The sequence below is a fragment of the Labrenzia sp. PO1 genome (assembly GCF_012273635.1).
Lineage (GTDB): Bacteria > Pseudomonadota > Alphaproteobacteria > Rhizobiales > Stappiaceae > Roseibium > Roseibium algicola.
The window spans coordinates 394,326-451,770 of the sequence record NZ_JAAXCR010000001.1; the positions used below are offsets into that span (position 1 = coordinate 394,326).

54 protein-coding genes (2 of these 54 only partly in view) are annotated in these 57,445 nt (G+C 59.1%); 29 read left to right on the forward strand and 25 right to left on the reverse strand.

Annotated elements, in window-relative coordinates:
- On the forward strand, window positions 1–162 hold the final stretch of the coding sequence (locus HCG46_RS01910; protein WP_023000732.1) for a lysophospholipid acyltransferase family protein. The gene continues 468 nt to the left of window position 1, outside the view; 162 of the gene's 630 nt are visible here — the last part of the coding sequence; its start codon lies beyond the left edge, outside the window; it ends in the stop codon at window positions 160–162.
- 4 nt (window positions 163–166) lie between these two features.
- Window positions 167–706, forward strand: a complete 540-nt coding sequence (locus HCG46_RS01915; RefSeq protein ID WP_168684368.1) for a hypothetical protein — start codon at window positions 167–169, stop codon at window positions 704–706.
- Between the two features lie 16 nt (window positions 707–722).
- On the opposite strand, the gene chrA is transcribed toward HCG46_RS01915, so the two are convergent.
- From chrA to flgB, 9 genes are all read right to left on the reverse strand, one after another.
- A complete protein-coding gene (chrA, locus tag HCG46_RS01920; RefSeq protein WP_168685547.1) occupies window positions 723–1,967 on the reverse strand; it encodes a chromate efflux transporter in 1,245 nt (414 codons plus the stop codon).
- Between the two features lie 237 nt (window positions 1,968–2,204).
- Window positions 2,205–2,540, reverse strand: coding sequence for a cupin domain-containing protein (locus HCG46_RS01925; RefSeq protein ID WP_023000729.1), 336 nt, complete (start codon window positions 2,538–2,540; stop codon window positions 2,205–2,207).
- Between the two features lie 52 nt (window positions 2,541–2,592).
- On the reverse strand, window positions 2,593–5,145 hold the full coding sequence (cckA, locus tag HCG46_RS01930; RefSeq protein ID WP_023000728.1) for a cell cycle histidine kinase CckA: 2,553 nt from the start codon (window positions 5,143–5,145) through the stop codon (window positions 2,593–2,595).
- 153 nt (window positions 5,146–5,298) lie between these two features.
- On the reverse strand, window positions 5,299–6,378 hold the full coding sequence (gene flhB, locus HCG46_RS01935) for a flagellar biosynthesis protein FlhB (protein WP_023000727.1): 1,080 nt from the start codon (window positions 6,376–6,378) through the stop codon (window positions 5,299–5,301).
- 9 nt (window positions 6,379–6,387) lie between these two features.
- Window positions 6,388–7,161 carry a flagellar biosynthetic protein FliR gene (fliR, locus tag HCG46_RS01940; protein WP_023000726.1) on the reverse strand — a complete coding sequence of 258 codons (774 nt, stop codon included), beginning with the start codon at window positions 7,159–7,161 and terminating at the stop codon, window positions 6,388–6,390.
- A gap of 13 nt (window positions 7,162–7,174) precedes the next feature.
- Window positions 7,175–7,441, reverse strand: a complete 267-nt coding sequence (gene fliQ / locus HCG46_RS01945; RefSeq protein ID WP_023000725.1) for a flagellar biosynthesis protein FliQ — start codon at window positions 7,439–7,441, stop codon at window positions 7,175–7,177.
- Window positions 7,442–7,465: 24 nt separating this feature from the next.
- Window positions 7,466–7,786: a flagellar hook-basal body complex protein FliE gene (locus tag HCG46_RS01950; RefSeq protein WP_031269190.1), complete on the reverse strand. Its 321-nt coding sequence runs from the start codon at window positions 7,784–7,786 to the stop codon at window positions 7,466–7,468.
- Window positions 7,787–7,820: 34 nt separating this feature from the next.
- Window positions 7,821–8,231 (reverse strand): flagellar basal body rod protein FlgC, encoded by a 411-nt coding sequence (gene flgC / locus HCG46_RS01955; RefSeq protein ID WP_023000723.1) that lies wholly within the window; start codon window positions 8,229–8,231, stop codon window positions 7,821–7,823.
- Between the two features lie 32 nt (window positions 8,232–8,263).
- Window positions 8,264–8,668 carry a flagellar basal body rod protein FlgB gene (gene flgB / locus HCG46_RS01960; protein WP_023000722.1) on the reverse strand — a complete coding sequence of 135 codons (405 nt, stop codon included), beginning with the start codon at window positions 8,666–8,668 and terminating at the stop codon, window positions 8,264–8,266.
- A gap of 424 nt (window positions 8,669–9,092) precedes the next feature.
- On the opposite strand from flgB, the gene HCG46_RS01965 reads away from it, so the two are divergent.
- From HCG46_RS01965 to HCG46_RS01975, 3 genes are all read left to right on the forward strand, one after another.
- A complete protein-coding gene (locus tag HCG46_RS01965; RefSeq protein WP_168684370.1) occupies window positions 9,093–10,952 on the forward strand; it encodes a flagellar biosynthetic protein FliO in 1,860 nt (619 codons plus the stop codon).
- 44 nt (window positions 10,953–10,996) lie between these two features.
- Window positions 10,997–11,719, forward strand: a complete 723-nt coding sequence (gene fliP / locus HCG46_RS01970) for a flagellar type III secretion system pore protein FliP (RefSeq protein ID WP_055656672.1) — start codon at window positions 10,997–10,999, stop codon at window positions 11,717–11,719.
- 105 nt (window positions 11,720–11,824) lie between these two features.
- Entirely contained in the window at window positions 11,825–12,901 is a 1,077-nt protein-coding gene (locus tag HCG46_RS01975) for a DUF2336 domain-containing protein (RefSeq protein WP_168684372.1), read from the forward strand.
- A 36-nt stretch (window positions 12,902–12,937) separates the two neighbouring features.
- On the opposite strand, the gene HCG46_RS01980 is transcribed toward HCG46_RS01975, so the two are convergent.
- From HCG46_RS01980 to HCG46_RS02005, 6 genes are all read right to left on the reverse strand, one after another.
- On the reverse strand, window positions 12,938–13,702 hold the full coding sequence (locus tag HCG46_RS01980; RefSeq protein ID WP_168684374.1) for an alpha/beta hydrolase: 765 nt from the start codon (window positions 13,700–13,702) through the stop codon (window positions 12,938–12,940).
- 220 nt (window positions 13,703–13,922) lie between these two features.
- Window positions 13,923–18,212, reverse strand: coding sequence for a tetratricopeptide repeat protein (locus tag HCG46_RS01985; protein WP_209009278.1), 4,290 nt, complete (start codon window positions 18,210–18,212; stop codon window positions 13,923–13,925).
- A gap of 93 nt (window positions 18,213–18,305) precedes the next feature.
- Window positions 18,306–19,037 carry a hypothetical protein gene (locus HCG46_RS01990; protein ID WP_168684376.1) on the reverse strand — a complete coding sequence of 244 codons (732 nt, stop codon included), beginning with the start codon at window positions 19,035–19,037 and terminating at the stop codon, window positions 18,306–18,308.
- Window positions 19,034–19,591 (reverse strand): DUF6468 domain-containing protein, encoded by a 558-nt coding sequence (locus tag HCG46_RS01995; protein ID WP_031269186.1) that lies wholly within the window; start codon window positions 19,589–19,591, stop codon window positions 19,034–19,036. Before HCG46_RS01995 ends, HCG46_RS01990 begins: the two co-directional genes overlap by 4 nt.
- Window positions 19,588–20,784 (reverse strand): flagellar motor switch protein FliM, encoded by a 1,197-nt coding sequence (fliM, locus tag HCG46_RS02000; protein ID WP_228872743.1) that lies wholly within the window; start codon window positions 20,782–20,784, stop codon window positions 19,588–19,590. The genes HCG46_RS01995 and fliM overlap by 4 nt, the downstream gene beginning before the upstream one ends.
- Window positions 20,785–20,834: 50 nt before the next feature.
- A complete protein-coding gene (locus tag HCG46_RS02005; RefSeq protein ID WP_168684378.1) occupies window positions 20,835–21,347 on the reverse strand; it encodes a flagellar basal body-associated FliL family protein in 513 nt (170 codons plus the stop codon).
- Window positions 21,348–21,629: 282 nt separating this feature from the next.
- Here HCG46_RS02005 and flgF point away from each other — a divergent pair, with 282 nt between their 5' ends.
- The 7 genes from flgF to HCG46_RS02040 all read left to right on the forward strand — a co-directional run bounded on the left by flgF (window position 21,630) and on the right by HCG46_RS02040 (window position 29,002).
- Window positions 21,630–22,370, forward strand: a complete 741-nt coding sequence (gene flgF / locus HCG46_RS02010; protein ID WP_168684381.1) for a flagellar basal-body rod protein FlgF — start codon at window positions 21,630–21,632, stop codon at window positions 22,368–22,370.
- A 22-nt stretch (window positions 22,371–22,392) separates the two neighbouring features.
- Window positions 22,393–23,175: a flagellar basal-body rod protein FlgG gene (flgG, locus tag HCG46_RS02015; protein ID WP_023000709.1), complete on the forward strand. Its 783-nt coding sequence runs from the start codon at window positions 22,393–22,395 to the stop codon at window positions 23,173–23,175.
- 17 nt (window positions 23,176–23,192) lie between these two features.
- Window positions 23,193–24,170 carry a flagellar basal body P-ring formation chaperone FlgA gene (gene flgA / locus HCG46_RS02020; RefSeq protein ID WP_023000708.1) on the forward strand — a complete coding sequence of 326 codons (978 nt, stop codon included), beginning with the start codon at window positions 23,193–23,195 and terminating at the stop codon, window positions 24,168–24,170.
- Complete coding sequence (gene flgH / locus HCG46_RS02025; RefSeq protein ID WP_023000707.1) at window positions 24,171–24,920, forward strand: flagellar basal body L-ring protein FlgH; 750 nt, start codon at window positions 24,171–24,173, stop codon at window positions 24,918–24,920. It abuts the gene before it with no gap.
- A gap of 189 nt (window positions 24,921–25,109) precedes the next feature.
- Complete coding sequence (locus HCG46_RS02030; RefSeq protein WP_168684384.1) at window positions 25,110–25,874, forward strand: NAD(P)H-dependent oxidoreductase; 765 nt, start codon at window positions 25,110–25,112, stop codon at window positions 25,872–25,874.
- A 132-nt stretch (window positions 25,875–26,006) separates the two neighbouring features.
- On the forward strand, window positions 26,007–26,813 hold the full coding sequence (locus HCG46_RS02035) for a lytic murein transglycosylase (RefSeq protein ID WP_023000705.1): 807 nt from the start codon (window positions 26,007–26,009) through the stop codon (window positions 26,811–26,813).
- Window positions 26,814–27,019: 206 nt separating this feature from the next.
- Entirely contained in the window at window positions 27,020–29,002 is a 1,983-nt protein-coding gene (locus HCG46_RS02040; protein ID WP_209009280.1) for a bifunctional 2',3'-cyclic-nucleotide 2'-phosphodiesterase/3'-nucleotidase, read from the forward strand.
- A 277-nt stretch (window positions 29,003–29,279) separates the two neighbouring features.
- On the opposite strand, the gene dksA is transcribed toward HCG46_RS02040, so the two are convergent.
- From dksA to HCG46_RS02055, 3 genes are all read right to left on the reverse strand, one after another.
- Window positions 29,280–29,696: an RNA polymerase-binding protein DksA gene (dksA, locus tag HCG46_RS02045; RefSeq protein ID WP_006932683.1), complete on the reverse strand. Its 417-nt coding sequence runs from the start codon at window positions 29,694–29,696 to the stop codon at window positions 29,280–29,282.
- A gap of 165 nt (window positions 29,697–29,861) precedes the next feature.
- Entirely contained in the window at window positions 29,862–30,281 is a 420-nt protein-coding gene (locus tag HCG46_RS02050) for a flagellar assembly protein FliX (RefSeq protein ID WP_075284324.1), read from the reverse strand.
- Window positions 30,282–30,337: 56 nt separating this feature from the next.
- A complete protein-coding gene (locus HCG46_RS02055; RefSeq protein WP_168684387.1) occupies window positions 30,338–30,634 on the reverse strand; it encodes a hypothetical protein in 297 nt (98 codons plus the stop codon).
- Between HCG46_RS02055 and HCG46_RS02060 the strand changes: the two genes are divergently transcribed.
- The 9 genes from HCG46_RS02060 to flaF all read left to right on the forward strand — a co-directional run bounded on the left by HCG46_RS02060 (window position 30,615) and on the right by flaF (window position 40,130).
- A complete protein-coding gene (locus HCG46_RS02060; RefSeq protein WP_145903591.1) occupies window positions 30,615–31,739 on the forward strand; it encodes a flagellar basal body P-ring protein FlgI in 1,125 nt (374 codons plus the stop codon). The two genes, HCG46_RS02055 and HCG46_RS02060, sit on opposite strands and share 20 nt — an antisense overlap.
- A complete protein-coding gene (locus HCG46_RS02065) occupies window positions 31,739–32,050 on the forward strand; it encodes a rod-binding protein (protein ID WP_023000700.1) in 312 nt (103 codons plus the stop codon). Before HCG46_RS02060 ends, HCG46_RS02065 begins: the two co-directional genes overlap by 1 nt.
- Window positions 32,047–32,541, forward strand: a complete 495-nt coding sequence (locus tag HCG46_RS02070) for a flagellar protein FlgN (RefSeq protein WP_205838349.1) — start codon at window positions 32,047–32,049, stop codon at window positions 32,539–32,541. Before HCG46_RS02065 ends, HCG46_RS02070 begins: the two co-directional genes overlap by 4 nt.
- 274 nt (window positions 32,542–32,815) lie before the next feature.
- Entirely contained in the window at window positions 32,816–33,211 is a 396-nt protein-coding gene (locus HCG46_RS02075; RefSeq protein ID WP_062488262.1) for a hypothetical protein, read from the forward strand.
- Between the two features lie 630 nt (window positions 33,212–33,841).
- Entirely contained in the window at window positions 33,842–35,338 is a 1,497-nt protein-coding gene (locus HCG46_RS02080) for a flagellin (protein ID WP_168684390.1), read from the forward strand.
- Window positions 35,339–36,016: 678 nt separating this feature from the next.
- Complete coding sequence (locus HCG46_RS02085; protein WP_023000695.1) at window positions 36,017–37,513, forward strand: flagellin; 1,497 nt, start codon at window positions 36,017–36,019, stop codon at window positions 37,511–37,513.
- 289 nt (window positions 37,514–37,802) lie between these two features.
- The gene (locus tag HCG46_RS02090; RefSeq protein ID WP_023000694.1) at window positions 37,803–39,296 is read left to right on the forward strand and encodes a flagellin; all 1,494 of its coding nucleotides are present in this window, start codon (window positions 37,803–37,805) and stop codon (window positions 39,294–39,296) included.
- Between the two features lie 92 nt (window positions 39,297–39,388).
- Window positions 39,389–39,883, forward strand: coding sequence for a flagellar biosynthesis repressor FlbT (flbT, locus tag HCG46_RS02095; protein ID WP_006932693.1), 495 nt, complete (start codon window positions 39,389–39,391; stop codon window positions 39,881–39,883).
- Window positions 39,813–40,130, forward strand: coding sequence for a flagellar biosynthesis regulator FlaF (gene flaF, locus HCG46_RS02100; protein ID WP_077292437.1), 318 nt, complete (start codon window positions 39,813–39,815; stop codon window positions 40,128–40,130). Before flbT ends, flaF begins: the two co-directional genes overlap by 71 nt.
- Window positions 40,131–40,419: 289 nt before the next feature.
- On the opposite strand, the gene HCG46_RS02105 is transcribed toward flaF, so the two are convergent.
- From HCG46_RS02105 to HCG46_RS02135, 7 genes are all read right to left on the reverse strand, one after another.
- Complete coding sequence (locus tag HCG46_RS02105) at window positions 40,420–41,991, reverse strand: GMC family oxidoreductase (protein ID WP_023000692.1); 1,572 nt, start codon at window positions 41,989–41,991, stop codon at window positions 40,420–40,422.
- A 17-nt stretch (window positions 41,992–42,008) separates the two neighbouring features.
- Window positions 42,009–42,533 carry a Twin-arginine translocation pathway signal gene (locus HCG46_RS02110; protein ID WP_077292436.1) on the reverse strand — a complete coding sequence of 175 codons (525 nt, stop codon included), beginning with the start codon at window positions 42,531–42,533 and terminating at the stop codon, window positions 42,009–42,011.
- A 23-nt stretch (window positions 42,534–42,556) separates the two neighbouring features.
- Window positions 42,557–42,952: a VOC family protein gene (locus tag HCG46_RS02115; protein WP_031269183.1), complete on the reverse strand. Its 396-nt coding sequence runs from the start codon at window positions 42,950–42,952 to the stop codon at window positions 42,557–42,559.
- 113 nt (window positions 42,953–43,065) lie between these two features.
- Window positions 43,066–43,359, reverse strand: a complete 294-nt coding sequence (locus HCG46_RS02120; protein ID WP_006932702.1) for a ribbon-helix-helix domain-containing protein — start codon at window positions 43,357–43,359, stop codon at window positions 43,066–43,068.
- A gap of 270 nt (window positions 43,360–43,629) precedes the next feature.
- Complete coding sequence (locus HCG46_RS02125; protein WP_023000689.1) at window positions 43,630–45,165, reverse strand: hypothetical protein; 1,536 nt, start codon at window positions 45,163–45,165, stop codon at window positions 43,630–43,632.
- Window positions 45,166–45,178: 13 nt separating this feature from the next.
- Window positions 45,179–47,032 carry a flagellar hook-associated protein FlgK gene (gene flgK / locus HCG46_RS02130; protein WP_168684393.1) on the reverse strand — a complete coding sequence of 618 codons (1,854 nt, stop codon included), beginning with the start codon at window positions 47,030–47,032 and terminating at the stop codon, window positions 45,179–45,181.
- Window positions 47,033–47,105: 73 nt separating this feature from the next.
- Window positions 47,106–48,497, reverse strand: a complete 1,392-nt coding sequence (locus HCG46_RS02135; protein WP_075284272.1) for a flagellar hook-basal body complex protein — start codon at window positions 48,495–48,497, stop codon at window positions 47,106–47,108.
- Between the two features lie 310 nt (window positions 48,498–48,807).
- Here HCG46_RS02135 and HCG46_RS02140 point away from each other — a divergent pair, with 310 nt between their 5' ends.
- The 8 genes from HCG46_RS02140 to HCG46_RS02175 form a co-directional block, all read left to right on the forward strand.
- Window positions 48,808–49,653 carry a MoxR family ATPase gene (locus HCG46_RS02140; protein ID WP_031269182.1) on the forward strand — a complete coding sequence of 282 codons (846 nt, stop codon included), beginning with the start codon at window positions 48,808–48,810 and terminating at the stop codon, window positions 49,651–49,653.
- Window positions 49,654–49,758: 105 nt separating this feature from the next.
- Window positions 49,759–50,295 (forward strand): hypothetical protein, encoded by a 537-nt coding sequence (locus HCG46_RS02145; RefSeq protein WP_209009282.1) that lies wholly within the window; start codon window positions 49,759–49,761, stop codon window positions 50,293–50,295.
- 61 nt (window positions 50,296–50,356) lie between these two features.
- Complete coding sequence (locus HCG46_RS02150) at window positions 50,357–50,881, forward strand: histidine phosphatase family protein (protein ID WP_023000684.1); 525 nt, start codon at window positions 50,357–50,359, stop codon at window positions 50,879–50,881.
- Between the two features lie 46 nt (window positions 50,882–50,927).
- Window positions 50,928–52,442, forward strand: a complete 1,515-nt coding sequence (locus tag HCG46_RS02155) for a YcjX family protein (RefSeq protein ID WP_168684396.1) — start codon at window positions 50,928–50,930, stop codon at window positions 52,440–52,442.
- On the forward strand, window positions 52,439–53,485 hold the full coding sequence (locus tag HCG46_RS02160; protein WP_168684399.1) for a TIGR01620 family protein: 1,047 nt from the start codon (window positions 52,439–52,441) through the stop codon (window positions 53,483–53,485). The genes HCG46_RS02155 and HCG46_RS02160 overlap by 4 nt, the downstream gene beginning before the upstream one ends.
- Window positions 53,486–53,668: 183 nt before the next feature.
- The gene (locus HCG46_RS02165; protein WP_168684411.1) at window positions 53,669–55,849 is read left to right on the forward strand and encodes an autotransporter outer membrane beta-barrel domain-containing protein; all 2,181 of its coding nucleotides are present in this window, start codon (window positions 53,669–53,671) and stop codon (window positions 55,847–55,849) included.
- Window positions 55,850–55,990: 141 nt separating this feature from the next.
- On the forward strand, window positions 55,991–56,527 hold the full coding sequence (locus HCG46_RS02170; RefSeq protein WP_023000680.1) for a dTDP-4-dehydrorhamnose 3,5-epimerase family protein: 537 nt from the start codon (window positions 55,991–55,993) through the stop codon (window positions 56,525–56,527).
- 47 nt (window positions 56,528–56,574) lie between these two features.
- A protein-coding gene (locus tag HCG46_RS02175) for a Gfo/Idh/MocA family oxidoreductase (protein WP_168684413.1) crosses the window boundary here: on the forward strand, window positions 56,575–57,445 show its 5' portion. It continues 35 nt past the right edge of the window; only the first 871 of its 906 coding nucleotides appear in the window; the start codon lies at window positions 56,575–56,577; its stop codon lies off the right edge, out of view.

The following is a 57,445-nucleotide window of genomic DNA, read 5'->3' on the forward strand; positions in this document are numbered from 1 at the left end:
AAGGCCTTGCCGAAGGGGTCGTTCCTGCTGGTGCCGTTCTTCTGCGATATTTTCGTCGGGGAACCAATCACTTGGAACGAGGACCGGACTCATTTTATGACCGGGTTGAAGGAGCGCTTTAACGCTCTCTCGACGGAAAAGACCTTTGCATCCTGGGAATAGTAAGTTGGCACTTTTCTGCCTGGCTACGCTCTGGAGCTTTGCCGAGGCAACGCTGTTCTTCATTGCTCCCGACGCGCTTTTGAGCATCATCGCGCTTCGCTCCCTGGGCAAGGCCATGATAGCGGCGCTTCTGGCGTCCTTCGCGGCCGCGTTCGGCGGTCTGCTGGTCTGGACCTGCGCACAGCATTTTCCGGAAGAAACGCTTCAGGTGCTGCTGCTTGTGCCCGGGATTTCCGGACCAACATTTGAAATGGCCAGGCAGCTTTTGCAGGCAGGCCTGTTCGAGGGATTGCTCGGGGGAGCCTTCAGCGGCATCCCTTACAAGGTTCTTTCGGCCGAAGCGGGCTACGCATCGATCCCCGCACAATCGCTTTTTCTTGTCTCGCCGGTGGCGCGGCTACCAAGGTTTGTCCTTGTCGCCTTGATTTCCTGGTCAGTGTCCCGGCTTGTCGGCGCCCGTCTCAGCGACAGGAGAAAGCTCGCCCTTTGCCTTGCAGTCTGGCCATTTGTCTATGCCAACTATTTTCTCACCGCGGGCTGGTGAGCGGACACGCGCCCCCTCATCCCACTTGTGACAGCAGCACCCCGCCAAGTGCCGCCGTCAGCAGCACCCAGATCAGCCCCATGTGAAATCGCAGGAGCAACAGGCCACACAGGGCCGCGAGGACCGGCACGCGCCAGTCGAGGCTGGCAAGGTCCGGGATCCAGAGTGTCACGACACCCCACTTTGTCGCCGTGACCTCTTCGAAGAAGACATGCAGCGCGAACCAGACCGACAGGTTGAGCACGACGCCGACCACCGCCGCTACGATGGCCGAAAGTGCCGACTTGAGCCTCGGCTGCGCCGAGATCCATTCGATGTAAGGCGCCCCGGCAAAGATCCAGAGGAAACAGGGAGCAAAGGTCGCCCAGAGCGCAACCAGCCCCCCTGCGAGACCAAGCAGAAGCCCACCTTCGTGAAAGGCCGCCAGAAAGCCGACGAACTGGGTCACCAGAATGAGCGGCCCCGGCGTTGTTTCCGCCAGACCCAGCCCGTCCATCATTTCACCGGCGCTCAGCCAGCCATGAATGGCGACGACGTCCTGGGCCATATAGGCAAGCACCGCATAGGCGCCGCCAAAGGTGACGACAGCGAGCTTTGAAAAGAACCAGCCGATATCCGCCAGCAAGGGCACGTTGCCGGCCAGATCCAGCAGCGCCAGCGGCGCGATCCAGATGAAGGCCCAGAGAAACACCGTGCGGAGCGTTTTCGCAATCGGTCTGCCAATGGCAACACCAGGCTCACCGGGGCTTTCAGTCTGCGCCACGCTGAACGCGGCACCGTAAAGCCCGGCAGCCAGAACAATCAGCGGGAACGGCAGGGCCAGAAAGAAAATTCCGACAAAGGCCAGAGCTGCAATGACCCATTGCCGCCTGATGGTGAGTGCCCGTTTGGAGAGGCGCAGCAGCGCCTCCAGAACCACGATCAGGACGGCTGCCTTGATGCCCAGAAACAGCTGACTGACCAGCGGCACATTGCCGAAGGTTCCGTAAACCGCGGCAAGTGCGAAAATTGCGAGTGCGCCGGGAACGACAAACAGAAGGCCCGCCAGCAGACCACCGGCAACGCCGCGCAGTTTCCAGCCACAGTACGTCGCCAGTTGCATGGCTTCCGGACCCGGCAGCAACATGCAGAACCCGAGAGCGTTGACGTAGCTTTTTTCCGAAAGCCAGCCGGTCTCATCAACCAGCTTGCGGTGCATCAGCGCGATCTGTGCGGCCGGACCACCGAAAGACAGCAGACCAATGCTGCCAAAGACGGACATCAGCCGCCGCCAGGATGCTTCCTGGTCGAAAGCTGTTCCATCCTTGCCCGGAGCGCCTTCACCAGGTGCATGATGTGCGGTCAACGTGTCAGCCCTTTTCGTCGCAGACAGCCTGTCGTGACCTTCCTCTAACGCATTCGGGATGGAAGGGTAACTGCAATCCTTACCCGAATGCCGTCAGACCTGAACCGGTGCAACACAGTGGCAGGCGGCAGCGACCAGAGCCTGTGTGAAGTGCTATCCCTTGACCGGATAGCGGTCAGGCTCCTCGAAGACATCGATCACCTTGGTTCCGGCCTTGATGATCGCACTGTGCTCCGCCCCACTGGGAATATCGTAGATAGCGCCCGGACCCATCGTCCTTGTTTCTCCAGCGATGGTGAATTCGATCTCGCCGCTCAGGACAGTGCCCCATTGCGCCAGATGCGAATGCGGCGGCAGGACCATGTCCTTCACGAAATCGAAAAAAACGACCAGTCCGGCGTCCGAACGCACTGCGTAGGATCTGACTACGTCCTCGGGAAAGGGAACATCGAGAGCTGGAAACTTTCGGATGAAATCTGGAAGCTGCATGGACCTCTTGCCTCAAACGGATGGTGTTGAGGCAAGTCTGGACCAGGTCGGCCTATCCGTTCAAGACATCCTTCACGGTCGTCGCAAGCTGCTTCAGCGTGAAAGGCTTGGGCAGGAAGAAGAACTGTTCGCCCGGTGGCAGGTTTTCCTCGAAGGCGTCCTCGGCATAACCGGACACGAAGATGATCTTGAGGTCCGGACGGGTCTTGCGCAGCTCGACCAGAAGCGTCGGCCCGTCCATTTCCGGCATGACCACATCAGAGACCACGAGGTCGATCTTGCCGTCGGTCTCTTCCATGACCTCCAGCGCCTCGTTGCCCGAGCCCGCCTCGTAGACGGTGTAGCCGCGCGACGCGAGGGCACGGGCGCCAAAGGCACGCACGGCTTCCTCGTCTTCCACCAGCAGGATCGATGCGGAACCGGTCAGATCCTTGACCTTTTCCGGCTCGACTTCCTTCGGCTCCGGCTTTTTCTTCTCCACGACCTTCGGAATGTGGCGTGGCAGGAACAGACGGAACGTCGTGCCGACATCAACTTCGGAGGTACAGAAAATGAAACCGCCGGTCTGTTTGACGATGCCGTAAACCGTCGACAGGCCAAGGCCCGTTCCCTTGCCGACTTCCTTGGTGGAGAAGAACGGATCGAAGATCTTCTCCATCACGTCGGGCGGAATGCCGTGGCCCGTGTCGTCCACCTCGACAAGGGTGTACTCGCCCGGTGGCATGCCGCGGATGTTGTCGAACTGAGTGCTTTCGGCTTCGTTGACGTTGCGCGTGCGGATAGTCAGACGGCCACCGTCGGACATTGCATCGCCCGCGTTTACCGCCAGGTTGACGATCACCTGTTCCAGCTGGTTCAGGTCGGCCATCACCGGCCACAGGTCCCGGCCGTGGATCACCTTCAGTTCCACCTTCTCGCCCAGCAGGCGGTCGAGCAGGATGGAGAGATCTGCCAGAACGTCGTTCAGCTCCAGTTGCTGCGGACGCAGCGTCTGACGACGCGAGAAGGCCAGAAGCTGCCGCACGAGGCCGGCTGCACGGTTGGCGTTCTGCTTGATGTTCATGATGTCCTGGAAGGACGGATCGGTCGGTCTGTGGCTTGCCAGAAGCAGATCCGAGAAGCCGATGATCGCAGTCAGGACGTTGTTGAAGTCATGCGCGACACCCCCGGCCAGCTGGCCGATGGCCTGCATCTTCTGGCTCTGGGCGAACTGGGCTTCCAGGGCTCGCTGCTGGGTGGTTTCAAGCGCGTAGACGATGGCGGCTTCGCCGTCACCCTCACCTTCCTGCACTGCGGAAACGTAGAAGGTTGCGGAACGCGGGTCATTGCCCTCGACCAGGGGAATGTCTATCGGCGCGATCTCGCCGATCCCGTTGGCAGCAGCCTGGAGAGATTTCGCCAGTTCCTGCCGTCCGCTCTCGGCCACATAAGCCTCCAGCTTGGGAGATTCGTCATCCGTATCGACCGCACCGAACAGCTTCAGGAACGGCGCGTTGGTTCTCAGGACCCGGCCTTCCTTGTCGAGCGAGGCAATGGCGATCGGCGTGTTGTTGAAGAAACGGGCAAAGCGGACTTCCGCCGCCCGAAGCGCCTCGGAGGCTTCCTCACCGCGAGACCTGTTGAGAACCAGTGTGCGGCTGTCACCCGGCTGGCCGTTTTCACCGAAAGGCACACGGTGGAGCAGTCGCACCGGCAGGCCGCGTCCGTTGCGGGTGACGAAGTCGAGATCAAAGGTTTCGCTCTTGACCTCGCCCGCCTGACCCTTGATCGAGCGGATCAGCTCGGTGCCGTCGCCGCGCACGATGCTCGAAAGATCGAGGTCGCCCGCGTCGAACTGGGCAAGATCGTAGCCAAGCCAGTCGGCCAGGGTGGCGTTGAGATAGACGATGCGGCCTTCCGCATCACAGGAGAAGAAACCGGCCGGCGCGTGATCCAGGAAATTGATGACGCGCTGCAGTTCCTGAAACGAGTTTTCCTGTTCGGCCCGGTCGCGGGTGATATCGGCCAGCTGCCAGACCGCCATGGGCTTGCCACCGCCGCGTTCCTTGGACACCTGCAACGGGCGGATCGACACCCGATACCAGCGCGCAGCGCCGTCGGCCCTGCCGAGCGGGAACGGCATGCGGATCTCTTCTTGCGCCCTGCGGCTGTCGCGCATGGCCTGGGACAGGCGGAAAATGGCGTCGGCGGCATCCGGATCGGAGGAAAACACACGCTCGACCACACGGATGTCGGCAGCGGTTTCAGCGCCGGTCAGATCTGCATAGGCCTTGTTGGCATAAACAAGCCGGCCGTCCAGGTCGGTAATGAGCGCTCCGTCTTCAAGGGTATCGACAAAAGCGGAGGCAAGCGGATTGGCTTCGCCTGGGCGGGCCGACAGGCGCAGAAAGCCTATGGCTCCGGCAAACAGGCAGAAAACGCCGACGACGGCCAGGATACCGAGCAGCGCAAGAATAAACGGCTGCGCCACTTCGCGGTCCATGACCGCAAAGGCAGCAGCAGCGCCGACGAGCAGCAGTGCGAGGCCTATGAGAAGGCCTATATTACCGGAACGTTCCGGGCGGCTGATCATCGGCCCGCTCGGCGTCCCGTCCATGTCACTCATCAATCCTGTCTCCCGGGCCCGATTCGGTTCTTGAAGGGGCCGTACATAAGCATTCTGTGCTTAATAGCCGATTTCAACTGATATGCGACCAAGTCCTGTTGAAATTCACCTGTTTGCCGCGGACTTTTTCAGTCCGCTATCCTTGAGAGCAACTTAGTTGGCACGCCAGGATGCGCGCTTGCGCATGCGGAAGACGAAGCCGATGACTTCGGCAACGGCCTTGTAGTGTTCTTCCGGAACTTCCTGGTCGATCTCGACTGTCGCATAAAGCGCGCGGGCCAGAGGCGGATTTTCGACGACAGGAATATCGCTTTCCTTGGCGAGCTCACGAATTTTGAGCGCGACCGCATCGGTACCTTTCGCAAGGCAGAGCGGTGCTCCCATGCCTTCTTCATACTTCAACGCCACAGCATAGTGCGTCGGGTTGGTCACGACCACTGTGGCCTGCGGCACCGCCGCCATCATGCGCTTGCGCGACCGCTCCATGCGCAGCTGGCGGATCTTGCCCTTGACCTGCGGATCACCTTCGGTCTGTTTGTATTCTTCCTTGACCTCGCGCAGGGACATCTTCTGCTTGTTGAACCATTTGTTGCGCTGGTAGATGAAGTCGGCCGCGGCAACCACCGTCATCACAGCCAGCACGGCAGCCAGAAGCTGCAGGATCAGGATCCGTGCCTCCTCCAGGATGATGTTCGTATCGGCGAACACCATAACTTCCGCTTCGTCGCGGTGCGGCCACATCACCGCCACCATGATGGCGCCGACAACAGCAATCTTCACCATTCCCTTGGCAAAGTTGACGAGACTGTCGGCGGAAAACAGCCGCTTGAAACCGGAGGCCGGTGAAACCTTCGAGAATTTCGGCTTGATCGTTTCCGCGGTCAGCAGTGGCTGGTGCTGCACGAGATTGCCCGCCACAGCCATGATCACCAGTGCCAGCAGCGGAATGCCGACGATAAGAGCCACCGACTGCCCCGTGTCCCGCCACAGGGCTTTCAGTGCGTAGCCGTCCACCGCAATCTGGTGGGCATGCTCCATGTAGCCCTTCATCAACTCGCCCAGCGACACGGCGGTGCTGGGCGCGAAAATGGCAATCATCAGCGTCGCACCGGCCAGTGTGAACCAGGTGCTGACTTCCTGAGATTTCGGTACGTCCCCCTTGTCATGCGCCTCTTTCAGGCGCTTGTGCGTGGGGTCCTCTGTTTTTTCCGAGTCGTCGGTATCGTCAGCCATAGCGCAGCGCTACCCCACGATGAACTTGCCGAGCGATTCCTGAAAATGATCCAGATAGAACATCATCAGGGTTGCGATCAGCACCATGAGCAGGAAAAGCCCGATCGCGATATTCACGGGCATGGCGATAAAGAAGATCTGCATCTGCGGCATCAGCTTGTTGAGCAGGCCGAGGCCGAAATAGAAAACCAGACCGACAACCAGAAAAGGCGCGCTCATGCGCACCGCGATGGAAAACACATGCGCAACGGTTTCCGTAGCGTTCTGTGAAAAGTCCCCGACCGGCGGAGCAAGGCCAGGCGGAAAGATCGTGAAACTGTCGTGGAGCGCCGCGATCACCAGGAAGTGGCTGTCGCTGACGAAGACCAGCGTAATACCGAGAATGGACAGGAAGTTGCCGAACAGCGCCCCCTGCTGGCCCTGGTTGGCGAAATCCGTCCCAAGCGCGAAGGCAAGGCCGGACTGGTTGGCCATGATCATGCCGGCGATCTGCAAGACGGACGTGATCATCTTGGCGCACAGGCCGATGCCGAAGCCGATGGCCAGCTCTCCGAACAGGAGTGCAATCATGCGATAGGTATTGGATGTCAGGTCGGCAGGATAATACTGCGAACCGACGGGGTAGAGAACAATCGTCAACGCCAGGGCAATGGTCAGCCGAAACCGTGTCGGGATCGTGCTTTCGCCAAGAGCCGGCAGCAACATGACCATCGTGCCCATACGTGCGAACATCAGCATGAAAATGGCTGCGATATTCGGCAGATAATCGAGCTGGATGGTCATGAAGGTCCACGTCCTAACCGGTGGTCAGGATCATTTCGGCAACCCTGCCCATGAAGGCCTCCAGAACCTGGCTCATGAAGGGCAGCGCAATCAGGATCGTCACGAAGATCGCGAGGATCTTGGGAACGAAAACCAGCGTCATTTCCTGGATCTGCGTCAGAGCCTGGAACAAGGCGATGACGACACCCACCAACAGACCGATGACCATGACCGGTCCGGCCACCAGGATCATGGTCCAAACGCCTTCACGGGCGAGATCGAGAACTTCACCAGCGGTCATCAAAGGCCCCCTTGCCGCATCGGATCAGATCGGCATCCGCATGATTTCCTCATAGGCGGAAATCACTCGATCGCGAACGGCGACCATCGTTTCCAGAGCAACTTCCGTTTCGGCGATCGCGGTGACAACGTCGACCACGTCAGCCTTGCCCTCGACAAGGCCGACAGCCTTGTCATCTGCGACACGGCCCTTGTCGACGACACCGCCGACAGCCTCTTCCACCAGCTTGGTAAAATCGAGACCGGCAGCTTCGGGAGCGCCCGCCTTGTCCTCGATCGCACGCGCCTGCTGCTGCAGCTTGGCGGCCATCTGGTAGGCATTATTTGCGATCGACGGAGTAGACATGACTAAGGCTCCCTTCCCGGATTAGGACTGCCGCTCAGGCGCGCAGGATATCGATGGTCCGCTGCAGCATCCGCCGCGTGGAATCGATGACGTTCAGATTGGCTTCATAGGATCGCTGCGCTTCGCGCATGTCCGTCGTTTCGATCAGCGTGTTGACGTTGGGCTGCAGCACGTAACCGTTGGCATCGGCCGCCGGGTGCCCGGGCATGTGCACCGAACGGAAGTCCGTGTTGTCTTCCGCGATCTTGCCCAGCTCGACCATATCAGCGCCCATTTCCCTGTCGAAATGGCTCTTGAAGGTCGGGATCTTGCGCCGGTACGGCAGTTCTTCAGGCGTCTTGGCAGTGGAGTTCGCATTCGCGATGTTCTCCGCGATGATGCGCATGCGCCCGTTCTGAGCTCTCAACCCGCTTGCCGAGATGAACAGGGATTTGATCAGGTCCATGTTATCGGTCCTCTAGCTTGTGCTGCCTTGCCTCATACACTCTTGGAAAGCGCGGTCCGGATCAGACCGAGCCCCTTGGTGTAAAGCGTTGTCGCAGCCTGGTAATCCATCTGGTTCTCGGTGATGTGCATCATCTGCTCTTCCAGATTGACGCTGTTGCCGCTCGGCGTGACTTCGAAGGTGTCGTCTTCCTCGATCTTGGCCGAACCGGTATTTCCCAGCTTCCCGGGAATGTGCCCGGCCACCGTCGTCGTCGTCGCCAGGTTCAGTGACTGTCGCCCGATGTGATCCTTGAAGGTATATTCCTTCACGTCCCGCGCCATGTATCCGGGCGTATCCGCGTTGGCGATGTTCTGCGCCAGCACGCTCTGTCTCGTCTGGTGCCACTGCATCTTGGATTTCAATGCCTGGAACAGCGGCAGATCCGTTATGGCCATTCCGATTCACCATTCGTTAACCAACCCGGCAATGATTGCCGCTCAAATGGTTAATGAAAAGTTAACAGCCATTTACCTCTTCCGGCCCAAACCCTTCAAAAACCAGTGGAGGAGGCAACTTTCCTTTGCATTTCGCAAAAAGAGAGGCGCCGCCAACAGGCAAAATTTGCCTGCCTCTGTTAACTTTAAGTCCTAGAGAGATTCGAAGCAGATCAGCAAGCGGCTGAACCGGTACCGACGGGGCAAAACATTCCCGCCGCAACGGGGAAAAAATAAAAAAGCCGAGAGGTTTGCGAGACAGGAGCCTGCACAGGCTCAACCGCCGGAATTACTGGGGATAAAGGCAAACCTCCCCAATTGAGGCAAAAAACCGGAGTAACCGGCACACGCGATCAAACCGCAAGCGGGGCGGCACGAGGGTAAGATGTATAACTGGATTGAGACCACATTCAACGTGAGCGGGGGCATCACGCAGGCTATTGCAGTCATCCTGGCTTTGGCCGTCGTGCTGCTGCTGTTCGGACTGTTTATTTTCATTCTGAAGCGCCTGATGGGGGCAAGTGCTCCACAAAGCCGCAACCGGCAGCCCCGGATTGCCATCATGGACAGCGCTTCTGTCGACGCTCGCCGCCGGCTGCTGCTCATTCGCCGGGACAATATCGAGCATCTCATCCTGGTCGGCGGCCCGAGCGACGTCGTGGTGGAACAGAATATCGTTCGCAATACCCCGCTGGCCCAGGCCCGACCCGGGCAACCGTCTCCCTCGAACATGCCGATGCCGGTCAAGGCCGCAGTCGCCCCCGGTCCGGAGATCCCGGCCCGGCCCGACGACTTCCTCGAAGAACAGGAAGTCGCAGCGCCCGCAGTCCAGGCACGTACGCCAGTTCCGTCTGCCGCACCTCTAGCGCAGCCGTCTCCACCGGCACCACAGCAGGCCGCCCCGGCACCGCAACCTGCCGCTCCGGTGGCACAGCCATCCGCACCGGCCTCACCTTCGTATCAGGCACCAGCCACCCCGGTTGCCACGTCGGCAGCCCCCAGTGTGAGTTCGGCTGCACCGCAACGCAATTATTCGGAACCCGCTCGCTCCCGGCTTACCGCCACGCGTGCGGCCGAGAGTGCTCCGGCAACCGTGCAAGCCCCGACGCCCCCGGCCCAACAGGCAACGCCACCCAAGACCACCCCCGACAAGCCGGAAAGCGGTGGAGGACTGGGCCGCGCGAGCGATCTGCTACGTGCGGCCACTCAGAACGGCTTCAACCGGGCCGCCTCTAAACCAGCCGCTCCCGCGCCTGCTTCGCCGGAAGTTTCGCCTCCGCGAAGCACCGACGAAGGCAAGGTCGACATTGCAGCTGCCCTGGAAGCTGAGATGCAGGCAAGCGAACCTGCAACAACACCCGTAAAAGCGCCGGAAGTGCGTCCTGCCGTTCCGGCTCCCTCTGCCCCGCAGGAAAGCAAGACAGCTTCCACATTGAAGTCCCTGGCACGCCCCTTCACGGCCCGTGACCGGCCTTCCTATGGCGGTACGATCTCCCCGCCCGCTTCCGGACCGGCGGCACGTGCCAAAACCGCTCTCTTGAAGCCGGTTGAGCAGGTTCTGCCGGAGCACAAGGTGGAGCCGGTGCTCGTTGCCGCAACCTTGACCGCAGCATCCACACCTCAACAAGCCCCTGCGCAGGAAGCTCCGGCGGAAGAAAGCACGCCGAAACCGGACCAGCCCGCCGACCTTGGCCAGGCGATGGCGGACACGGCGGACGAAAACGTCCAGATGGCCGATGCACAACACTCTTCAAGCGATGTTTCAGAGCCCGAAGTGACTGAGGCAATCGAACCTGCCGACGTCACGGCGGATGATGAAGCCCGGACAGCGGCTTCCGTAGAAGAGGAAGCTGCCGAAACCGAAACACAGTCGGCCGCAGAAGCCGCCCCTTCCAGGGAACTCTCGCTGGATATCGGCGATCTCCTGGAAGACGTGCCGGAAGCGTCCACCCCGGCTCAGGACAAGCCCGAAGCGTCTTCCGCAGCGGAAATGCCAGCTGACGAGGCATCTGCCGACGAGGCTGAAGAAGCGCAGGAAGAAACCGCAAGCGCTACTGCAACGGTCGCGCCGTCTGCTGTGGCATCGGTAGCAGCCCCTGCCCCGGTAACCAGCGGTCCCGTGACGAGCTCTGCGCCACCGGTCAAGGCGCCTGTCAGGCCTTCCGCCGGTTTGGGCGACAGAAATCCGATCGAGGAAGAAATGGCGAAGATCCTGGACGAACTGGGTGGACAGTCAAACGGATGATGCGCTTGCAATCGCTCCTGCGGCCTGACGGTCTGATCCGCCTGATGCTTTTGCTGACCGCACTGCTCGCGGTTCTGGCCGGACCGGCTGCTGCGCAGGAAATCTCGGTCGGTTTTGGCGATGACACCACCTTGACGGAACGCGCCGTCCAGATGGTTGTCCTTCTGACCATCCTGTCGCTGGCGCCTTCCATTCTCGTCATGGTGACCAGCTTCACCCGTATCGTGGTGGTGCTGTCGCTCTTGCGGTCTGCCATCGGCCTGCAGACGGCCCCGCCCAACATGGTGATGGTCAGCCTTGCACTGTTCCTGTCGGCCTTCATCATGATGCCTACCTTGCAGGCCTCCTATGATGCCGGCGTTCAACCGCTCATCGACGGGGACATAGAATTCGAGCAGGCCTTCGAGCGTGCCTCCGATCCGTTCCGGACGTTCATGCTGTCCCAGGTCCGCGAAAAGGACCTCGCCCTGTTCGAGGAGCTCTCCGGCAGAGAAGAAGCACCGGAAGGCCCGGAAGACCTTTCCATGGCCACGCTCATTCCCGCTTTCATGATCTCCGAACTGCGACGTGCTTTCGAGATCGGCTTCCTGCTCTACCTGCCGTTTCTCATCATCGATCTCGTGATTGCATCCGTCTTGATGTCCATGGGTATGATGATGTTGCCGCCGGTGGTAATCTCTCTTCCGTTCAAGCTGATCTTCTTCGTACTTGTCGATGGCTGGAATCTGGTGGCAGGCTCGCTGGTCAAGAGCTTCGGCGGCGGCTGAAGCACCCGGCCAAGTCGTTAAAAGTAGAAGAAAATTAAGATAGGACTGTAATAGTTACAGCCGTGCGGGCCCGAACTGTGCCCCTTCGTTAATAGCGGCAGGACAGTGTTAAGAGAACAATTAGAACAGCTCGCCCGGATCAAAGAACCAGAGGCGAGATCAAAACTCATCCGCACGCTCGTCGGCGAATATGCGCGGTCGGAAGACCACGAGCCGACGGAGATGGAGCGGGAACTGTTTTCGCGAATTGTTCTCTCGGTTTTCGACCAGCTGGACCGCGCTGCACGTTACGAACTTGTCGTACGCCTTGCAAAAACCGACCGCATCATCCCCGACCTTGCGGACCGGCTCGCCCAGGAAGATTACGAACTGTCGGAACCGGTGATCGAATGCTCGCCGATGATCAGCCAGAACGGCCTCATGCAGATCGCCAAAAACGGCGGCAACGACAAGCGCAAGTCAACGGCAAAGAGACCTGATCTTTCCGAAGAGATGACCGACACGATGATTGCGCGGGCCAGCCGGGATGTGGTCCACGAGCTCCTCCATAATATGGCAGCGCCCTTTTCCGTCCGAGGCACACTCGCCCTGCTGATATTTGCAAACACGGAAGCAGACGTGCTCGCCGGGATTGCAAGGCGTGCACTGGAAGACCAAGAATTTCTCCAAACCCAGATGGACATTCTGGAGACCAACTGTCCGCTGATCCCGCCTCCTCTCAAGAAGGCCCTGGAAACCGGCGAACTGCAGCGCCTGGCGAAGACCATCGAAGAGCGACACGACGGCAGTATCGACCTCGACGGCATCACCTATTCGCGCCACGAAGCCAGCATCCAGATTGCCAACGGCGAGTTGTCCTTCGATGCAATTCTGCGAACTCTGTTCGAAGAAGGCCGCCTTGATGCGGCCATCTGGCTGATCAGCCGCAAGATCAACCTCGCCGACGAGGTTGTTTCCGACACGCTGAAATCCGATGCGGATGGTGCGATCATGCGCCTTATGCTGCAGACCGGCATCCATGAAAAGACCTATCGCGACTTCCTGAAAGCACGCTGCGCGTGGCTGGACCGAAGCACTCGGTCCATTCCCGAACTCGTCATGCGCTACAAGTCCGAACTCAAGAAACCGCATCAGAACCCTGGTCAGCCGCCGTCTCAGTCGCTTCTGAAGGCAGTCACCTGACACGAGTGCGTGGTCAGCTCGCCGCCCTCGACAATGTCACGATGCCAGAAGATTTCTTTCCAGAAATGTCAGCAGGTTCTCGTGATGCAGGTTTTCTGCAGCACTGGTCGGGATATGGTCCTGGCCTTCGTAGATATGAACCTCCGGCTTCCGGCCATGGGCAAGAAGCCGCGCTTCCAGACGCTTTGTCATGTCCACTGACCAGACCCGGTCGGCCGACCCGTGACTCAGGAAAATCGGTCCGTCATAGCGTTCTATTTCGATCTGTTTCGTAGGAAGAAGGTTCTCGGAAGACCCGCGCCAGGACCATGCCCGCTCACCGGGGTCCCATGGCTGCCAGCCTGGATCTCCAGCGTCGCGGTAAGCCTTGCTGTCGAACGCCCCGCACACAACGTCTGGCGGACTGTGCACAGCCACCGCGTCAGGCAGGCCTTCAAGACCTTCCTCTGCCATCAGGGCTGTCAGCAAAAGGGCATGTTCAGCCCCCCGCGACACGCCGTAGAATGCCGCCTTTTCACCAACGGCCTCAAATGCACGCAGCGCCCGGAAGGCTTCCAGACTTCTGTCCAGTGACACGTTTTCAATGCTGCCGGCATTCCAGGCATTGCCCCCCTTCGAATAGCCGAAAGGAAAGGCAAGATAACCATGTGCTGCCAGGAGAACCGCATTTCGATGGCTCCAGCCTGACCATGCCCCCTCTGAGCCATGAAACACCATGACGGCAGGAAAGGATCCCTCGCCTGCAGGACCATAGGTCGTGCCCCATTCCGGGATAAGACGCCGGACGATTTTCAAGGACATGAACGAGTTCCTTTGTTCCGGTGTTCCAAAGCCATCGAACCGACACATCCACCGCTGCAAAGCGGAAAGATGGGGCCATGAGGCCGGATAATCAGGTTCTTTGTGAGAACGTGCTGCGGATCGCGACACGTGTGGACGGGTGAACGACCGCAACTGAACAGGAGTTGGCACCGGTGCGCAAGTCCCTCTGCAACCGGACAACTTTCACACAGCGTCAGCTTCAGCCGGCATTTTCTTCCGTGACGGGTGCAGCGGCAGACTGATCCGGGCTGCGATCGGGAGACATGTACTGACGCCGGTATTCTTTCAGGAAGGTTTCCAGCGAATCGACATCGGCAAGCCTGTTGGCGACTTCAAGGAACTCGACACCCTGCGCCTCGATCGGCCGGGTCACGACCTCAAAGGACATTGCCTCGGGGCTGTCGGACATCTTGGACATGTACTTTGTCTGCAGGCGTTCCAGGCTGAGCTGGTCGCCCGCCAGAGAATAGGCGATGGCCGCCCGCAGGATGTCGCGGCGTTCAAGATCGTCGAGCGGAATGTTGTCGGACCAGCGCGAGCCATGCATCGCTTCCAGCTGCTCACCTGCATCCCGCCAGCTTTCGGCTGCCCAGAATGTATCTGCCCTCAACCGATCGACATCCGAACCGCGCATGTTGCGAACCAGTTCCAGGGCAAGATCCGGGCGCCCGCTTTCGGTCAGGGCACGGGCTTCAACGATGTTGCGCTGACGCTCCAGGGTCGACGGAAGGCTCGCCTGCCGTGTCCGATTGAGCACCCGCAGTGCTTCTTCAGCCTTGCGATCCATCAGGTAGATCGCCGCAAGATCCGCTGCAATCTGTGCCCGTGCCGCACCTTTCAAGCGATTGTCAACCTGATGGCGCAGCAACTCGGTTGCCTGGTCCAGCAAGTCGACTTCCACCAGTCTCTTGGCCAGAAGGCGGACCATCTCGTCTCCCTGACGACCGATCGGCACAAGTTCGCGGAAATCATAAAAGAGTGCCAGCGCCTTCACCGGCTGCATCTCGTCCGCCTTGCCGTCCAGGAACAACGCGTTGAAGAGGCCGTTCATCTCTTCCTGCAGCAGCCGCGTGGTATCCGCATCGGGTTCAGCCTGAACAGCCGATTTCATGGCTTCGAACGCTTCGCGGTACTGGCCCTGCTCGGCATAGAGCTGTGCCAGGAACCTCAACGTCTTCAATTCGATTTCATCACCACGCCAGGACGTTGCCAGCCCGGCAAGCTGATCGATGGCCTGCTCCATGTTGAGTTCGCCATCCCGGTAACGGATCCGGAGCGCGCGGTATTCCGCTTCGGCCGCCCGCGGCCGGTCGTCGGACCTGGTCACGAGATCGAACACGGTCAAGGCTTCCTGCGACCGGCCGGAGGCATCGGCAACGCGGCCACGCAGGATATCGTAACGGGCAGCCTGCGTCCGGGTCACTTCGGCGGGCTCGATCTCGGCCAGCACGCTGTTGGCAACACCGAAATCATTGACCTCGACCATGGCCTGTGCGGCGGCGAGCTTGAATTCTGTCTGGATGGCTTCCGGGTAGTTGCCGACCACGGCACGCCCGCGCGGCATGGCAATACGGGCAGACGTCCAGTTACCCAGCTTCACATCAACAATCGTCTGCCAGACAGCAGCATCGGGGCTGTTCTTCAGGTCTGGTCGGTTCAGATGCGCATAGGCCGCGTCGGGCCGGTTGGCCAGAGTCTGGGCCGCCCCCATCATCAGGTTAAAGGAACTGTCTTCGGCAAGTGCCGGTTCTTCTTCCAGCGCAAGCTTCATCAGCCCCAGCGCTTCCTGCGCAAACTGATGTGCCAGATAGAACCGCGACAAAGCCATCAAGGGCTTGCGGCGCTTGCCTGCCGGCGACTTCGCCAGCTTGTCCTGCAGCTCCAGCAGGCGGGTGCGGTAAGCCCCCGGACCTTCGGTGCTCAGGGAAACGAACTCGATGAAGTTGCTGTCTTCCGGATCGACGATTGTCTGGCTCGATCCGGATCCGCCTCGCAGATGCTGGCTGGAAAGCGCAAGACCGCCTTCCTTTTCAATGATCACGTCATCTCCAAGGATCTTCATCTTCAAGCCGTCAGACTTCGGCACGACGGCAATGCCCTGCGCGGAACTCAGGGCGTCCAGATCGACAAACGTCTGAGGCTTCAACAGACCGCGTGGCGGACCGAAGCCGGTGACAAGAGATATCGTGTCGCCAACGAACGGGTCGGTAATCTGACGGATGTTCTGCGGATCCTGATAGAGCACACGCAGCACGGAGCCGCCATCGCCTCGCACAGTCCGTTCCAGCTGCAGCGGAATGGAGGGTTCCAGGATCAGGTCGCCGATAACGAGCGACCAGGCATTGCCGTCAACACCCACCGTCGCCAGTACAGGATCGGTCATGTCCATCCGCAGGATCTGGTAATCGTCGAACTGTTGAACCTCGATCGTTTCCGCCGTTTCGGCCAGCGCCGAGACCATCCCCCGGGTGTCGATCGTGGCATCGGTATCGAAGATCAGCCAGATGCTGTCATTGCGCCGGAACACCGCGCTGGAAACCGGCTCGGAGAACGGAAACACCACGCGGACCGTGTTCCCGATGCGCCGGGCCTCAGCAGAAACGAAATTGCGCACTTCCTCAGCGAAGTTTTCCGGCGGCTGCTCCGGTGAGGGACGCCCCTGGTTCAAATCCTGGCCGCCGTTGGCGCGCCAGGTCTCCGGTGCTGATTGCTGCGTGCCGGGAAGCTGGATCCCGGCTGGAACGTCGCCGCTACCAAGCGTCGGCGTGTTCAGGATCTGCACTGGCGTTGCGCCATACGGCGCATTCGGCTGGCTACCCCGGTTGATTGTGTCGACCTGCTGCAGTGTCGGAATACCGTTGTTCTCGGGCGCGGCTTCCTGCTGCTGGTCGCCGATCTGCTGCGTGGACAAGTCCAGCATCGGCGCTTCCCGGACGATTTCCTCATCCTCCGGCAGCACTTCGTTCAACGGCAAAGCACCGGGTTCAGCCTGGGCAACGGTTACCAGACCAGCGTTGGACGGGGCAACGGCGTCGTTCCCGCTTGTTGCTTCGGCCGCGGGAATGGCCGCTGTCGTCAGCAATTCAGCTGCGCCATCAGCCGAAATCGGCAGGACAGCGGCAGCAAGCTCTGGTGCAGGAAGCGTTTCGACCGCCAAGGCGGTCGGAGTGACGTTAACACCAGCGGCAGCGATCTCGGTCCCGCTACCAGGCCCTGGCAGCGCTTCTTCCCCGACCAACGGTTTGATGCGCGGGACCATTGCAAGCTGAGTTTCGGCTGGAGCGTTCGCACGTCCGGCTTCCGGATCGGGCTCGGCCGACAGTGCGGCGGACTGATCAGAATTTTCAACGGCTGACGGCTGGGGCACTTGCGGTGCCTCGGCCCCCTCATCCGTCTTGCCGCCTCCCAGCGGAACAATCGTATAGGCCGGCGATTCATCGGCCTTGGATTCCTTCAGGACCCCGCCTCCACTCGCCGTGCTCCCGCCGGACGTCGGATTCCCGCGCGGGTTCTTGACCTCACGCGTGTCGCGCAGGCCCGGCGCGGTAATCATGTCCTTGCGGTTTTCGTTGTCCTCGACGGACAGTTCCTTGTTGATCAGCGCATTTGCCGGATCATTCACTTCCATGTTTTCCGGCGTCACGTCGATAACGTAGGTCTGTTCCTCCCGGAACGCCCGAATGTCGACTGACGGCTCGACGCGCATAAGAAATTTCAGCTTGCCCTGGTCCAGGAAGGAGGTCGCATCGATCACACCTTGGGGCAGATGTGCGCGCAGGTGGGCAATGTCCAGCTGTGCCGGATGGTTGAACGTCACCTTGATGATGTCGTTTTCGCGCACGAAAGCGGTGTCGAACTTGATCGACCAGTCGAACACCAGACGGGTGAATGTCGGATGTTCACCCACATGCAGCGTCACCTCCGGCCCTTCCTGAGCCTTGAGTCGCGCCTGTTCGAGGGCACGAACCTTGCGCATCGCCTCTTCGGCACGCTTTGCAAGATCACGCACGACATCGTCGGGAAGTCCTGGTGGCAAGCCCTGCCAGTCCATCGGCAGGATATCGACAAACAGCTTTTCGCCGGCTTCCAGAGTATTGATCTGGAACTGGTTCTTCAGTGCAAAGCGGATGGCACTTCCGTCCGGATCTCGCCGGGCGATGGTCACGTAGTCGCCCAGGTCCAGCGGAACATCGTCAACGTTGATGTCGATCGGATCTTCAAATGAAATCCGCAGGACCCCGCCTGTGATGACCGCATCATAGATCGGAAGCAGCGTGCGGTCCTTGAACGTCAGGACGATACGGCCATAACCCTCCCCCGGAGAAACGGTCAGATCAACCGGTTCCAGATTGTCGGATTGGGCCAGCGCGGCACCCGTGACGCAGGCAAGAACAAGCCAGAACGAAACCAGCAGGCGCGCGAAAGTTCGCACCCTGTCCGAAAACGCGGGAGTTCCGCCGGTCTGGGATGTCAGGAACGGTCCTGGCAAGATGTTCTGTCCTCGGATGACGCCAACACACTATTGTTAGTCAGGTCTTGTTAACGTGCCCTTACGCGATACGCCGAAATCCGGTCTTCTCGGTCAGTTTGACGGAATTTTCGGCAAGGCCTCCGGCGCTTGCGCCTGTGCCTGCACCGGTTTTGTGTCCGCTGAGGGCAACGGAGAGGCGTTCGCGATTGCCACTGTCATGCGCTCGGCCGCTTCGGGATCCATTTTCCCGAGTATATCTGCCATCTTTCGAGGTTTCATCTGGCGCACCACCTTCAAAAGGACCGGCAGGCTCAAGCGATCGAAGATCCGGGCTGCATCTTTCGGCTTCATGCTTTCGTACATGGTCACGAGGCCGGCAATTTCGTTTTCTTCCTGCTCCTGCTTCTGTCCGACAGCTGCCTCGATGCGCTCTTCGAGCTTCTTCAGTTCATCAACGCGCTTTTGAATGCGCTCTTCGGTGGCCTGCAGAAGCTTTTCACGCAGGTCCAGCTGGCCTTCATGCTCCTGCAGCGACTCGCGCCGTCTGCCAAGACTTTCCAGAACAGCGCGCTCCGCGGCCGAACCACCGATTTCAAGACTGTCCGGAAGCACCGGCTGATCGGGCAGCCCGCCCCCCGGCGGCGGTGGCGGCGGCGGACCATCCGCGGCCATTTCAGCCGTTGGATCAGCCATGTCACCGCCGTCAGCCCCCGGCGTTTCCTGTGCGACTGCGCCATTGATGGGCAGGTTGCCGCTTTGCGGGCCCAGCGCGAAGCCAAGCAGCTTCAGGGCCAGCAGAGCGCTTGCCGAAACACCCAACAAAGGCAGCAGTCTCAAGTTCATGCAGCAGCACCGTTCCGTTTACGGAATTGTTCCAGCCGCGCGGTTGCTTCCGCCGCAGCACTGCGAATGTCGGAAGCCCGGCTGCTCCTGCGGCGCTCCGGCTCCACGGCCGGAGCTGCCTGGCCATAGCCTGCAGCCTGTTGCGCGTATTGTTGCGGTTCCGGTTGCGGCTGAGCCGCATAAGGATCGCTCCTCGTCACCGCCTCGCGCTGCGGCGCAGCCGAACGGGCCGCCTCCGCAATCTGCGAAATCCGCGTGAATACTATCTCACCTTCGCCGACTTGTTCGGCAAGAGTGTGAGACATGGTTTCCGCTTGCTTAAGACGGCTGCCAAGTGTCTTGTCAGCCTCCGCCGCGGTCGTCTTCAGACCGAGGATGGCACGCTCGGCAATTTCCGTGGCCGTCATGAGCTCCGAAATGGTCGCACGCAGCACTTCTTCGTCGGCCCGCAAGCGCTGCAGACGGCGGTTCAGCGTGAAGCAGTAGCCGATGGTAATCACCAGAAGAACCGCAACCAGTCCTTCAATGATCATTCCGAGTGGCAAAGTGCTCATTGGTCCCCCATTTCGCTTTGCATGGCGCGCTCGAAGGCGGCCAGCGTCATTTTTGGCTTGCGCAAATTCTTTGCGACACGGATGGCAATGGAATCCTCCACCTTGCCGAGCGTTCCCTCGGTCAGTGGAATGTTGCCGCATTTGATCGTCACCGGATCGGTCGGTTCCTTGTCGAAGACGAGCGTCTGGCCGACATCGAGGCTGAGCACCCGTCCGAGCGGCAGATAGGTCTCGTAAAGAACCGCATCGACCTCGACTTCCGCGGCATGAATTTCGGTCGCCAAATGGCCTTCCCAGATCGGATCCCGGCCGAATTTTTCCCCCATGAACATCTGCAGAAGCAGATCGCGGATCGGCTCCAGCGTTGCATAGGGCATCATGATTTCGACGGACCCGCCCCGGTCTTCCATGTCGATTCTGAGCTCGACGAGAATGGCGGCGTTTGCGGGCCGGGAAATCGCGGCAAAGCGCGGGTTCGTCTCAAGACGTTCCAGGTTGAAATGGACCGGAGAAAGCGGCGCGAAGGCGTGCTCGGCATCCTGAAGGATCAGCGCCACCATCTGCTGGACCAGACCGGTCTCGATCGTGGTGTAGGGCCGGCCCTCGACGCGCACGGCCGATGTCCCCCGACCTCCACCAAGAAGCACGTCGATAATCGAATAGATCAGGCTGGATTCAACGGTGATCAGACCAAACCCGTCCCATTCCTCGGCCTTGAAGACACCGAGAATGGCCGGCAGCGGGATGGAATTCAGGTAGTCGCCGAAACGAACCGAGCTGATGGAATCGAGCGACACTTCCACGTTGTCGGACGTGAAGTTGCGCAAGGACGTGGTCGTCAGACGCACGAGACGGTCGAACACGATTTCGAGCATCGGCAGACGCTCGTAGGATACCATTGCCGAGTTGATCAGCGCGCGGATGCCGCTCTGGTCGCCAGCAATCGTGTCCTCGATGTTGAAGCCGAGGAGGTTGTCGATTTCTTCCTGGTTCAGGACACGGTCGGCACCGCGCGTGGCATTTTCAAGGTCCGGTTCGCTGTCGTCGATCATGGCTGCCCACTGGGCCGCCATGTCGTCGGAACTGCCGGCGCCCTGCTCCTCTAGAGCAGCACCCCACGCCGCGGCGAGATCTTCGTCGTCGTCGCTGCCGGCACCCTGCTCTGCAAGAGCGGCGCCCCAGGCATCGGCCATGTCCTCTTCGGACAGGTCGTCATCGTCGTCGATATCAGCCATTCACAAAGTCACTGGACAAGGATTTCCTTGAACAGCACCCCTTCAACTTTCGCCGGATAAACCGACAGATTGATCCGTCTGAGCAATTCTTCCTTCAGGCGGAACAAACCGGCAGACCCTTCCAGGTCCGCAGGGCGAAGCTCGCGCAGATAGATCTGAAACGCATCCAGGATGCGCGGCAGATACGGCTGGATCTGATCGATCATCGCACGGTTCTCGACTTCCAGGGCAATCCTGACCTTCAGATAGGTCGTGCGCCCTTCCGTCGCCAAATTCACCGTCATTTCCGGAAGGTCATAGAAGACCACCGGCTTTTGCACTTCCTGCGGCACTTCCGTCTCTCCGGGAACCGGTGCCGGTGCACTCGATCCCATCAGGAAATAATAGGCCGCCCCACCTGCGGCGAGCAGAACCACCAGACCGATGCCGCCGAACAGGATAAGCTTCTTCTTGCGGCCACCGCCACCAGCTTCAGCTCCATCCTCGCCGTCTTCTCCGGCTGCGGCGTTTTCGTCTGTCATTCCGCACTCCGATCTGCAGGCGCTCGCGCGCGCTTATTTATTACTAAAGAGTTAATGGTTAACGAATGGTTACCGAGCCATTAACGCGAGTCACCGGGCAAAAATTGCCAAGTGGTTAACTTCTGCCGGAATCTCTTGCCGCGTGCACCCGCCCCTTTTGATTTTTACCCAGATTTCCCAAGGATTTAAAAACTGGCACGCCTCGTGCATTAACCTTAACGAGCCAGCGGATCTGGGGAGATCGGCCGGCTTACTCGGGGAGCACGAAGGGAACCGTTCACTATGGAGAACGCTCAACTAGTTGCCTTATCAAGGCAATCGATCCTGCGGAACCATCTGGATGTGATCGCCAACAACATGGCGAACATCAATACGTCCGGGTTCAAGTCGCAGAATCTGCATTTTTCGGAATACGTCATGCCGGTGGCAGACGGCTCGGCTTTTGAGCCGCAGGACCGCGCCATTTCCTATGTCGACATGTTCACGACACGGACCGACTTCACGCATGGCCCGATCAAGATGACGGGTAACGAATTCGACCTGTCCCTCAACAGTGATGGTTTTTTCGCGGTCCAGATGCCGGACGGCACCGAAGCCTATACGCGCAGCGGCGCGTTCAGGCTCGACTCGACCGGCCAGCTGATCTCGGCAGACGGCAGCCCTGTCATGACCGACCAGGGTCCGATCTCCTTCAACGAACAGGATGGCCGCGTCGAGATTGCCCAGGACGGCACGATCTCCACCCGACTTGGCATTCGCGGCCGCATCAAGGTCGTCGACTTCGAAGACGTTCGGACGATGGAGAAGATCGGCAACACGATGTTCAAGGCTGATAACCCGATACCGGCCCAGGAAGTCCGCATGGTGCAGGGCGCCGTCGAAGGCTCCAACGTCTACGGCATCACGGAAGTCACGCGCCTCATCGAAGTGACGCGCGCTTACGACTCCACTTCCAAGATCGTGAAAGACCTGGATGAGTTGCGCCGGCAGGCGATCTCCACTCTCGGCAAGATTCAGGCCTAAGCGCCTTTAAGGGATCACTACCATGAAAGCACTTCATATCGCCGCGACTGGCATGAAGGCCCAGGAACTGAACGTCGAAGTCATTTCGAACAACGTCGCCAACATGCGCACGACAGGCTTCAAGAAGCAGCGGGCCGACTTTCAGGACCTGCTCTACCAGAACCTGCGTCGCATGGGCACGGAAACATCGGATTCCGGCACCATCGTGCCGACCGGTATCCAGATCGGTTCCGGCGTAAAGATCGCAGCCACCGGCCGCATCATGTCCCAGGGCTCTCTCGAGCAGACCGGCAAGGAACTGGATCTGGCCATCCGCGGCGAAGGCTTCTTCCAGATCGACATGCCGGACGGAACCACGGCCTATACCCGTGACGGTTCCTTCGAGCGCGATGCCAACGGGCAGCTGGTGACCATCGACGGCTATTCCGTCAATCCGGGCATCACCATTCCGCAAACGGTCAAGGACGTCACCATTTCCAACACCGGTGTTGTTCAGGGTGTCGACCAGGGCGGCAATACTGTTCAGCTCGGCCAGATCCAGCTTGCCCGTTTCGTCAACAAGGCTGGTCTCGAAGCCATTGGCGACAACCTCTACCTGGAAACAGACGCCAGCGGCGCACCCGATACCAGCAATCCGGGCGACGAGAGCTACGGCACGGTGCAGCAGTATTTTCTTGAAATGGCCAACGTGGATGCAGTCACGGAAATCGCCGACCTGATTTCCGCACAGCGCGCCTATGAGATGAACTCACAGATCATCCAGGCAGCCGACGAGATGTATTCCACCACCACGAACCTCCGCTAAGACCGAGGCTTGAGACGATGATGAGACATCTGCTGAAAGTCGGGTTGCTGCTGGCGGGCTTGCTGTCCCTGCCTGCCCTGGCGGACGAAAAACCCGTGCTCCGGTCGCAGGTCATGACCCTGTCGGACATCGTGACGGTAGGCGACTTCTATTCCAATGCCGGGCTGCTGGCATCCAAGCCGCTGTTCCGTTCACCGGATATGGGAACCTCCGGCAATGTGCCCGCGGATGTCGTTGCCGAACGCGCTCGCGCAGCCGGCCTCGAGACGGCCGGCACCGATGGCCTGCGAACCGTCGTCGTCTTTCGCGGGGCAACAAGGCTGAACCGGGACCAGCTTGCCGGCCTTGCCCGCAAGGCTCTGGCAGACCGCAATGCCGGCATCGATGCCGAGCGTCTGGATATCCGCTTGCTGCAGGCGCCGGATCAGGTTCTCGCCGACCCCAAGGTACACGACCCGATCCGCATCGACCGGGTAGAATGGTCCCAGTCGAACGGCCGCTTCACCATCCACGCAGCCGTCGCAGTCGAGTTCGGAACCGAGCCTCTGACCCTGACCGGCGTTGCGACGGAGATGGTCGATGTGCTGGTTCTGGTGCAGCCCGTGCGCCGGGGCGACATTGTTCGTGAAGAAGACCTGAACATCATTCGCGAAGCCCGCACCAAGGTACCGGCAGGTGCCCTCACCGAAATGGAAGACATTGTCGGCAAGCAGGCCCGCACCACCTTGCGTGCGAATTCGCCCCTGTCCCGCAATGACGTCCAGCGCCCGATCCTGATCGAACGCGGTGAGAAGATCACTGTCACCTATGTCATGCCGGGCATGAAGCTGACTTCACGGGCCCAGGCCATGGATACCGGCGCCAAGGGCGACGTGATCGACGTCATGAACCTGCAGTCGCGGCGCATCGTGCCGGCGACGATTACCTCCCGCGGCCAAGTACGCGTTCACGCCGCCAATCCGATTGTTGCAAGCTTGAACAGCGAGAAAAATTAAATGCTGAGCACCTTTCCCAGACACCTGCTGGCAAGCATCGCCCTTTCAGCCCTCGCCGCGGGGTGCGGCACTGCCGACAAACTCGCAAATGTTGGCCAGCAGCCAGCCCTGAACGCCATTCAGGATCCGACCACCACTCCGGGTTACCGGCCCGTGCAGATGCCCATGCCGGAACCGCAGCAGGCCCATTACAATCCGAATTCGCTGTGGCAGTCCGGCAGCCGCGCCTTCTTCAAGGACCAGCGCGCCAGCCAGGTTGGCGACATCCTGACGGTCGTCGTCACCATCGACGACCAGGCCGAGATCGACAACAAGACCGAGCGGAGCCGGTCTGAGTCCAGCGGTGCCGATGTTGGTGGTGCACTCGGAACGGCAATCGACACCATCTTCCTGCCGGCAAGTTCTGCCGCCAGCGACCTTGCCAACGTCAACAGCAACTCCAGCTTCTCGGGCGACGGCAGCGTTGACCGCAACGAAGTCCTGCAGACCACCGTCGCCGCCGTGGTGACCCAGGTTCTGCCGAACGGCAACATGGTGATCGAAGGCCGTCAGGAAGTTCGTGTGAACTTCGAAGTCCGCGAGCTAATCGTCGCCGGTATCGTCAGACCTGAAGACATTACGTCGGATAACCGCATCGCCAGCGAGCAGATCGCCGAAGCGCGGATCGGATATGGTGGCCGCGGCCAGATTACCGATGTCCAACAGCCACGGGTCGGCAATCAGGTGCTGGATATCCTGCTCCCCTTCTGATCCCAAACCTTTCACAGTCCCCCGGCCGAATCCGGCGACGCGTTCTAGAAGCGCCGCCGGCCCGGCTGATGACGGGCACGATGTCTCGCTCCCCGAGCATCGTGCCCGTTCTCATTTCCAGGCCGGAAAAGACCGTTTAGGGTGTGGCCCGTTACCTGATTTGTCGCTCATTCCGGAAGACCCCACCGCGTGACCACCACCCTCATCGTTCTCGCCCACCCTGCTCAGACTTCCTTCAATGCTGCCTGGGCGCGCGCAACCGAAGCCGCGTGCCTAGCTGAAGGCGATGAGGTGCTTTGGTCAGACCTCTACCAGCTTGGCTTTGATCCGGCGGAGCGCGCAGCGCACTACGCAGAGGAGATCGTCACCGAACCTTACGACGTTCTGAAAACACAGGAAGCGGCCTCGAAAACCGGAAACCTTCCGTCGGTCATTACGGAAGAAGTCGAGAAGCTGCGCCAGGCGGACCGGATCGTGTTTCATTTTCCGGTGTGGTGGTTCGCCCCACCTGCCATCCTGAAGGGCTGGTGCGAGCGCGTTCTGGCCAACGGCGGCCTGCACGATACTTCCAACCGTTTCGATACCGGCCATTTCAGGAACAAGCCGGTTCTTTTCTGCGTCACGACCGGATCCAAGGCGAGCGAAAGTGCCCACAACGGCAAGGAAGGCGACATTCAGATGCTGCTTTGGCCACTCGCCTACACACTGCGCTATCTGGGTTTCGATGTTCTGGTTCCCAGGATCGTCCACGGTGTTCACGGTTATCACAAGGGTGCGGCAAAGGAAGGCCTGGAAACACGACTTCAAAACGAGATCGAAGGCCACCGGGAGACGATCGCAAGGTTCGCAACGCTGCCGAAGATCAGCTTCAATGCCGACAGCGAATTCGACCGCGCCGGCACCCTTAGCCCGGGCGCGCCATCTCACAGCCACTTCATCCGGCACGACCCCTGATTTTGCGGCAACCGGAAAAGACGGGACCGGATTTGTCCGCCCCCACTCCTCTTTTTCCTCTATCTGCCGGATGACGCTACCGCTTTTTCGGATAGAATACCGGTAATCTTATATTGGCCCAGCGGGGATTCGATGCGCCTCCTATCTGCATTCGTCTTTGGTTTTGTTCTTCTGTCCGCCCCCTCCGCCTGGAGTGCAAGCTGCGGCAATGGCCCGGGTGGTTTTGAAGCCTGGAAACAGTCGTTCATTGCAAATTCCCAAAGCTACGGCCTCAAGAAAAGGGTCGTTGAATCGTCCCTCAAGAACGTGAAATACAACAAGAAGGTGGTCTCACTCGACCGGAACCAGAAATCCTTCAAGCTCAGCTTCAACCAGTTCTATGCAAAGCGGGTCAACAACGCGATGATCCGGCGGGGCAAGCAGCTCGGCAAGACGTACGCCCGCATCTTCCGTGGCATCGAAAAGAAATACGGCGTCCCGGCACCTGTTCTGCTGGCGATCTGGGGACTTGAAACCAACTACGGCAGCTTCTCCGGCAACATGCCGGTCCTGCAATCCCTTGCCACGCTGGCCTATGATTGCCGCCGGTCCGATTTCTTCACCGCCGAACTGGTCGCCGCACTCAAGATCGTGCAGGGCCGTGACATGCAGCCGGCCGAAATGAAGGGTGCCTGGGCCGGCGAACTCGGCCAGACCCAGTTTCTCGCCACCAGCTATGTCCGTTATGCGGTCGATTATGACCGCGACGGCCGCAAGGACCTGATCCGCTCGATCCCCGATGTGCTGGCTTCCACCGCAAATTATCTTGCCCAGAAAGGCTGGCGCCGCGGCCAGGGCTGGGGCCCGGGCACTGCCAATTACAACGTTCTAAAGCAATGGAACAAGGCCAGTGTCTACGTGGAAACGATCTCGGTCATGGCTGGCCAGATCAGCGAGTAGACCCCGCTCGACGCCCCATAAACCTGCTTGACAAAACTGACGATCCGGGCAGCAATTTGCGTCATACGGTTGTAATCCTCGCGGACCAAAACCGTGTGCCGCGGAAACATGCCGCCCGGCAGGCACCGGCAGCTGTCGGTCCGGCTCGCGCTGTTCCGCAAGGCTAAACAACACCAATCGCCGAGCGACCGAACAGGAGCCATTTCATGTCCAGGATCAAAGACTTTTCGATTTCACGGCGCACCCTTTTGATGGGCGCGGCGGCAACTGGCTTCACGGCAGCTCTGCACCCCTATTCGGTTCTGGCCAAGGAAGGTACGGCTCACCTTCGCCTGATGGAGACTACTGACCTCCATGTCCATGTTTTCCCTTACGACTATTACAGCGACAAACCTGTCGACACCGCCGGTCTCGCCCGGACAGCCACACTGATCCGCGATATACGGAACGAGGCGACAAACTCGGTTCTGGTCGACAATGGCGACTTTCTGCAAGGCAACCCGATGGGGGACTATGTCGCCTATGAACGCGGCATGAGCGAAGGCGACCTGCACCCAGTCATCAAGGGCATGAACGTCCTTGAATTCGACGCGGCAACACTCGGCAACCACGAATTCAACTACGGTCTGGACTTCATGATGAAGGTGCTGGCCGGGGCCAATTTCCCCGTCGTCTGCGCCAATCTTGTCAAGGGCAGCACACTGGCCGGCAACCCGCGAGACGACGCCCTTTTCCTGAAGCCCTACGTGATCGTTGAAAAACAGGTCACCGACGGTGCCGGCAAGTCCTATCCGATCAAGATCGGCTTCATCGGCTTCGTGCCACCGCAGATCATGAACTGGGACCGCCGCCACCTGGAAGGCAACGCCAATGCGCGTGACATTATCGAAACCGCCAAGGCCTTCGTCCCGGAAATGCGCGAACAGGGCTGCGACCTTGTAATCGCCCTCTCCCACTCGGGGATTGATGCCAACGATTATTCCGAAGGCATGGAAAACGCCTCCCTGCACCTTGCCGGCGTGGACGGGATCGACGCCGTCTTTACCGGTCACCAGCATCTGGTCTTCCCCGGTCCCCAGTATGAGGGACTGCCAGGTATCGACAGCGAGAAAGGCACGTTGTTCGGCAAGCCTGCCGCGATGGGCGGTTTCTGGGGATCGCATCTGGGCGTCATCGACCTGATGATCGAGCGCGACGGCAACGGCTGGCGTGTCGCCAATTTCATGACCGAAGCACGCCCGATCTACGAAAAAGAAGGTCGAACGGTGACACCTCTGGTGGAAAGCCAGCAGGATGTACTCGATGCGGTGAAGGAAGATCACGAGGCAACCCTTGCCTATGTCCGCCGCCCCGTCGGCAAGACGTCGGCTCCCTTGCATTCCTATTTCGCCCTCGTGGCCGACGACCCGAGCGTCCAGATCGTTTCAAAGGCGCAGATCTGGTACATCGAACAGATGCTGAAGGGTACGGAATGGGAAGGCCTGCCGGTTCTTTCCGCAGCAGCGCCTTTCAAGGCCGGCGGTCGTGGCGGCCCGGACTACTACACCGATGTTCCGGTCGGCGATGTCGCCATCAAGAACGTGGCCGATCTCTACCTGTATCCGAACACCATTCGCGCGGTCGCCATCAAGGGTAGCACGGTGAAGGAATGGCTGGAACGTTCAGCCGGAATTTTCCAGGAAGTCGAGCCGGGCAAGGCCGACCAGACACTGATCAACCCGGAGTTTCCAAGCTATAATTTCGATGTGATCGACGGTGTCACCTACCAGATAGACCTGAGCCAGCCATCGAAATACGACGCTAAAGGCGAAGTCCTCAATCCGGACGCCAGCCGCATCGTGAACCTGGAATTCAACGGCGCACCGCTTGACCCTGAAGCAACCTTCGTGGTCGCGACCAACAATTATCGTGCAGGTGGCGGCGGCAATTTCCCCGGCATCAGCGACGACGTTGTCGTTTTCATCGGCCCGGACACCAATCGCGACGTCCTGGTGCGATACATTGTCGAACAGGGCACGATCAACCCTTCGGCAGATGCCAACTGGTCCTTCAAACCGTTGCCGGATACCAGCGTCCTGTTCGAAACCGGCCCGGGTGGCACGGAACACGCCGCCTCCGTGGAAGGTGTCCGGATCGAACCGGCAGGCGACGGTGCGGATGGTTTTGCCCGTTACCGGATCACGCTTTGAACGGTCTCGACTTTCGCAAGCCTGCTTGAATGAGCAGGCTCCCCAAAAACTTATCCTGAGCAAGCGCGTAGCGCTGTCTCCAAGGATGGGCCGCTTGCTTCTGAATGAGCTGCCCAACTTTCGAGGCGGACCTGACGGTCCTCCTCAGGATGAGGCGTGCGGGCGGTCGGCATGGGAAAGCAGTCAACAGACATAAAAAAACCTTCCCACGAGGGGAAGGTCTTGAAAGTCGTTACGGATCTGCCGTCTGTGCGGCAAACCGGCCGTTTTCTGGAAATCAGTCGTCGCGATACACTTTTTCCCGACGCTCGTGGGCTTCCTGAGCCTCGATCGACAAAGTCGCGATCGGGCGCGCCTCGAGGCGCCGAAGAGAGATCGGCTCGCCGGTCTCTTCGCAATAGCCATAGCTTCCGTCTGTAATGCGTTCCAAGGCATCATCGATCTTCGAGATCAGTTTCCGCTGACGGTCCCTGGCACGAAGTTCAATGGACCGATCCGTTTCGGACGACGCACGGTCGGCAAAGTCAGGATGGTTCTGGCTTTCCTCCTGAAGATTGGCGAGGGTTTCCTTGCTTTCCTTCAGGATCTCTTCTTTCCACACAAGCAGCTTGTTCCGAAAGTACTCGCGCTGCCTGTCATTCATGAACGGCTCGTCTTCCGAGGGTCGATATTCAGACTCAATTTCAACCGTCATCGATAGCTCCGGATTACCGTTATGCCGGGCGCAATATATAGGCGGTTCCGCCAGCGGACAACGGTTCATTTGCTAAAAATGGCGTCAAGGAAAGTTTATACCTTTCAAGACGTTGCGTAAATTTTGAACACTAAGCCGACAAATTTTATCGATTTGTATGCACGCTCAATCCTGGAATCGGCCGAGCTTTGCAAGCTCGACTTTGACCCGCAATTCGATCTCCTCGAGCACCGAATCAACCTCAGGATCACCACTCGACTGGCGTTTGGAAACCTGCCTGGCGAGCAGCTCCAGCCGGTCCTCCGACACGTGTCCGGCAAGCAGATCCGCCCGCACCGACTCCAGTGTGTCCAGCAGATTGTGCCCATGCTTGGTAGCGCGGGATCGGCGCTCGGCGCGGTCGTCAACCTCCTGCAGGGCCAGCAAGGCATCCATGCCCTGAATGGACGCGCCGCCCGCGGTCTGGGAAGACTGTGAAACCTCACCCCCAAGGTCCGGTGCGAACTGGTCGCCGCTTGAAGAAACGCTTTTCTTGGCGCCTCGTCCCTGAACGCCGGAAATGGGTTTATTGCCTGTAATACGCATGATCGATCTTCCAGTCGGACTGACGGCAATTCTGGCGCATGGAGTGGCTCTGCCCGTCAGATTCTGCCGAGAAGGGTAAATGAGTCCTTGGGGGTGAGGCAATATTTGCCGACCAACAGGTACATTTCTTTAACCTCAAGCGACAGTTTTGCGTGGATATGCTTGTGATCATACCAGCAAAGAGCCCGGATTTCCGCCACTTTTATGGAAAGAACCAACGCCTTTGTAAAAAGTGGCACGGCTCTCGCATTGCGCATTTCGAATATATGTATCCCGGCAGCAAAGCCGGAAACACGATGGCGGGCCAGATCGGTAATGCGAAAAATTGGTGAAATGATCTGCGGAGGGTTCAAGCGGCTGGTACTTCTGGGTGCTGCCGCCGCCGTTGCTGCAACAACCTTGCTGGCACCGGTACACGCCGCCTCCCGTATCAAGGATATTGCCGATTTCGAAGGCATTCGCGAAAACCAGCTCATTGGTTACGGCCTTGTGGTCGGCCTGAACGGCACCGGCGACTCGCTCAACAATTCGCCTTTCACGCAGCAGAGCCTGCAGGCCATGCTCGAACGTCTCGGCGTCAACACCCGCAACATCGACCTGAACACCAACACCGTCGCGGCCGTCATGGTGACTGCCAACCTGCCGCCCTTCTCCACACAGGGTACCCGGATCGACGTCAACGTCAGCGCCCTCGGCGATTCAGAATCGCTTCAGGGCGGCACGCTTCTGGTCACACCGCTGGTCGGTGCCGATGGTGAAGTCTACGCTATCGCCCAAGGTTCGATCGCGATCGGCGGCTTTTCGGCACAGGCGGATGCCGCGTCGGTTGTTCGCGGTGTTCCCACCGCCGGACGGATCGCCAACGGCGGCCTTGTTGAACGCGAACTGGAATTCAAGCTGGCTTCGCTGACCACGCTTCGTCTCGCCCTGCGCAATCCGGATCTGACCACCGCGCGGCGCATCGCGCTCTCCGTCAACGAACTGATCGGCATGCCGACAGCCGAACCGCTTGATCCGGCAACCGTACGCATCGATCTGCCGCAGCAATATGATGGCAACATCGTCGATCTTCTGACGGACATCGAGCAGCTGATTGTTGAACCGGATCTGGCAGCCCGCATCGTCATTGACGAGAACTCCGGCATCATCGTCATGGGACAGGACGTGAAGGTTTCCATGGTCGCCGTTGCCCAGGGCAACCTGACCGTGACGATTGCCGAATCTCCGCAGGTCTCGCAGCCGCTGCCTTTCGCAAACGGCCAGACCGCCGTGGTGCCGCGTTCTGACGTCACCGTGGACGAGGAAGGTTCCAAACTCGCCATCGTTCCGCAAACCGTCACGCTGAAGCAGCTTGTTGATGGTCTGAACGCTCTCGGGATCGGTCCGCGCGACATGATCTCGATCCTGCAGGCCATCAAGGCCGCAGGTGCCCTCCAGGCCGATATCGAGGTGCTGTGATGGCCGAGCTTGTTTCACCGACATCCTTTCAACAAAGCCCGCTGGACACGCTGCGCGGCGTTGACCGGACCAACAAGACGCGGGTTCGCGAGGCCGCCGAAGAGTTTGAGGCCGTTTTCCTGAACACCATGCTCCAGAACATGTTCACCGGCCTTGAAAACGGTGGCACCTGGGGCAAAGGCCACGGGGCGGATGCCTGGCAGAGCCTTCTGGTCGACGAATATGCACGCAACATCGCCCAAACAGGCGGCATCGGCCTTGCCGACAGCGTGGAACGTGAACTGCTCGCATTGCAGGAGGGGTCAAGATGACCGCACAACCCAACGCATCCACCTTTCCATTTTCCCTTGAGCGGCCTACCAGCCAGCAGGAAGCCGAGCAGTTCTGCTCTGCCTTGTCTGGCACCATGGAAGCCCTCCTGTCCGTGATCGAAATGGAAACCGATCTGGTCAGGGCCGGTAAACTCCGGGAAGCCGGCGAACTGCAGCCCGACAAGGCCCGGCTGATCCACGAATACACCCGCGGCATGATGACAGCGAAGGAACACGCGGTCGCCCTGGGCAATCTTTCCCCGGCATCCACCCAGTCGCTGCGTCGCCAGCACAGCGAATTCCAGCCGGTTCTGCGCATCAACCTGGCGGTGCTTTCAACGGCAAGAGACGTTGCCAATAACATCGTTGCAACCGTCGCGAAGGTCGCCGGTGCCAAGAATGCCAATGCACCGATCACTTACGGACGAAACGGTTCTGCGCCAACCGGACCGCAATCCGCTCGGGGCATCGCTGTCAATCAGTCGCTCTGAGGATAGCTGACAGCTAGCAAGAACCACGCCGGGTATCCTGTAACGATGAAAAGCTCCCCGCCGGGAGCTTTTCGTGTATTTATCCCCCTCGCGAAACCTGCCCAGAGGTTTCCCCAAACGGCAGGACGGGACTGCGAGAGCGAATCAGAAACAGGCGCAACCGGATAGATCGCAGTCCTTAAAAGTCTAATCATTCCGTTAACAGACGATTCATTCCCTTACGTTATCTTTCCAGATTGATCGGGTAAAAGTTGTTAGTCACCCGGAGGAAAAGATGTTGGACACGGGATTGGCCCGGCCGCCATCGCCGACATATACGGCGATTACGCCGGTAGCGCGGGCTCCGGAGCGCAATGCTCCTTCAGTTGAGACGGACCTTCCGGTCGAAGAGACCGTAAGACCATCCACCGAGACGCAAAACGCACAGCGCAGTGCGAACAACGAGCGCGACCAGCGTTCGTTTGGCGAACGGTTTTCTTCCACGGTCGAACGCCAGAACATCATCGACCCGGAATACGACGCCCTGGTCTATGTCGCGACCAACACCGAAACCGGTCAGGTCGTCCGGCAGATACCTGCAGAGACATTGCTTCGTCTGAGGGCGTACAACGAGTCGATAGAAACCCGGCAAACCCAGCCCCAGGCAGAACCGGTTCAGCGCGTTATCTAATCAGGCGCAGCCATCCATATACCCTGCCCGCTTCCCGACGGCGCCCGGCTTTGCTTTGACCTTGGCAATCCCCTGTCTGCTCGACTTTCCCCAATCCTCTCCCGCAGGGTTGCTGCCCTCCTCCAGCGACGCCTTCAGCCTCAAACCCACACGGTCTTTCAACTGATCGCTTGCAGCCTCCTCACGCACGTTCCCTGACGCTTGCTCTATAAAGCTTGCTGGCAAACCCCACGTGCAATCGGCCCGGCGCGTCTTGCCGGCGCATCTGTCTATCGTCCTCGATTTCGGCACCTTCACCTGCCTCGTTCCGCACACGAGTTAACAAATCCGTCAGGTTTCAGACAAGTCGACCGCCTTTAGGGGAAATTTGCGCTGCCTGAGCACCTGGCAAGAGGCATTCTTCAAGCTTTCGCTGGTCCTCGTTAAGATCTTTACTCAGCTAAAATTTGTCTTTCAAAACAATATACTCAACTTTTTCTGGCAATGATTTTATGTGCTCGGCTTAGGGGGCTGTTAAGGTTAATTTACGCTAACCATCTTTGTTTAGAACTTCTTACAAGAAAGCGCCGATAGATGTCCCTCGGACCCAGGAAGGGTCCTCGTATCTTGTACTCCTAGAAAGGACACAAAATGGCCGACATTACTCTGTCGAGCGCGGTTCGCGCGAACCTCAACACCCTTCAGTCCACCGCACAGTTCATGTCGGACGTCCAGAACAAACTGGCGACCGGTAAGAAAGTGAACTCCGCTCTGGACAATCCGAACAGCTTCTTCACGGCTTCCGGCCTGACCTCCCGTGCAAACGACCTGTCCACTCTTCTGGACGACATGGGCCAGTCCACGCAGACCCTGAAGGCAGCCGACCAGGGTATTTCGAGCATCACCAAGCTCGTTGAATCTGCAAAAGCAAAGGCCAACCAGGCCCTACAGACCCAGAGCCAGTACGAGCGCAAGCAGTTTGCTGCTCAGTACAACGACCTGCTGACGCAGATCGAAGACCTGGCGAAGGACTCCGGTTATAAAGGCAAGAACCTGCTCGCAGGTGAAGGCAACGACCTGAGAACCATCTTCAACGAAGACTCCACTTCGAAGCTCGACATTGAAGCTGTTGACTACACGGACACCTCACTGTCCACCGGTCTGAACCTTTCCGACCTGGCAGAAGGCGAAGGCGCTTCCGCATCCCTGCAGCTGCAGGGCGGCAAGACCGTCATCACCCTGCAGGATTCTGGCGGTTCTGCCCTGAACACTTCCTCCACCCTGTCGGACTCCACTCTGATCTCCACGACCCAGAGCCTGTCCTTCGTCAACGACACTGCCACCAACCCGGCCGTGCTCTCCGGTGGTGTTTCCTCGACGGCTTCCGTTCAGGATCTGGTTGATGGCCTCAACGCCATTGCCGGTGTTCGTGCAGAATTCGACAACGGCACGGGCGAACTGACCATCTACTCCGATGAAGACTTCTACATCGGTGGCAACGGTTCTGCGACCACGAGCTTTGCAGGCACCCTCGTTGACGCGACTGCGTTCTCTTCGACCACGGATGCTCTGATCAACTCCGGTTCCTTCTCTGTTGGCGACACTCTGACGCTGACGGACGGCAACGGCTACGAGCTCGGCTCCTTCGAAGTTGAAGACGACAGCACGGTTGATGATCTGGAAAACTTCATCAACGACTTCAACGGCGTCTCCGCTGACTTCGACACTGGCTCTGGCCGCATCACCATCACTTCGGAAACCGACTTGTCGCTGACCAGTGACAACGACGACTTTGCAAGCTCCGGCTTCACCGCAAACACCACCGGTATCGGCATCTCGGCGATCTCCGACAGTGGCTTTGCGACGGATACGGACATCAACCGTACTGTTGACCGGTTGAACACTGCACTGTCGAACCTGAGAACGCAGGCTTCCTCCTTCGGTACCAACCTCTCCATCGTTGAAAACCGTCAGGACTTCACCAAGAACCTGATCAACACGCTGGAAGAAGGTGCAGGCAAGCTGACGCTGGCCGATACCAACGAAGAAGGTGCAAACCTGCTGGCCCTGCAGACTCGCCAGAGCCTGGCTTCTACCTCGCTGTCCTTCGCAGCACAGGCAGACCAGAACGTTCTGCGTCTCTTCTAAGCCAGACATTTCGGTTAGAACGACATTGGAAAGCGGGCCACGGCCCGCTTTTCTTGTTTCCGGATCCTCAAGCGCGTTTCCCGATCCAGCCGTTCGCGCCCGCGGAAAACTTTAAGCGCATCCATATTCGGCCCCACTCCCCAAGCTCACTCCCAAGACACGCCCCCAGCCCGAAACCTCCCCTCTTCCCGAACATCGGTTTCAAAGCCTTGCCTGATCCCAATCGTTAAGATTCTGGCTCAGGTGGATATAAACGCGGCTTGCAGCCCACGCCCATTCCTTCAAATTGCCATTGCTGCTCGGGCCCTCTCTCGACGCCAGAGCGAACATGCAAGGCCGGCGCCGCCGCCCGTGACACCTCGCATTGATTTTTTTTGAGATCGCTTGTCCCGCCAGAACCCGACGAGGACAAAACCCGCTGAACTCCGGGCTTTGCATGCCTGTCGCGGTAACCTGGCACCCTGCCCTCGCAGTAAAGATACTGGCACTTTTGGGAACCCTGCCTCGGCACTAGAAGGCAATCCTCCTGACAGTTCAGACAGGGGGCAAAACAGCGTTAACTTCCTGATAACCCTATTTTTCAAGCGCTTAACCATTGATTAAGGTTAACGCTCGATGATCGGTCCCAACCTGCTCAGGAAGAGCAGTTGAAATTTGACCCAGGAAAGGGATAACCCGATGCGTGACATTACGCTGTCAGCCGCCGTGCGGCAAAACCTCCTCACACTCCAATCCACTGCAGACCTGATGTCGGGCGTCCAGAACAAGCTGGCAACCGGCATGAAGGTGAACTCCGCGCTGGACAATCCGAACAGCTTCTTCACGGCATCCGGACTGAACTCCCGCGCAGGCGATCTCAGCACCCTGCTGGACGATATGGGCCAGTCCCTGCAGACCATCAAAGCCGCGGACAAAGGCATTCAGACCATCACGGATCTGGTTGAAACCGCGAAGGCGAAAGCCAACCAGGCCCTGCAGACACAGAGCCAGTACGAGCGTAAGACCTACGCAGCACAGTACAACGCCCTGCTGGAACAGATCGAAGACGTCGCCAAGGACAGCTCGTACAAAGGTAAGAACCTGCTTGCAGGTGACGGCAACGACCTGACCACCATCTTCAACGAAGATGCGACCTCCAAGCTGACAATTGAAGCGGTCGACTACACCGACACCGCACTGTCCACCGGTCTGAACCTTTCCGACCTGGCAGAAGGCGAAGGTGCAACCTCTTCCCTGCAGCTGCAGGGCGGCAAGACCGTCATCACTCTGCAGGATGCAGGCGGTTCTGCTCTGAACACTTCCTCCACCCTGTCGGACTCCACTCTGATCTCCACGACCCAGAGCCTGTCCTTCGTCAACGACACTGCCACCAACCCGGCCGTGCTCTCCGGTGGCGTTTCCTCGACGGCTTCCGTTCAGGATCTGGTTGATGGCCTCAACGCCATTGCCGGTGTTCGTGCAGAATTCGACAACGGCACGGGCGAACTGACCATCTACTCCGATGAAGACTTCTACATCGGTGGTAACGGTTCTGCGACCACGAGCTTTGCAGGCACCCTCGTCGACGCAACCGCGTTCTCCTCGACCACGGATGCCCTGATCGACTCCGGTTCCTTTGCGGTTGGCGATACTCTGACGCTGACGGACGGTAACGGCTACGAGCTCGGCACCTTCGAAGTTGAAGCAGACAGCACCGTTGATGACCTGGAAAACTTCATCAACGACTTCAACGGCGTCTCGGCCAAGTTCGATGACGGCTCCGGTCGTATCACCATCACGTCGGAAACCGACCTGTCGCTGACCAGTGACAACACGGACTTCAACAGCTCCGGCTTTACCGCGGACACGGATGGCATCGTGATCGAAGCGATCTCCGACAGTGGGTTCGCAACGGATACGAACATCAACCGCGTCATAGACCGGTTGAACACCAGCCTGTCCAACCTGCGGTCCCAGGCTTCCGAATTCGGCACCAACCTCTCGACTGTTGAGATCCGGCAAGACTTCACGAAGACCTTGATCAATACTCTGCAGGAAGGTGCAGGTCTTTTGACCCTGGCCGACACCAACGAGGAAGGTGCAAACCTGCTGGCCCTTCAGACTCGTCAGCAGCTTGCTTCCACGTCTCTGTCCTTCGCCTCCCAGGCGGACCAGACCGTGCTATCCCTCTTCTAATTCAAAGAGAATCAGTCGGACGCACGACTCACAGACAAGCATCAGAAACGGCGGGCCACTGGTCCGCCGTTTTCGTTTACGCCGTGAATTACTGTCTGAACCCGAAATTTTTTATCATTGAGAATCAATATCTTAAAAGAAACCTTTTGGTAACTTTTATTTACGGGACGTTAATACGTGCATCAGTGATTAACTTTCCATTTAGATTTACGGCAAAGGTGCATGCTCGACTTGGATTACCCGCATGTTGCCTTTGGCGAGACCTGAATAGGGAAAGCGGTGAAGTCTGATGCCTGATATTGTTCTCTCCAGTGCTGTCCGGGACAATCTCCTGTCGCTGAAACAGACGGCGGATTTGCAGTCGATCACGCAAACGCGCCTGGCAACGGGCCTGAAGGTCAACACGGCGCTCGACAATCCGAACTCCTATTTCACGGCACAATCCCTGAACGACCGCGCGAGTGATCTGTCCAACCTCTTGGACAACATGGGCCAGGCGGTTCAGACGATCCGGGCAGCGGACAAGGGCATCACGTCGATCACCAAACTGGTGGAATCGGCCAAGGCCATCGCGAACCAGGCCCTGCAGACCTCCAGTGAATACGAACGCAAGCTGTTCACCAGCCAGTACAACGATCTGCTCGAGCAGATCGAGGATATGGCACGGGACTCCAGCTACAAGGGCAAGAACCTTCTTGCAGGTGCCGGCAACGAACTGGAAGTTATCTTCAACGAGGACAGCACCTCGAATCTGACCGTTAATCCGGTAGATTTTACAGACACTTCACTAGATGACGGCCTCAATCTGGATGACCTGGATGCCGGAGGCACCGGCACTTCGTCCTTCAACCTCTTCAGCGGCACCACCTCCATTTCCCTGTCAGGCCTGCAGGCGTCCTCGAATCTGACGGACCTCGCCGACTGGGCAACCGGCAACGTTGTCAGCATCACGGATTCCTCCGGCACCACCAACCTGACGGTCGGTACCGACATCACCACGGTGCAGGACTACGTGGACGCATTGAACGATCTGAACGGCGTTCACGCCACTTTTGACGAAGCCACGGACTCCATCACCATCACGTCCGGTCTCGACAACCCTCTCTATATTTCCAAGGACAACACCGGTGGTGGCGCAGCGACGGACGGTGGCGACACCGGCGGCACAACGACCACGATGACGGTGTCTCCTCTCAGTTCCACGGCAACGCTGGTCTCCTCCGGCGGCTTCCAGGCCGGCGACACGATCACGATCACCGACGGCAACGGCTTCGAACCGGCCTCTCTTGAGATCGACGAAGAAACCACGGTCAGCGATCTCGTGACCTTCATCAACAACGTAAAGGGCCTGGATGCCACCTTCTCGGGCGGCAGCATCAGCCTTATCGGCGAAGTCTCTTTCGACATTTCCAGCAGCAACAGCGACTTCAACCGAACGACGCTCGGATCGACGACAGGAATCGTGTCACTGACGGCAGCGCCGTCCGAATTCAAGTCGGATACGGATATCGATCGAACGCTTCAGGCCATCAACGCGGCGCTCGACGAGCTTCGCAATGCGGCCCGTTCGATGGGTACGGCTCTTTCGACTGTGGAAATCCGGACCGATTTCACCCAAAATCTGATCAACACGCTGGAGGTTGGCGCTGGCCACCTAACTATTGCGGACATGAACGAAGAAGGTGCTAACATGCTGGCGCTGCAAACCCGTCAGCAGCTTTCTTCGACTGCTCTGTCTCTGGCCAACCAGGCAGATCAGAGCGTCTTGAGCCTGTTCGGTTAACACCGGCGGCAGTTATCATTAAGGTATCGGGGGCAAATCGTTAACGATTTCGTTAACGTTTCACAGCGATACTTCTGCGTGGAGGTCACGGAATGGCGCTCAAGGTCGAGCTGAAACCGGGCGAGCGAATTATCATTGGGGAAAGCGTTATCACCAATGACAATCAACGCACTCGCCTCTTTATCGAAGGCCAGGCTCCCATTCTGCGAGAAAAGGATATTCTCACGCCGGCCACTGCGGATACACCAGCCAAACGGGTCTACCTGGCCGTTCAGCTGATGTATCTGTCAACTGACTTGGAGAAGATACAGGAGAGTTACTTCAGCCTCGTCAATGACATAGTGAAAGCCGCGCCGAGTACGATCCCTTTTGTCACCAGGATTAGTAACGCCATACTAACCGGCGCCTTTTATAAAGCACTGAAAGAAGCACGTAAGCTCATCGAGTACGAAGGGACGCTGATCAGTCATGTACAAACAGGCAGCGCAGGCTTACCAGAAAACAAGCCAGGTGGCGATGTCACCGAGGGAGCTGGAAGCGAATCTGCTGATGAAGGCCGCAGCCCGGCTTCAGTTGATCAAGGATGAATGGGCAAATTCCTCGCTTGCGGAAAAAGATGACGCCCTGGTGTACAATCGCAAGCTCTGGACAATTCTCGTGACGTCCGCGACCAGTCCTGAAAGCGAACTGCCTCAGGACATCAAGAACAACATCGCCTCGCTGGGCGTGTTCGTGTTCAAGCAGACCATGACAGTCATGACGACTGACGACGAAAACAAGCTCGATACCCTCATCAGCATCAATCGTTCGATTGCCGAGGGTCTGAGGTCCTGATCCCGGCGCGGCCGGTTCAAGAACAGCCTCGGAAAACACGATAGAAGATCAAGAAAGGCCGCCAGGGTAACCTCGGCGGCCTTTCTCTTGACTGCAACGTTCACCTGCCCTCCTCCGGCAGAAACGGAGGAAGCCTCCACCGGAGCTCAGCGGGTCCTCAAGCTGCGGGCAGGATTTGCAGCCATGAGATATTCAGCACCGGACCCGTGCGAGCCCGGCAATCCATTCAGAACCTCCGCGTTGGCCGGGCTTTGAAAGCCCAGCCTTCCGGAAGCCGGCCCTCACGGGACTACAGATTGCCGGCACTCATTTCCCGGGCGATATGATCGGCCTGACGGATGGCTAGTGCCACGATCGTCAGGGTCGGGTTTTCGGCAGCGCCCGTGGTGAACTGGGACCCGTCCGACACGAACAGATTGGCAATGTCGTGGGTTTGCCCCCAGCGGTTGACCACCCCGTCCCGCGGATTTTCCGACATCCGGTTGGTACCCAGATTGTGGGTAGACGGGTAAGGCGGCGTCGGGAAGGTCCGGGTCGCCCCGACGGCATCGTAGATGGCCATCCCCTGCTTGTAGGCATGATTGCGCATTGCGACGTCGTTGGGATGATCATCGAAATGGACGTTCGCCACCGGCAGGCCAAAGCTGTCCTTCACATCATGATTGAGCGTGACGCGGTTGGTTTCCTGGGGCATGTCCTCACCGACGATCCACATGCCCGCCATGTTCTCGTAACCGTCGAGCGCACTTGTGAATTCCCGGCCCCACGCCCCCGGATCAAGAAACGCCGCCATGAACGGCAGTCCAAGAGCCAGGGTTTCAAGTTCATATCCGCCGACAAAGCCGCGGGACGGGTCGTGACGGGCTTCGTCCTGAATGATCCCCGCCATCGTTGTTCCACGCCACATCTTCACCGGCTGGTCGAAAATGGCATAGACCGAGCCTGTGGTATGGCGCATGTAATTGCGACCGACCTGGCCGGAGCTGTTGGCAAGACCGTCCGGGAACATGGAAGACGCTGAATTCAGCAACAGCCTCGGGCTTTCGAAGGAATTGCCGGCAACGCAGACGACACGGGCTTTCTGAAGCTGCAGATTGCCGTCCTTGTCGAAATATTCGACCCCGGTCACCTTGCCTGCATCGTCGTGCAGGATTCGTGCAACATGGGCCTGGTCGCGAACTTCCAGATTTCCGGTTGCCTCGCCCCGCGGAATATCCGTGTAGGCGGCGGACCACTTCGCTCCCCATTTGCAGCCCTGAAAACAGAAACCGGTCTGCTGGCAGGCAATACGCTCGTCATAGTCGGCCGAGTTGATGGCCATCCGGCCTGTATGGACTTCCTTGTAGCCGAGCGCCTTGGCGCCCTTTTCGAACACAAGGTAGTTGTTGTTGCCCGGCAGTCCGGCCCGCCCCCCTGTGCGCGTCACGCCCAGCTTTGTTTCGGCAAGCGTGTACCAGGGGTCCATTTCCTCCGCATCCAGCGGCCAATCGAGCAGATTGGCTCCCTGGACGTTGCCGTAGGACGTTTTTGCCTTCCACTCATGTGGCTGGAAGCGGATCGACGCCCCGGCCCAGTGAACGGTGGTCCCCCCGACGGCCTTGACGATCCAGGCCGGCAGGCCGGAAAAGTCCTTTGCAACCCGCCAGTCGCCCGACGTGGTTCTGGGGTCGACCCAGGCAAGCTGCCCGAAGCTTTCCCACTCGTCGTTGACATAATCATCCGGAAGATAGCGTCCGCCCGCTTCCAGAGCCACGACACTTACGCCCTTCTGCGCCAGCTCGTTGGCAAGCACACCGCCACCGGCGCCCGTTCCGATCACGACAACAACCGTGTCGTCATTCAGGTCAAATGGTGCAGCCATGGTTTCCTCCCTAAGGCTCAAAGCCAGTTGATGTCGTTGAAGCCCCGGTCGATGTAGCCGCCCAGTTCGTAGGAAGCTCCCTCGTATCCAAACAGCGGCCAGACTGCTTTCTGATTGTAGAGACCCGTTACCAATCCGCCCCTGACCCTTTGAAAGAACGGGCTGTCCTCCATGGACCGCAGCAGGTCCGCCCTGTCACGTTCCCAGCCGATCGCAAGATAGGAAGTATGCCCTCTCCCCTGGGCTGCTCCGTTCAGGGCCTCGATACCGGCCTCGATATCCTCGGCGTGGTCGGGCGTGTCATATCCCTTGACGGCAATGACATAGTATTCGTCGCCGACATGGTCGTGCGGGTAGATGTCCCGCGCCATCTGCACCAGCGTCGCGAAACTGTCCGGCTTGAGTGCCGTCAGCTCCGTCGCCCAGGCGCCGTCCCTTGCTGCCAGAAACCCGGTCCCGGTGACGAAGGCAGCGCCTGCCGCCGTCGCCCGGGCCAGAAGCTGTCGTCTGGTCAGACCTCTCGGACTGTTTTCGGTTTTCATGCTCTCCTCCCGTTCAATTCAATTCATTCGTATCGACCGCCGCGCTGAAGCACCTCGATCTGATAGCCATCGGGATCCGCAACGAAGAAGAAGCGCGCTATGACGTCTCCCGCCGGTGCGAAATCGACCAGTTTTCTTGGATTGAGACCTGCTGCTTCGAAGCGTGCATGTTCGCTGTCGAGGTCATCGACACTGAACGCCAGATGCCCATAGCCATCGCCCAGGTCATAGGGTTCTGTCCGCCCCTTGTTGACGGTCAGCTCCAGCTCGAAGCCGGAGTCGCTGTTGCGCAGGTAGATCAGGGTAAAATCGGGAAAATCCAGACGATCCGCTACGGTCAGCCCGAATGCTTTTTCATAAAAGGAAAGAGACCTGTGCTCTTCCAGAACACGGATCATAGAATGTATTGCTTTCGCCACGCGTTACTCCGCTCTGCTTGTATTTGCATGACGGAAGCGTAGCGCGTGGCAACTATCGCCCGGGTAGTATGCTTATACTGCGAGCGGTAAAACTTGCGCTGCAGCGCAAAATGTCATTCAGCGGCAATCGAAGCCGCGTGCTGGTTCGACGAAATCTCGAGGAACTTCAGGCAGGCGCAACGCAACAGCGATGTGAAATTCTTCGGTTCACCGCGCAGTTCGATCACTTCTGAATGCAGCGTCGAGATGAAATGCGGTGTCGTCACCCCTTCCGACGCGGCAATCTGATCCAGAATTGCCCAGAAGGAATTTTCCAGTCGGATGCTCGTGCTCTGTCCGTTGAGCCGCAACCGCCGGGTCTGGCTGGCATAGCGTTCCGGATCCTGTCCGGCAAATACGTGACACATCGGCTCTCCCTCCCATGGTGTCGATCTTTACGCGGTATGCCGCGATCTGTTTTTTGAAAAGGGATAATGAAAAGAACGCGCCGTTGCCAAAGGCCCCGGCGGCAAACCGGTTGGAACTGGACACCAGAAGATATCCGTCGGGAAGAAAGGCAACCAGGAGAGTGTTTCCCCAAAGGGGGAATATTTCAAGGCCTTTCCCGGCCTTGACCGGCAGTCCAGGCAGCAGTAAGCGAAGACCGCCCGGGGAAAAGCCGGAAGTTCCGGGCGATCCTAGAGGTAATCGGACAGGGTCAGATTGAACACGATCGACGAGGCCCTGTAGGAAACCTCGATATTGGTCTGCAATTGCAGGATCTCGGCGGCGACCTGATCCTGGTCGATCCCCTCGATATCCGCGATCGTGCCTTCGTAGCTGCTCTTCATTTGCACGTGCCGGTCATCGGTCAGCGACACTGTCCGATGCGTGATGGCAATGTCCGTGGCAATATCGGTGATCCCGGACTGATCGACACCTGGCGGCTGCAAGGTCGTGCGCAGGTTGGTCGACAGGGTATTGTAATACTCTTCGTCGATCGTCGAGCCGCCCGAAAAATCCGCGGCAATGAAAGCCGCAAGCGACTGGACCAGTTCCTGCAGCGGTGTTTCATTGGCCCGAACGCCGTAGCTGACCGTGAGATTGCTGTCGATCACCGCGTTCTTGTCCGTGCGAGGATCGTCAGTGGCCGTGTTGCGGCCCGTATACCAGGCGACAGTCGTCGAGCCGCCACCGATCAGCGCGGTTGCGCTGTCGAAGGGAGGTCCGTCGACGCGCTGCGGCTCTTCCCCGCCGAACGTCCTGAAGAACTCTTCTGCCGCCCATTCGTCCGACACGGCGCGAAGGGTTGTCTGAGCCTGGTGCTCGATCTCCGCTTCCAGGGCATCGCGCAGGTTCTGCGCCGTTTCCTCAAGATCAGCGCCGATCGCGAAGGTTCCGTCTTCAGCCGTGCTGTTTGCTGCCGTCAGCTCGATGGAAATCGTCTCGCTGTGATCTGGCGGCAGGGAGAATTCCACCGTGATGGTCTCGCCAAGTTCCGGCTGACCGGTGAACTGAACGTCGAAGCTGTCCGGATCAGTGCCCGAAGGCCCGGTGATCGCGACGTTGGTCAGGGTCGAGGCAACCGATGCGATGTCGAAACCGAAATCATGTGCTCCATCTTCGGCAATGGTGAAGGTGGAATCCGTCGGCACGGGGCCGGCGTAGTTGGTTGTCAGCGCGGAGGTCGATGTGCGGCCATTGTTGCCGGCACCCAGATTTGCCTGGGAATACTCGCTCATGACGGTTTTCAGCCCGTCCCGGCCGTTCGCCCCTTCCAGAATGGCATCGATCTTTGCAACCGGGTCCTGAACGGCATCCGTGCCGCCAAAGACGTAAAATCCGGCGACTTCCGTGTTCAGGATGTTGAGCGCTTCGTTCAACAGCAGTTTGGCGCGGGACTGGGTCTGCGTCTGCCCGTCGTCCTGCAGCACGAAATCGTTGGTATCGAGCGCGGATTTCGCATCCTGCCGGATATCCTCCAGACGTTCCAGCGACATGGTCGAGGTCTGCAGGTGCAAGTTGGCGATGGTAATTGTGTCCTGGTAGCTCTCGATCATGCTGACTTTCTGGGTCAGCTGAATGTCCAGAAGCCGGCGGTCGCCTACTTCGCCGTATGTGGTACCGACCTTGCCTCTGGCGAGCTGGGTTGTCTTGCTTGCCAGCAGATCGTTGAGCTCGCCGAGCTGGCGGGTCAGGTAAGTCCGGGAGGTGGTGATATTCGAAACTGCCATAACGCACCCAACCTTAAACGATGTTCAGGAGCTCTTCGAAGAGATCCTTGATGGTCTGCATGACGCGGGCATTGGCCGCATAGGCGTTTTCCAGCTGAACCATGAAGGCCAGTTCGGCGTCGAGATCGACCGAGTAGCTCTGCTCGTAACGAATGGCGAGGTTCATGGTCAGCGCTTCCTTGGAATCCGCATATGTGGCTGCGTCTTCCGCCTGGTTGCCCTGAAACGCGACGGTCTGGTTGACAAAGCCCAGCAGCGTTCCCTGGAACGGTGTCGACGCGCTGCCGATACCCGAGCCCGGGTCATAGTGTTTCGTGCCGACGCTGAGGGCATCCGACAGGAACTGCGCACGCGCAGGATCGTTGGTCGTATTCGGTGTCGGCGTGGTCTGATAGTTCACCAGAAGCGCGCTATCGGCCAGAAGATCCGGATTAACGCTGATTCCGGAGGCATAACCGAGCCGCTGGCCGCCGCCTTCAAGCGCATCGGTGAAGAGGTCCGTTCCAGCCCGCTGGTCAACGAAGATCGCAAGTCCCAGCCCCTGATCGGAATTCGCCGTCACGGTGACATTCGCACTCAGGCTTTCAACGCTGGTCGGCGCCGTGTTGTCGCCCAGAACCCGAAGGTTGTCCGACCCGTCATTGCTGACAAGAAGACCGGTGCCGGCAAGCGCTGCGGTGATGTTGGTGATATAGGTTGCCGGAACACCGCTGGAAATGTCGATACCGAAGACCGTGTCGCCCGGATTTGCCGTAGCGGAGTTGTCCAGCGGCAGCAGGGCGGGATCGTCCACGGCCACGAGAGTGACTGTCTGCGGATTGCCGCTGCTGTCGGTGTAATCCAGCGTGATCGTGTTGCCCGGCTGAAGCGCGGACACATCGAGATCGAAACCGCTGTCCAGACCGACGGTTGCAGCTGTGCTTTCAACATTCACATTGGAAAAGGCAAGTGACAGTTCGGCAGCAATCGTGTCGAGCTGTGTCTGCGCCTCGACCAGGATATCATCGCGCAGTTCAGCAGTTGCCTGCATCGAACCTGATTTCGACGACGCGATGAGATCGAACTGGGTGCCGCCTGGCGTTCTCACCATCACCGAGTTGCCTGTCTGGCCCGGCTGCAGCAGATGCGTGGCATCGAAGGTCAGCGTCGATGCCTGGCCGTCTGCGTAAAGCTGGTCGCCGCTGGCGGTGCGGATGGATATTGAATTGTTGTCGTTCTTGGTGACGTCGATATCGATATAACCGGACAACTGCTCAATCAGCCGGTCGCGCTCGTCCTCCATGTCGGCGGTCGAAACACCGGACTGCGTCGCGTTCTGGATCGCCTCGTCAATGTCTTCGATGCTTGAGAGCAGGCCGTTCACGCTATCTGTCTGGGAAGCAAGTGCGTTGTCCGCTTCCTGGCGCAGGTCCGCAATCTGCTCATAGGATGAGTTGATTTCGCGCGCAAAAGCTTCGGCGGCCGACACCACATCCTTTTGAACGGCATAGTTGCCCGGATCGTTTACCAGGCCGGCAAGTGCTGCAGAAAGATTGCCTGCGAGGGAAGATAACGAACTCTTGTCGTCGATCGTGCCGAAAATATCGTCCAGACGGTCGGTAAAATCCGCAATCTGCCGGGAGTAGCTGGTGTCGGCGAGAGAGTTGAAATAGTCGGACTGGATCTGCTCGTTGACAATCCGGCGCACTTCCGTCGCATTCATTCCGGCGACGTTGCCGTTGCCGTCGAAGTAGACATTCGCCGAAATTATTTTTTTCGAATAGCCGGCCGTATCCGCGTTCGCAATGTTGGACGCGGTGACGTCCAGCTGACGCTGATTGTAGGTGATTCCGAAAACCGCGGTATTCAGGGCACTTGTAAGACCCATGGCGGCTTCTCCTTCCTTATACGCGACCAGGCCAGGTGGCCGGCGGGTCAGTGCCCCGCCGGCCTAGGCGGTGTTACCGGACCATATTCAGGGCATCGTCGAGCATTTCGTCTGCTGAGGTGACGATCCGCGAGTTTGCCGAATAGGCCTGCTGGGTGATGATCAGTTTGGAAAACTCGTCCGCGATATCGGCATTGGAGAGTTCCAGCTTCTTGGCCAGGATCTGCCCGCCTCCGGAAAGATCCGCGTCTCCCGATCCGGCCGTTGCCGCAAACGCGGCACCGTCAACGCGCTGCAGGTCCTGCTCGGCCTCGAACGTCGCAAGCGGGATCTGGTAAACCGGACGCTGCTGGTTGTTGGAATAGCTGGCAATGACGCGGCCGGAAGCGTCTACAGCCACCCCGATCAGCTCACCTGCAGGATAGCCATCCGGATCCAGCGACACGGAGCTGGCCCTGCCGTCCTTGTCGGAATACTGGGTCAGGGAGCCGTCGGCAAACGAGAACTCGACGTCCGTTGCCGTCGTGCCGCCGATGGTCAGCGAGGAGATTGTAAAGCCGTCGCCCGTACCGTTCACTGCGGAACCGGCCATGGCACCGGCGGTCAGGGTCGTCATCTCGCCGGTATCGTCGAATTGGACGGTACCAACATCATACCAGGCATCGGTCGCATCGCCGCCAGTACCGATATACATCGACCAGGCGTCCTCAACGATGGGCGGGCCAGCATCGTAGTTCGCGGTCTTGGCATAACGGATTTCGACGTTCATCGCCGTACCGTTCTGATTATAGATCGTTGTGGATCCGCCGGAAATGGAGCTGTTCAGGAAGTCGGTTTCATCTGCAACGGCAACGTTACCGGCACCGACCGAAGCGTTCAGGAGGGCAGTGGTTTCATCCGTGCCATCATAGTCGGTAGTCGCGGGAACCCGTGGCAGGTTGGCCTGGTAGTCCACAGTCGTGGTTGCGGATGCCGCCAGCGGCTGGTTCTCGATCTGGATGACGGCCGGGTTGTCGCCGATCGCATTTCCGGTGTTCGGGTCCAGCGGGAAGCCCTGCAGATAATAGCCGGAGCTGTTGATCAGATAACCTTCCTTGTCGCGCTCGAAGTCACCGGCGCGGGTGTAGTAGGTCTCATCTGCGAAGGTGGTCGAGCCATCGACCACGTCGGACGCCTTGGTCACGACGAAATAGCCAGCGCCGTTGATGGCCATGTAGGTATCGACGTCGACCGACGTGATATCACCCTGCACGGTGTTGGTGGCGCGGGATGTGGCGAAGGTGGTTCCGGAAACCTGCTGGGCCTGCTTGGCCCCACCCCCGGAAACCAGATCCGAAAAGGTCGTGTCGAGCCGTTTGTAACCGGTCGTCTGCGAGTTTGCGACGTTACCGGAAATATTCTCCAGAGCCGTAGCCTGCGCAGCCAGTCCGGAGACAGCCGAGTTGATAGCCCCATAAATACCCATTTGCGGTCCTCTTTATAGATCGGGCACTGCGACGCGGGCTTACGCCCATAATCGGCCTTCCTCCGCAAAGGCCGTGCCAGTTTGACGAGGACATAATTTATCGTTTTGTTTCATAAGCTTAGGAAATTTTCCTTTTCCAGAAGCGGAAAAAAGAACCCGGCAGGTCACGACCCGACAGGCAAAAACTTCCGCTCTGGCCGGTGGCAGATGTTCAAAATTGCCGTGCGCCGGCACTCCTGCCTTTTACGGGCTTGCACAGCCGCGCGCGGCCTGCCACCTTGCGGCCAACCTAGGAAAAACGGACGGCCAAATGCGCTTTGAAGGAACTGAAAGCTATATTGCCACGGAAGACCTGAGGGTCGCGGTCAACGCCGCAGTCGCCCTGGAGAGGCCGTTGCTGATCAAGGGTGAACCCGGCACCGGCAAGACCGTGCTCGCCGAACAGGTTGCGGTCGCCCTGAAAGCCCCGCTGATCGAATGGCATGTCAAATCCACCACCAAGGCTCAGCAGGGCCTTTATGAATATGACGCCGTATCGCGCTTGCGCGACAGCCAGCTCGGTGACGAGCGCGTCAAGGACATCAACAACTACATCCGGAAGGGCAAGCTCTGGGAAGCATTCGACGCTGAAGAGCGGCCGGTTCTGCTGATTGACGAAGTCGACAAGGCCGATATCGAGTTTCCGAACGATCTTCTCCTGGAACTCGACCGCATGGAGTTTCACGTCTACGAGACCGGTGAAACCGTCCGTGCAAAGCAGCGCCCGGTGGTCATCATCACATCAAACAACGAGAAGGACCTGCCCGACGCCTTCCTGCGCCGGTGCTTCTTCCATTTCATCAAGTTCCCCGATGCCGATACCATGTCGGAAATCGTTGAAGTGCATTTTCCCGGCATCAAGCAACGGCTCCTGTCGGAGGCACTGCGCCTCTTCTATGACGTACGCGACGTCCCCGGACTGAAGAAGAAGCCCTCGACCTCGGAGCTGATCGACTGGATCAAGCTGCTGCTGAACGAAGACATCGATCCTGAAACCCTTCGTCAACAAGATAGCTCCAAACTGATACCGCCGCTGCATGGCGCGCTGTTGAAGAACGAACAGGACGTGCACCTGTTCGAACGCCTGGCATTCATGGCGCGGCGGGAACGGTCCTGAAGACCCGGGCCTGCCTCAACGTGAAAGCTGGTCGAGGCTGAGCGCCCGGGCGGCGGACCGGGCAAAACGCGATCTTCGGGTCGGGGTGACAAGGAGACTGACTTGGTGAAACAGGCCACCGCTTTTCTGGTGCTGGCGATGCTCACGCTGCCGATGGCAGCGAGCGGGCCTGTTCTTGCACAAGTGCCTCCCGAAAAGGACGCAGGCTGGCAAAGCGATGTCGGCGGATTGCGCCATTTCACCGGCCTGCGCTGCCCCGACATGATCGGCGATTACTACCGCATCAAGGTGATGGAGGGTGATGCCGTCAGCCAGGCGGGATGCATCTACACCGGCCGCGACGGCATTACCGCTGTCCTGCGCAAGCACCTGCAGGGCACTGGCCGCCGCGAAGCGCTGACATTTTCCCGCAATTACAAGGCAGCCGGATTCGAACCGATCAAGCTGACGGGCGCTGCCGCCTCCGGCATCTCGTTCCGGACCCGCAACTGGACGCCGACAAGCCTGTGCGAAACGATGTGGTACTTTTCCGGTGCCACATCGGACTATACATTGTGGCTGTCCTACACGCTGCCGACTCAGGAAGTGGAGATCGGACCGGCGGTAACCGCCTTCACCATGGCGCTTGCCAACCAGAACTGACCGGCAGTCCGGCTTTTGACCCGCCGGCACACTTTCCACTTTCAAGGAACCAGGAAAGACAATGCGGCTCCTTTTGTTCAGACACGCCAAATCAGACTGGGGCGACGCGAACCTGGCCGACATCGACCGGCCTCTGAACAGCCGCGGCAAGACCGCCTCCGTCAAGATGGCCCGTTACATGAAGGAACAGGGCCTGCAGCCCAACCAGATCCTGTGCTCTACTGCACAGAGGACCCGGGAAACCCTGGCCCGCCTTCTGCCTACCCTCACACAGGAAACACAGATCCACCTGGTGTCCGACCTCTACCAGCAAAGCGAAGACGACTATGTCGGGCTGATCCGCCGATATGGTGGCCGGGCCCAGAACCTCATGGTCATTGGCCATAACCCGGCAACCGAGGATACGGCGTTGAGCCTCAGCGGCACGGCATCCAGCGACGCGATTGCAGACATTCAGGAAAAGTTTCCGACTGGCGCTCTTGCCGTGATCGATTTCGACATTGCCGACTGGTCAGAGCTGCAGCCGAAGACCGGCCATCTGGAACGTTTCGTCAAACCACGGGACCTGAAGGAAGACCTCGACTAGAGCATCAGCCGAGTCCCGGATTGTACTTGTTCCCGCCTGCGCCTACATGAACGCGCTGGAGGCCCTTGTGAACCCATTGACGACACTTGCAGAAGAAACCCGGCTGACACTGGCCAATCTTGCCGATGCGGCAACCGATCTGGCAGTGCCGAGCGTCCGGCTGGGCGTGACCGGACTTGCGCGCGCAGGCAAGACCGTCTTTCTGACCGCGCTGGTGCACAACCTCGTTCATGGTGGCCGCCTGCCGCTCTTCAGCGCCGCTTCCGGGCACAGAATGACCGGCGCAAGGCTTCAGCCGCAACCTGACGACGCCGTGCCGCGCTTCGACTATGAAGCGCACGTGCGTGCCCTGGTGAGTGAGCGTATCTGGCCGGAATCGACCCGTCAGGTCTCCGAGCTGCGCCTGACCATCGACTATGAGAGCGCCTCCTACTTCCACCGCAAGCTTGGTCCCGGCCGGCTTCATCTCGACCTGATCGACTATCCCGGCGAGTGGTTGCTGGATCTGCCGCTTCTCGGCAAGGACTATGCCACCTTCTCCGCCGAGGCAATGCGGCGCGCCCGGGCGGAAAACCGGGCGGAGATCGCCGCGCCGTTTCTGAAGATCCTGGCCGCCACGGATGCGAACGCAGAAGAAAGCGAACCGGCGGCACAAGAGCTGGCGACAAATTTCAAAACCTATCTGGCTGCCTGCAGAGCCGACGCCCACGCCCTGTCCATGCTTCCCCCGGGACGCTTCCTGATGCCCGGGGATCTCGACGGCTCCCCGGCACTGACCTTCGCGCCGCTGGACATTCCGGCAGACGCAGCCCCGGCAAGGACAGGCACATTGCGGGCGATGATGGAGCGGCGATACGAGGCCTACAAGACCCACGTTGTGCGTCCGTTCTTCCGCAATCACTTCGCGCGCCTCGACCGCCAGATCGTGCTGGTCGATGTCCTTCATGCCCTGAACGCAGGGCCGCACGCGATTGCCGATCTGGAAACCGCCCTCACCGAAGTTCTCGGAGCTTTCCGTCCGGGCAAACGCAGCTGGCTGTCCTCCATCCTGTCGCGACGAATCGACCGCATCCTGTTCGCGGCGACCAAGGCAGACCACCTGCACAGGTCGGATCACGACCGACTGGAGCTGATCCTGAAGAGACTGGTTGCCCGAGCAGAAGAGAAGGCAACATTCAAGGGTGCGGAGGTCGAAGTGCTGGCCATGGCCGCAGTCCGTGCGACGCGTGAGGCGACGGTCAAACATCGCGGCGAAGCTCTGCCTGCGATCCTTGGAACACCGTTGCCGGGCGAACGGCTGAACGGTGACACCTACGACGGAAAAACCGAAATCGCCATGTTTCCCGGTGACTTGCCGGACGACCCTGAATCACTTTTTGGACAAGCTGACTCAGTTTCTGAAGCACTTCGAGCAAGCTTTCAAACCGCTCAGGCAGACCTTCAGTTCCTGAGGTTCCGGCCGCCGGAACTCGACAAGACCGCAGAAGGCCTGACTTTGTCTCTGCCGCATATCCGGCTTGACCGCGCCCTGGAATTCCTGATCGGAGATCGCCTGGCATGACCGGTTCCCAGCCCCCGTCCAATCGCAAACCGACCGCCTTCCGTCTCGATGATTCCAAGGTGCGGATGACCGATGACGAAACAAGGATGCCCTCGGCCGGCGAAGCCCTGGTCACCCAGGCCTTCATTGACGACGAGGAACCTCGCCTTCCCCGCGCCGCCAGCACTCCCAGATCCGGATTTCGGTTCGGCAAGTGGCTGATGATCGGCCTGTCCGGCCTCGTCTCGCTGGCAGTCGGCCTTGCGGTCGACAGCCTGATACGGGATCTCTTTGCCCGGACCGACTGGCTGGGATGGCTGGGTGTGGCTCTTGCCGTTCTTGCGGCGCTTGGCCTGCTCGGCCTGGTCATTCGCGAGATCGCGGGCCTCATGCGCCTTGGCCAACTAGACCACCTGCGAGACCGGCTGCAGAGCGCCGCCGAAGCAGATGACGCGAAGGCGGCATCAGTCGGCCTGAAGGAACTGCTCACACTCTACAAGGACCGTCCCGAGACGGCCCAGGGCCGCAAGGCGCTGGCGGGGCATATGCGGGAAGTCATCGACGGCCGGGATCTGGTGAAACTGGCCGAACGCGATCTTCTCAGCCCGCTCGACCTGGAAGCCCGGCGCATCGTGATGAACAGTGCAAAACGCGTTTCCATCGTCACGGCCGTCAGCCCACGGGCACTGGTCGATCTGCTGGCGGTCCTGTTCGAGAACCTGCGCACGATCCGGCGCCTGTCCGCACTTTACGGTGGGAGACCCGGCACACTTGGCTTTCTGCGCCTCGCAAAACACGTCATGGCACACCTGGCAGTGACCGGCGGCATGGCAGCAGGCGACAGCCTTGCCTCGCAGGTGCTGGGTCACGGTCTGGCGGCTCGACTTTCCGCCCGCCTGGGCGAAGGCGTGGTCAATGGACTGCTCACGGCCCGCATCGGCATTGCAGCAATTGCAGTCTGCAGGCCGGCACCGTTCGTGGCCGGCACTGGACCGACCATCTCGGACTTCATGGGTGAGCTTGTCTCGTTTGCCAAAAAAGAAGACCCGGCCGACAAGTCTTAAAGTTTAGATTTCAAATAATACACGGCATGGTTACACGCGCAACGTAACCAAATCGATTGCTATTTCTACCAATGACACATAAACGTTTCATTCATTAAGGTTTCTGCGGACGAGCAGTGGCGTCTTCCTCGGAATACAACAATAATAGCCAGGTGAGACGTTAACTTGTGTAGCGACAGGCCGTTGCCAATCAAGACGAAATCCGCCCTTCAGCATCGCCGCCAACTCAAGGCTTTTCTGCTTTGCAGTTGCGCCCTGGTTTTGCTTGGTCCGGAAAAAGGCCTTGCCGGTGACATTACCATCGGCTCGGGCACCACGGTCACCACAACACAGACACTGACGGACGTTGGCGACACCGGAACAGTCGAGAGCGGCGGCACCATCGAGGTTACCGATCAGGATGGCCTCGTTCTGGACAACGACGACCAGACAGCAACCAACAACGGCACCATCCGCGTCACCAAGACAACCATTGGCACACCTAATTTTGCCGGTATTGGGTCGAACGAAGACGACGCCACCGTTCACAACAACGGGTCCATAACCACTACCGGCAGCCGTGCCTTCGGCATTGCCGGTGACGGGGACGACTTCACGGTCACCAACTCGGGTACCATCACCACAACGGGCAAGGAATCCGATGCAATCTTGTCGCTTGGTGCGGACACGGACATCACCAACTCCGGCACGATTTCCACCACTGGTGAAGCTGCCTATGGCATCAATGCCGAGGGCGACCGTCCGACCGTCTTGAACTCAGGCACGATCACCACGACAGGTGACGACGCCTATGCGATCGACACCGATGAAGACGACGCGAAGATAACCAACACCGGAACGATTACAACGACTGGCGAGGACGCGGACGGCTTTGACAGCGACGGCGACGATGTCATCCTGATCAATACCGGTGTGATGACCATGTCCGGTACGCTGGCAGACGGCATCGACAATGATGGTGACCGCGCCGCTATCACCAACTCGGGCACGATTACTGTTTCTGGGGAAGACGCCAACCCGATCGAATCCAATGGCGACGATGTCACCATTTCCAACAGCGGCACGCTACGTAACACTGGCACGATTTCCGGAGATCATGACGATGTCGGACATGGCATTGCCGTTGACGGCGACAATGTCACGATCACCAACTCCGGCGAGATCTACAGCAGCAACGGGTCCTCGATCTATGTCGATGGTTCTGATGCAACCGTTACCCTGAACAATGGCACCATACTTCAGGGTGTTCTGACCTTTACCGATCCGACCACCGCAACCCTGAACTACGCGGCCGGGCAAACGGCGATCCTGACCTTCAGCGGCATCCCGGGAACGCTGACGACGGCAGGCCTCACTTCAGCGACCAACGGCAACACGATCACCATCCTCAATCCAGACGATTTCCGGCTGGACACGGTTGCCCAGACCTTCAACACCATGACACGCGCTGTCACCGGCAGCCTTGAACAGCAGATGGACCTCAATCGACTGGGCGGCACGTCTTTCGTCGCAACCAACGGTCCGGCTCCGGAAGAGCAAAACGCCACCGCTCTTTGGGTCACGCCTCTCGGCGGTGTTCTTTCCAGGCAAGGCAGCGACGGGTTCGACCATACATTCGGCGGCATCACTGCCGGGGCTGAGAAGACATTCGCCGAAGGGCTTGCCGCCGGTGTTGCCGGTGGTTTTACCATCGGCAGGACGACCAGCGACGGCGACATTCACTCGGCCTCCAGCTACAGCATCCACGCCGGTGGCTATCTCAGCCGCTCCTGGCAGGCGACCTTTGCTCAATTCAGCCTTCTCGGCGGCTACCTGAAGAGCGATGAAGACGTCACCGTCCTCAACAACATGGTTGTCGGTGGCCTGCAGGACCTTTCCATCGACTACGACTATGTCTACGTCACGCCCTCCGCGCGTCTCGGCCATGCCTTCGCCCTGAGTGAGGGTACGCTGACACCCAGCGCTCGTGTGCGCTACTCGGGTCTCTGGCAAACGGGCGACGCCGATGAAAGCGCCACCGGCCTTTCGGTTTCCGGCCGGTCGCTGCACGTTCTGGAACTGCGCGCGCAGGCGACCTACGATCATGCCCCCATCGTCCAGAATGGCGGCACGCTCTATCTCAGTGCGAACGCGGGTATCGACGGCATCTTCACGCTAAACGACAGTGTCGACGGCACCCTGCAGGGAGCTGCCTTGAACCTGTCCGTCGACGACGACGATGCGGTCCTCCGAGGTTTTGCGGCAGCCGATGCCGTGTGGCAGGTCAATGACGGCACGAAATTTCTCGCCGGAATAGAAGGCGGTTACGACAGCGCCGATACACTTTCCGCATCGGTTCGCCTGGGCGCCAAGATCAGTTTCTGAGGACTTGGGAAAGCCCCCTTCCCTCAAACGCTGTTCCGATGCCGGCCTCCACATCGTCGTGAAACCTGTTAGTCTGTCCCTGGGTCCGGATGGGCCGCGAAGCTTGCGCGAGAAAAACGGTCGTTGGGGTCAGGCAATTCGATGAAAACCGAAGAAACGTCAATTGAAGGCGTGATTGTCCATGACCTGGTTTCGCACATCGATGATCGCGGCAGTTTCACCGAAATCTACCGGGAGACCTGGCTCACCGGTTTCAAGTCGATCCAGTGGAACATCGTCACCTCGAAAGAAGACACATTGCGCGGTGTTCACGTGCACAAGGATCACTACGATTATCTGATGGTCCTGTCCGGAAAGATGCTACTTGGTCTGCATGACATACGCCGCGACAGCCCAACCATTGGAACATCGCAGTTTCTCGATCTTTCAGCGGAAAACAGACGAGCTGTTTCAATCCCACCGGGGGTTTGCCACGGGTTTTATTTTCCGCAAGCCGCGACGCATCTTTATTCCGTTTCCACCTACTTTGACCCGACGGACGAATTGGGCTGCAAGTTCGATTGTCCGGAACTGAACCTGTCTTGGCCAACGAAGGACCCTGTCCTTTCCGATAGAGACAGAACAGCCGACAACTATTCGCAGATGCTTGATAAATTCTATGCGGACGCCAATGCCTGATTACGCAGTCACCTGCAATTTCACATCGCCGGCTGTTGGACACAGCCATGACTGATATCGGTCTGGTTGGCTTTGGCCGGTGGGGAAAGCTCATCTTTCGCGATCTGCGCAGCTTGCGTGTAAACGTACACGTGGCGGTGCCCGGTTCGGACAGCCAGCACGCCGCCCGGGAGGTCGGAGCCGCTTCGGTGTGCGATAGCGCCGCCAAGCTTCCTGACTGCGCGGGATATGTCGTTGCGCCACCAACGGTGCTTCACGCAACCTGCATCGACGCTCTTGCACCGCGGAACCGGCCGATCTTCTGCGAGAAACCGGTCACCAACGACGCACAGGCAGCGCAAAGACTTGCCGATACGCTGCAGGAACGTCTCTTCGTCATGGACAAGTGGCGCTATCATCCCGGCATTTTGAAACTTGCGGAACTGGCAAAATCCGGAGCTCTGGGCCAGATCGAAGCGGTGCGCACCTATCGGCTCGGCTGGGGCAATCCTCACAAGGATGTCGACAGCCTCTGGATCCTGATGCCGCATGATCTTTCGATCGCGCTCGAAATCCTGGGAACATTGCCCAAGGCTCATTCGGCGATCGCCCAGATCCCGGGCCTGGGTGGTGAGGACCTGATTGCCCGTCTTCAAAACGATGGGGAACCGCTCACCGTCACCATGGAGATCTCTTCCCTCCATCCGGCCCCAAAACGCTCCGCCGTCGTAATCGGCAGCAAGGCGGTGGCCCAACTGGCCTCATCCTATGACGATCGCATTCTCCTTGCCCCGAGAGATCAAGGCCAGAAGCCTCAGCAAATCGAGGTTGGCACGAAAATGCCTCTTCTGGCCGAACTGGAAGCATTCGTCGCGCACCTGGAAGGGGGGCCTGCTCCAAAGTCCTCGGCTGCAGAAGGCGCATTGATCGTGAGGCGCA

What these genes read in the sequence shown, in the direction of transcription:
- HCG46_RS01925 (WP_023000729.1), bottom strand. Translation starts at nt 2,540, where the DNA reads ATGCAGCTTCCAGATTTCATCCGAAAGTTTCCAGCTCTCGATGTTCCC.
- HCG46_RS02135 (WP_075284272.1), bottom strand. Translation starts at nt 48,497, where the DNA reads ATGGGTATTTATGGGGCTATCAACTCGGCTGTCTCCGGACTGGCTGCG.
- HCG46_RS02065 (WP_023000700.1), top strand. Translation starts at nt 31,739, where the DNA reads ATGGCCGAGCTTGTTTCACCGACATCCTTTCAACAAAGCCCGCTGGAC.
- HCG46_RS01980 (WP_168684374.1), bottom strand. Translation starts at nt 13,702, where the DNA reads ATGTCCTTGAAAATCGTCCGGCGTCTTATCCCGGAATGGGGCACGACC.
- HCG46_RS02090 (WP_023000694.1), top strand. Translation starts at nt 37,803, where the DNA reads ATGCCTGATATTGTTCTCTCCAGTGCTGTCCGGGACAATCTCCTGTCG.
- flgG (WP_023000709.1), top strand. Translation starts at nt 22,393, where the DNA reads ATGAAAGCACTTCATATCGCCGCGACTGGCATGAAGGCCCAGGAACTG.
- HCG46_RS02035 (WP_023000705.1), top strand. Translation starts at nt 26,007, where the DNA reads ATGCGCCTCCTATCTGCATTCGTCTTTGGTTTTGTTCTTCTGTCCGCC.
- flgF (WP_168684381.1), top strand. Translation starts at nt 21,630, where the DNA reads ATGGAGAACGCTCAACTAGTTGCCTTATCAAGGCAATCGATCCTGCGG.
- HCG46_RS02080 (WP_168684390.1), top strand. Translation starts at nt 33,842, where the DNA reads ATGGCCGACATTACTCTGTCGAGCGCGGTTCGCGCGAACCTCAACACC.
- fliQ (WP_023000725.1), bottom strand. Translation starts at nt 7,441, where the DNA reads ATGACCGCTGGTGAAGTTCTCGATCTCGCCCGTGAAGGCGTTTGGACC.
- HCG46_RS02150 (WP_023000684.1), top strand. Translation starts at nt 50,357, where the DNA reads ATGCGGCTCCTTTTGTTCAGACACGCCAAATCAGACTGGGGCGACGCG.
- HCG46_RS02060 (WP_145903591.1), top strand. Translation starts at nt 30,615, where the DNA reads ATGATCTGCGGAGGGTTCAAGCGGCTGGTACTTCTGGGTGCTGCCGCC.
- flgC (WP_023000723.1), bottom strand. Translation starts at nt 8,231, where the DNA reads ATGGACCTGATCAAATCCCTGTTCATCTCGGCAAGCGGGTTGAGAGCT.
- HCG46_RS02170 (WP_023000680.1), top strand. Translation starts at nt 55,991, where the DNA reads ATGAAAACCGAAGAAACGTCAATTGAAGGCGTGATTGTCCATGACCTG.
- flhB (WP_023000727.1), bottom strand. Translation starts at nt 6,378, where the DNA reads ATGGCTGACGATACCGACGACTCGGAAAAAACAGAGGACCCCACGCAC.
- dksA (WP_006932683.1), bottom strand. Translation starts at nt 29,696, where the DNA reads ATGACGGTTGAAATTGAGTCTGAATATCGACCCTCGGAAGACGAGCCG.
- HCG46_RS01990 (WP_168684376.1), bottom strand. Translation starts at nt 19,037, where the DNA reads ATGAACTTGAGACTGCTGCCTTTGTTGGGTGTTTCGGCAAGCGCTCTG.
- fliM (WP_228872743.1), bottom strand. Translation starts at nt 20,784, where the DNA reads ATGGCCGATGCCTGGGGCGCCGCTCTTGCAGAGCAGGGTGCCGGCAGC.
- HCG46_RS02125 (WP_023000689.1), bottom strand. Translation starts at nt 45,165, where the DNA reads ATGGCAGTTTCGAATATCACCACCTCCCGGACTTACCTGACCCGCCAG.
- HCG46_RS02160 (WP_168684399.1), top strand. Translation starts at nt 52,439, where the DNA reads ATGACCGGTTCCCAGCCCCCGTCCAATCGCAAACCGACCGCCTTCCGT.
- HCG46_RS01995 (WP_031269186.1), bottom strand. Translation starts at nt 19,591, where the DNA reads ATGAGCACTTTGCCACTCGGAATGATCATTGAAGGACTGGTTGCGGTT.
- flgH (WP_023000707.1), top strand. Translation starts at nt 24,171, where the DNA reads ATGCTGAGCACCTTTCCCAGACACCTGCTGGCAAGCATCGCCCTTTCA.
- HCG46_RS02085 (WP_023000695.1), top strand. Translation starts at nt 36,017, where the DNA reads ATGCGTGACATTACGCTGTCAGCCGCCGTGCGGCAAAACCTCCTCACA.
- flgA (WP_023000708.1), top strand. Translation starts at nt 23,193, where the DNA reads ATGATGAGACATCTGCTGAAAGTCGGGTTGCTGCTGGCGGGCTTGCTG.
- HCG46_RS02050 (WP_075284324.1), bottom strand. Translation starts at nt 30,281, where the DNA reads ATGCGTATTACAGGCAATAAACCCATTTCCGGCGTTCAGGGACGAGGC.
- flgK (WP_168684393.1), bottom strand. Translation starts at nt 47,032, where the DNA reads ATGGGTCTTACAAGTGCCCTGAATACCGCGGTTTTCGGAATCACCTAC.
- chrA (WP_168685547.1), bottom strand. Translation starts at nt 1,967, where the DNA reads ATGTCCGTCTTTGGCAGCATTGGTCTGCTGTCTTTCGGTGGTCCGGCC.
- flbT (WP_006932693.1), top strand. Translation starts at nt 39,389, where the DNA reads ATGGCGCTCAAGGTCGAGCTGAAACCGGGCGAGCGAATTATCATTGGG.
- HCG46_RS02140 (WP_031269182.1), top strand. Translation starts at nt 48,808, where the DNA reads ATGCGCTTTGAAGGAACTGAAAGCTATATTGCCACGGAAGACCTGAGG.
- flgB (WP_023000722.1), bottom strand. Translation starts at nt 8,668, where the DNA reads ATGGCCATAACGGATCTGCCGCTGTTCCAGGCATTGAAATCCAAGATG.
- HCG46_RS02075 (WP_062488262.1), top strand. Translation starts at nt 32,816, where the DNA reads ATGTTGGACACGGGATTGGCCCGGCCGCCATCGCCGACATATACGGCG.
- HCG46_RS02155 (WP_168684396.1), top strand. Translation starts at nt 50,928, where the DNA reads ATGAACGCGCTGGAGGCCCTTGTGAACCCATTGACGACACTTGCAGAA.
- HCG46_RS02040 (WP_209009280.1), top strand. Translation starts at nt 27,020, where the DNA reads ATGTCCAGGATCAAAGACTTTTCGATTTCACGGCGCACCCTTTTGATG.
- flaF (WP_077292437.1), top strand. Translation starts at nt 39,813, where the DNA reads ATGTCACCGAGGGAGCTGGAAGCGAATCTGCTGATGAAGGCCGCAGCC.
- cckA (WP_023000728.1), bottom strand. Translation starts at nt 5,145, where the DNA reads ATGAGTGACATGGACGGGACGCCGAGCGGGCCGATGATCAGCCGCCCG.
- HCG46_RS02005 (WP_168684378.1), bottom strand. Translation starts at nt 21,347, where the DNA reads ATGACAGACGAAAACGCCGCAGCCGGAGAAGACGGCGAGGATGGAGCT.
- fliP (WP_055656672.1), top strand. Translation starts at nt 10,997, where the DNA reads ATGCTTTTGCTGACCGCACTGCTCGCGGTTCTGGCCGGACCGGCTGCT.
- HCG46_RS01950 (WP_031269190.1), bottom strand. Translation starts at nt 7,786, where the DNA reads ATGTCTACTCCGTCGATCGCAAATAATGCCTACCAGATGGCCGCCAAG.
- fliR (WP_023000726.1), bottom strand. Translation starts at nt 7,161, where the DNA reads ATGACCATCCAGCTCGATTATCTGCCGAATATCGCAGCCATTTTCATG.
- HCG46_RS02120 (WP_006932702.1), bottom strand. Translation starts at nt 43,359, where the DNA reads ATGTGTCACGTATTTGCCGGACAGGATCCGGAACGCTATGCCAGCCAG.
- HCG46_RS01965 (WP_168684370.1), top strand. Translation starts at nt 9,093, where the DNA reads ATGTATAACTGGATTGAGACCACATTCAACGTGAGCGGGGGCATCACG.
- HCG46_RS02110 (WP_077292436.1), bottom strand. Translation starts at nt 42,533, where the DNA reads ATGAAAACCGAAAACAGTCCGAGAGGTCTGACCAGACGACAGCTTCTG.
- HCG46_RS02070 (WP_205838349.1), top strand. Translation starts at nt 32,047, where the DNA reads ATGACCGCACAACCCAACGCATCCACCTTTCCATTTTCCCTTGAGCGG.
- HCG46_RS02105 (WP_023000692.1), bottom strand. Translation starts at nt 41,991, where the DNA reads ATGGCTGCACCATTTGACCTGAATGACGACACGGTTGTTGTCGTGATC.